This is a genomic window from Martinezella lusitana (assembly GCF_014207095.1).
GTDB classification, from domain to species: Bacteria; Pseudomonadota; Alphaproteobacteria; order Rhizobiales; family Rhizobiaceae; genus Rhizobium; species Rhizobium lusitanum_B.
The window spans coordinates 1-57,415 of sequence record NZ_JACHBG010000031.1; the positions used below are offsets into that span (position 1 = coordinate 1).

The window sequence follows — 57,415 nt, forward strand, 5'->3', positions numbered from 1 at the left end:
CCGCTCATCAGCCTGCCAGCAGCAAGCTGATACTCATCCGACCCTCTGGGATGAGCCGTGGTCGTCTAAGCTACACCACGTCCTGGGACATGATCCGTACCGGTACTTTTCGATATGCGTGTATTCCACCCCTTTTGCACCACCAAGCACATTACCGCTGGCCAGAATGTTTACCTGCTGGCGGTACAAGTTCACACACATTGTTATTTTAAACTGGCGTTCTATCGACGGCATCAAAGACATTCCTGCCAATCTGCCTTGCACCGTTCGCCGACTTGCCAGATCCGTTGAAAGCCAGGTGCTTCGATGGCCTCTCTTCCCTATAAACTCTAAGCCGATCTTGCGAGTATCCGCATGAGATGGGCTCCAGCAACATTGCTGGCATCCACTCAATGCTCTGCCGACGGGAGGGCAAGGCGCGATGCTTCCTGTAATAAAATCCCGCGCATCCATAGGCTCGCCGGATCACTGTTTTGAAGCGCAGGCCATTGAACGGCCTCTGTGAATGGGGGAAGCGGCAGTGGAAGGTCCATGATCCGAAGGGGCAAAACTTCTGCGAAATGTTGCGCCAGTCGCAACGGCACGGTCGCTATGCGATTGGTATTGGACAGAACGGGCAGGATCATGCTGAAGCCCTGCACGACGACCTCGATACGTCTCTTAAAACCGTGTTCGAGCAAATACCATTCTTCGATTGATGGTCTTCGTGAATTCCCGAATTTGGCCGCGACGTGCCCCATGGACATGTATCTGTCGAATGTAAGCGGCTGTGATAGCTCTTGGTTCCTGCCACAGCCCACGCATACGAGCCTTTCCTCAAACAGTTTCGCTCGAGGATGTCCAGTTGGCATGAACACGTCCGGGAGAATGATAAAATCGACTTCGCCACGGCGCAAAAGCTCGTCGTAATCATCGGCGAGGGGCAGGAATTCGAAGCTCACGCCTGGGGCTTCCCGCGCAGCACGCTTCACGACCTTTTCCATAAACACGAGTGTGAGGAAATCGGAAAGAATGATCCTGAAACGGCGATCCGACTGAAAGGGATCAAACGGCTCCCAGGAAATGATCGAAAGCTGGATATGGAGTAAGGCTTCACGTACGGCCGAAACAAGGCCCTTCGCACGCGGCGTCAGGACAAGTTCGCGACCATTCATCGTAAACAGTTCATCCTCGAAATAGACACGCAATCGGCCCACAGCAGCGCTCATCGCAGGCTGGCTGAGATTGATGCTGCGTGCCGCGGCCGTCAGGTTACGCTCGGTCATCAATGCGTCGAGCGCGACGAGAAGATTTAAGTCCAGTCCTTTGAAGCGCATCTTTTCCTTCATTCAAGATGTGGATGGTTGCCATCCAAACAATCAATTTTACCGATTCGGCATGATGGTGCATGAGGAAAATGTCGATAACCTGACAAGTATGTCGATTAGCAGACGAGTACATCGGCGTAAGCTTACGAACGACCGACGACGGTCGGAAGTATTCAGAGAGTTGATCATCTCAGACGCGAGCGAAATAGAAAGGTTCTACTATAACGATTGTATGCCGTTGCGACCGCCTGGGGCGTATGACGTGGGTAGACGAGCAGTTGCTGCAATCACACGATGTTTCCCTCAGAACTACAGCAGGAAAAAGGAGGTCTTTGCATGCGCTCAAAGGTGCGGTGGAGACTGTGCTGGGAAAACGAGTTGGAACTCGCCGAGCATATCGAGCTCGCCGACTTCTTTCGGATGACCTATGGGCCAACCGGGCCCTTTAATGCAAAACCATTCGAGGGCAGTCGAAGCTGGGCGGGAGCAAGGCCCGAACTTCGTCTCATCGCCTATGATGCTAATGGTGTCGCGGCTCATCTGGGCTTGCTGCGCCGATTTATTAAAATTGGCGCAATTGATCAGTTGGTGGGTGAGCTCGGACTATATGGCGTACGTCCGGATCTCGAGGGATTGGGGATCGGGCATTCAGTTCACGCCATGCTTCCTGTATTGCGCGAACTCGCCGTTCCATTTGCTTTCGGCACCGTTCGGCCCGCATTGCAAAAGCATATCGAAAGGTTCGGCCGTTACGGTCCGGTAACGATCTTATCGGGGATTCGTGTGTCGTCCACTCTACCGGAGGCGCGCCTCGACAAGCCGCCCACACGCATTGACGACGCGCTTGTCATCGTCCTGCCGATTGGAAGATCCATCTCCGATTGGCCTGCCGGCACGGTAATCGATCGGAACGGGCCAGAGCTATGACGCAACTCGATTGCTTATACGAAATGCCCAATGCGTGCGATGACGCCACCGACCGGCCGAGCATCTATCTGACATTTGACGACGGACCTCATCCCTTCTGTACGCCTGAGATTCTAGACGTGCTGGCGCAACATCAGGCGCCCGCAACCTTCTTCGTTATCGGAACTTACGCAGCCGAGCGGCCGAAACTCATCCAACGAATGATCGCCGAAGGGCACAAGGTCGCCAATCACACGATGACCCATCCGGACCTGTCCAATTGCGGTCCCGGCGAAATAGAACATGAGATATCTGAGGCGAGCAGGGCTATCAAGACTGCATGCCCGCAGGCGTCGGTGCAATATATGCGCGCTCCCTACGGGAGCTGGACCCAAGACGTTCTTTCCGTGTCGGCGAGCGCAGGGCTGGCGGCCGTCCATTGGTCTGTGGACCCGCGAGACTGGTCTCGTCCTGGCGTCGATGCCATTGTCGATGCAGTGCTCGCCTCTATCCGTCCCGGGGCAATCGTTCTGTTGCACGACGGATGCCCTCCAAGCGAGGCGAAGCCGAGCGTAGATAGCAGTCTGCGCCGTCATACCATCATGGCACTCTCTCGCATCATCCCAGTCGTGCGCGACCGCGGATTTTTAATCCGCTCGCTTCCTCAACATCACTGAAAGCGATATTCATGAATCTGCTCGACGCAACCAGCACTGCCGCTATCTCGCTTTATGCGATGCTCTCGACGGCTTATAAAAGCATGCAGGTCGTTTATGCTCGGCCAATCGAGGAGCCATCGACCTCTGCAGAGCCCATTGCTTCGGCGCAATGGCCGAGCGTCGATGTCATCATACCCTCCTTCAATGAGGATCCGGGCACACTCTGGGACTGCCTGGAGTCCATCGCGCAGCAAGAATACGCTGGGGATTTGAATGTCTATGTGGTTGATGACGGTTCCAGCAATCGCGACGCCATCACGCCCGTCCACACGGCGTTTGCACGCGATCCAAGATTCACATTCATTCTGCTCAGGGAGAATGTTGGAAAGCGCAAGGCGCAGATAGCAGCGATACGCCGTTCCTCTGGGGATTTGGTCCTCAACGTCGACTCCGACACCATTCTCGCCCCAGACGTCGTCGTGAAACTTGCACTCAAGATGCAAGATCCGGCAATTGGCGCGGCTATGGGCCAGCTTGCCGCCAGCAACCGCCACGAGACCTGGTTGACCCGTTTGATCGACATGGAATACTGGCTGGCCTGTAATGAGGAGCGCGCGGCACAGGCTCGTTTCGGTGCTGTCATGTGCTGCTGTGGCCCATGCGCCATGTACCGCCGGACTGCGCTTACCATGCTACTCGACCAGTACGAAACGCAAATGTTCCGGGGAAAGCGAAGCGATTTCGGCGAAGATCGTCATCTTACGATTCTCATGTTGAAGGCCGGATTTCGAACCGAATATGTTCCAACCGCCATCGCGGCAACTGTTGTTCCAAACAAGCTGCGCCCTTATCTGCGTCAACAACTTCGCTGGGCACGCAGCACTTTCCGTGACACGTTGCTTGCAATGAACCTTCTGCCTGGTCTTGACCGTTTTCTCACGTTGGACGTCATTGGTCAGAACCTCGGACCGCTCTTGCTCGCCCTATCGGTGCTAACCGGACTAGCGCAGTTCGCGCTCACCGGGACCGTGCCCTGGTGGACATGCCTGATGATCGCATCGATGACCATGATCCGCTGCAGCGTCGCAGCGGTTCGTGCTCGCCAATTTCGATTTATCGGCTTCTCCCTGCATACCTTCATCAACATCTTTTTCCTGCTGCCCTTGAAGGCCTACGCGCTCTGTACGTTGAGCAATAGCGATTGGCTGTCGCGCGGCTCTGCTGCCAAGGCAACAGGCAAGGGTGGAAAGCTGGACGCCATCCAAGACCCGGTTGCTGCATCAAGCCCGAGAGAATCGCAAGAAAATGAAGCTCCGCTTCGCCGGCACAATCTTGCGAGAGATGCTACCAGATCGATGGCATATGACGGCATTTGCACCGACCAGTAATGATCGCTCTATCAAGGTAGACGGCTTGAAAACGCACGACAATTATCAACTTTTAAATCGCGAACTGGCTGCAGATGATCCGTGGCGCCTCGACGGAAATCCGTTCGAACGCAAGCGTCACGCGCAAATGCTCCTGCTGTCGCTTGCCCAGGGGCCCATCGCAAATGCACTCGAAGTCGGGTGTGCGGCCGGCGCCTTCACGGAAAAACTGGCGCCCCATTGCCAGCGCCTCACCGTTATCGATGTCGTGCCAGAAGCGATTGATCGAACACGCCGGCGCATGAACAAGCCGGCACATATCAGCTGGGTTGTCTCAGACGTACAACAGTTTTCCTCTGAAGAGCTTTTCGATCTGATCGTGGTTGCAGAAGTTCTTTATTACCTCGGAGACATTGCCGAGATGCGAATGGCAGTTGGGAACCTGCTTCGCATGCTTGCGCCGGGCGGGCATCTGGTCTTCGGCTCGGCTCGCGATGCGAACTGCCAGCGCTGGGGTCATGTTACCGGCGCTGAGACGGTCATTGCCATTCTCACCGAAATGTTGGTCGAGGTAGAGCGTCTTGAGTTACAGGGGGACTCGGACAACGAAGACTGCTTGCTCGTCCGTTTCCGCAATCCGGTTTCCTCTTCCTAATCAATTGAAGTTTCGAGCTTAGACATGGAGACACTATGCGCATCTGTGGTATAAAGCTGACCCATGACGGGGCGATCGCCCTTATCGAGGACGGACGGCTAGTCTTCTGCATTGAGCAGGAGAAGCAAGACAACAATCGCCGATACCAAACCATCGACAATCTCGACGCAATTGTCACCGCGTTGGCGGAACACGGTCTTAATCCAAGCGACGTCGATCAGTTCGTCATCGACGGATGGGATGGTGAGATCGAGTCGCGTTTCCAGGTCCTCAGCGGCGCGGCTCCCGTCACTCTCACGGGGGCGCCCTACGTTGAACGCCACCCCGACGGTCTTCTCGATTCGCTCGACGGCTCCGGCCTTATTCTCGACGACCGGGTTCTTTCTTATAAGAGCTATCCGCATGTTACCGGCCATGTGGCCTCCGCATACTGCACCAGTCCATTCGCCAAGGCTGGTGAAGCCGCGTTCTGCCTGGTATGGGGTGGCTGCATCTTCCCGCGCCTCTATCACGTCGATGGCCACGGAGCGCGGTTCCTTGAGTCCTTATTCCCGATGATAGGGCAAGCTTACGCTGCCGCGGGCCATTACTTCGGGCCATATAAGCAGCCAAGCCGCGCGGGCTGGGACCTCGGTGTCGCCGGCAAGCTGATGGCCTATATCGCGCTTAGCTCGATTGATGAAGACATCGTCGCGGTGTTCGAAGAGCTCTACGAGGAGCACTTTTCAGGCGATGCCGAGCGAGCCTGTCGCTATCGCGCAAACATCAACGACGCTGAATCTTCCCTTATAGCCGTACATGACTTCTTCGATGCCAGCGTGGTCCGATTGGAGGATAAGGCGCCCGAAAACGTGCTTGCATCATTCCATTCTTTCCTGGAGCTTCTCTTAGTCCGTGAAATGGCGCTTGCCATGCAGCGCCACTCACTGCCAGGGCCGCGTAATTTATGCATAGCCGGCGGCTGTGGTCTCAACATCAAATGGAACAGTGCACTGCGCGAGACGGGCCTGTTCGATGCCGTCTGGGTTCCGCCATTTCCGAACGACAGTGGTTCTGCAATCGGTGCCGCCTGCAGCGCCATGGCGGCGCATGAAGGCTTTGTGCCGCTGGAGTGGTCGGTCTACAGCGGCCCGGCTTTGAAAAACGGCGATGCGCCGCCCGGATGGGAGGCTGCCCCGTGCAGCATATTAGAACTCGCCACGATCCTCGCCAGCAATAAGCCCGTTGTCTTTCTTGCCGGGCGCGCCGAGCTCGGACCCCGGGCGCTCGGAGGCAGAAGCATTCTCGCAGCCGCGACGTCGCCGCAAATGAAAGACTATCTCAACGAAGTCAAATTTCGCGAACACTTCCGGCCGGTGGCGCCAATATGCCTGGAGGACCTCGCGCCGGATATATTCAGTCCCGGAACGCCCGATCCCTACATGCTGTTCGACCACCAGACGCGCCCGGAGTGGAAGGACAAGATTCCCGCTGTCGTCCATCTCGACGGATCTGCACGTTTGCAAACCATTTCCAGGAGCTCTGAACACGCAGTTACCGAACTCCTCATCGAGTATGAAAAACTCACAGGCATTCCGCTGCTTTGCAACACGAGTGCCAACCTCCATGGACGGGGCTTCTTCCCGGATGCTGCCGCAGCCTGCGAATGGGGACGCATCGACCATGTATGGTGCAACGGCGTGCTCTTCACCAAGGAGCGGGTCGCCGAATTGGCGCCAGTTGGCGTCGCAGACAACATGAAGATGAGCACATGTCCACGGTAGCAATCGAACTTGCCGGTGTCACGAAGTCTTACGGCGAAAGGACCGTCGTCGACGGGCTGTCGTTTTCCGTTGGAGCGGGAGAATGCTTTGGCCTGCTCGGGCCGAACGGCGCGGGAAAAAGCACAATCGCGCGAATGGTTCTCGGCATGACTCTTCCTGATTCCGGCAAGATCAGCGTGCTCGGTGTACCCGTGCCGGCGCGCGCCCGCTTGGCACGCAGGCGCATCGGCGTCGTCCCTCAGTTCGACAACCTCGACGCCGAATTCACTGTGCGCGAAAATCTTGTGGTGTTCGGACGCTATTTCGGCATGAGCACACGCGAGGTCGAAAAGGTTATCCCGTCACTGCTCGAGTTCGCGCGCCTTGAGAGCAAGGCGCATGCACGCGTTTCCGAGCTGTCCGGCGGCATGAAGCGGCGCCTGACACTGGCGCGTGCGCTGATCAACGACCCGCAGCTGCTTGTCATGGATGAGCCGACGACGGGCCTTGATCCGCATGCGCGCCACTTGATCTGGGAGCGCCTGCGGGCACTTCTGGCGCGCGGCAAGACAATTATCTTGACCACCCACTTCATGGAAGAAGCTGAGCGTTTGTGCGATCGCCTGTGCGTCATCGAGAAGGGACGCATCATCGCCGAGGGCCGCCCGCATGCGCTTGTCGACGAGCAGATCGGCTGCCAGGTGATCGAAATATACGGCGGCAATCCGCATGAACTGCATTCAGCGATCCGGCCATATGCGCAACGGTTCGAGGTGAGCGGCGAGACGCTCTTTTGTTACGCGTCCGATCCGGAGCCGGTCTTGGCGCAACTGCGCGGGCGAACGGGCCTGCGTCTTTTGCAGCGGCCACCGAATCTGGAGGATGTTTTTTTGCGGCTGACCGGGCGCGAGATGGAGAAATGAATGATGGGTGAAGGTTATGCGACAACGCTGCCGGCTAACGCTTGGAACTGGATTGCGGTTTGGCGCCGCAACTATCTGGCATGGAAGAAGGTTGCGCTTGCGTCGATACTCGGGAATCTCGCCGATCCCATGATCTACCTGTTCGGTCTCGGTTACGGCCTCGGCATAATGGTCGGTCGCGTGGACGGGGCTCCATATATCGCGTTTCTGACGGGCGGCATGGTTGCGGCAAGTTCCATGACATCTGCTACCTTCGAAACGATTTATGCGGCTTTCGCTCGCATGCAATCTCACCGCTGGGAAGCAATCCTATACACACAACTGACGCTCGGCGATGTCATTCTCGGCGAATTGGCATGGGCGGCCACCAAGGCGTTTCTGGCCGGGACGGGAATTTTGATCGTCGCCACTATGCTCGGCTATGCGGCGTGGACGTCGATCCCCTGCGTGCTGCCGGTTATTGCGCTAACAGGGTTTGCATTCGCGAGCGTGGCCATGGTCGTCGTGGCACTCGCACCCAGTTACGACTATTTCATTTTCTACCAGACGCTCGTCCTCACGCCGATGTTGTTCCTCTGCGGCGCGGTCTTTCCGGTCGCGCAACTGCCGGGCGGATTTCAGGAAATGGCGCAGTTGCTGCCGCTCGCACATGCGATCGACCTCATTCGTCCAGCAATGCTCGGCCGGCCGGCGGAAAGCGTCGGCCTGCATGTCGGTGCGCTCTGCCTTTACGCGGCATTGCCGTTCTTCCTTTCGGCAACGCTTCTGCGGCGCCGTCTGATGCCCTGAAGCCGTGACCGCTTACGAAACGGAGTGATGAAATGCAGTATCGCGGACTCGGCCGCAGCGGCCTGAAAGTAAGCGCGTTCGGCTTGGGTACGATGGGCTGGGGAGAGCAGAACACGGAAGCCGAGGCACGCGCGCAACTCGGGGCGGCTCTCGATGTAGGCGTAAACTTTGTCGACACGGCGGAGATGTATCCTGTACCACCGCGCGTCGGGACGACGGTCTCTCGGCGCGCTATATCGACAGTTGGCTGCGCAAAACCGGCCGCAGGCAGGATGTGGTGCTTTCGACCAAAGCGGTCGGTCCCGTCCGGCCAGCCAAAGCAAACCTGCCCTATATCCTGGACGGCCGCGTCAGCTACACGCGCGCAAACCTTTTCGAAGCAGTCGATGCCAGCCTTCAAAGGCTGCAGACGGATCATACCGATCTGTTTCAGCTGCACTGGCCAGACCGCAGTACGAACGTCTTTCAATAGCCTGGCGTAAAGAACCAGCCGGAGAGCCCTTACGCTCGTCGGCGCAACGGCGAAGTTCTTGTGCGGGCGCCATCCCCACCTTTGTGATCAATAACAGTTGGAAACATGCGCAATGATCCATTCCCTACCGTCGCCGGAGCCATTTGTAATCCTTGCGATGCCGCGAACTGGGACGCACTATCTCGAAGCGTTGCTGAACGATCATCCAAATATCTTGAGCAACGGTGAGTTGCTCAACAGCTATGATGAAAATTGGCCCGATAAGGATCGCCTGAGGCACAGCGATCGCGAGCTTCTCGAGCTCGCCTACATGCGCTATCCACCAGCCAAGAAGAAGGTGACGCATGTCGGCTGTAAAATTAACGAGCCTCAATTTTATGAGCGTCCAGGCTTTTTCGACGAATTGGCTCGCTGGCAAGGCCTCAAAGTCATTTTGCTTACTCGCAATACATTGGAATCCCTACGATCGCTGGTGCAGGCAAGGCAAACGGGTCAGTGGCTGAAATTCAGCCCGGACCGTAATGAGCCCCCAAGTGTCTCGCTGTCAGTGAACGAATGCGAAGCCTATTTCAAAGCTGCCGACGATTTCCATGCGCGGGTCAAGGATGCGTTTGATCCGAGCAAACTGCTGATGATCGAATACCAGGATCTTCTTCTTAAACCGAGCGCATGCCTGGCAGCCGTTTTGGCCTTCCTGGGAGCTCCCGCGCATCGGTTTTCCAATCGCGCCACCATTCAACGGCAGGAAACACGCTCGCTCGCTCGCTCGCTGCGGAATTTTGTAGAGCTACGGCGGCACTTTGCAGGCGGCCCCTACGCGAAGTTCTTCGAGCTTGACGACGCATCGGCTCCGCAAGGATAAATGAGATGTCTTTCGACAATCTGCGATACCTCGAATCCGAAGCCATCCATATCATTCGGGAGGTCGCTGCGACCTTTTCCAATCCGGTAGTGCTCTATTCCATCGGAAAGGACTCCTCCGTTTTATTGCATCTCGCAATGAAGGCGTTCTTCCCGGGAAAACCGCCCTTTCCCTTTCTTCATGTGGACACCCGGTGGAAGTTTCGGGAGATGATCGATTTCCGCGACCGCATGATGCGGGAAATGGACCTGAAATTGATTGTCCACGTCAATCAGGATGGCATCGATCAGGGTATCAGCCCGTTTCGAGACGGCTCCAACGTGCACACGCACATGATGAAGACCATGGCGCTGCGCCAGGCGTTGGACAAATTCAGTTTCGATGCTGCGCTCGCAGGCGCACGCCGCGAGGAGGAAAAATCGCGAGCCAAAGAGCGGATCTTTTCCATTCGCAACGCACAGCATGCTTGGGATCCGAAACGCCAGCGTCCGGAGATGTGGAGAACCTACAATACGCGTGTCAGCGCAGGCGAAACGATGCGCGTCTTTCCGCTTTCCAACTGGACGGAACTCGACGTCTGGGAATACAACCAAAAGGAAAACATCCCGGTCGTGCCACTCTATTTCGCGGCGCCGCGGCCCGTCGTTCAGCGCGGTGCGGGGATGATCATGGTCGATGACGAGCGCATGCCGCTTGAGCCCGACGAAACGGTCACGCAGCGCATGATCCGTTTCCGTACGCTCGGCTGCTACCCTTTGACGGGCGCGATCGAATCCAGTGCGGAGACGGTGCCGGAAATCCTGCGCGAGATCGTGGAGGCACGCACCTCCGAAAGACAGAGCCGGCTGATCGATTTCGACGAGGCCGGCGCAATGGAGAAGAAGAAGCGGGAAGGGTACTTCTGATGCCATATCCTTTTTCGATATCGCCGCATGACATGGAAGAGCATCTGGTCCAAGAGGACAAAGGACCGGTTCTTCGATTCATTACCTGCGGTTCGGTCGATGACGGCAAATCGACCTTGATCGGGCGACTGCTCTGCGATGCGCAACTGGTCTTCGAAGACCAATTGGCAGACCTTCGCCACGGGGGCATCCGCGGCGGCAATGGCGAGGAAATCGATTTCTCTCTGGTGCTCGACGGCCTTGAGGCGGAGCGCGAACAGGGCATCACCATAGATGTTGCCTATCGCTATTTCTCCACGTCGAAGCGCAAGTTCATCGTTGCCGACACGCCAGGCCACTTCGAATATACGCGCAACATGGCGACGGGCGCATCAACTGCCGACCTTGCCGTCATCCTCGTCGACAGCCGCCAAGGCATACTCCAGCAAACACGCAGGCATTCCTATCTCGCCTCGCTTCTCGGCATTCGCCATGTCGTCCTGGCTGTGAACAAGATCGATCTCATCGATTTCAGCGAGCCGATATTTGATGCCATTGTGGCCGAATACGTGCGCTTCTCGGCGAAGCTGGGTTTTGCCAGCGTAATGGCCATTCCGATGTCCGCCCGCTTCGGAGACAATGTTGTTTCGAAATCGGGGAAATTACCCTGGTATCAAGGCTCCCCGCTTCTTGAATATCTGGAAACGGTGGAACTCGACGCACCTGACAGGCAAGAACCCTTTCGTTTTCCTGTTCAGCTCGTCATGCGGCCGAATGCGGATTTTCGAGCTACGCGGGCCGGATCGCATCCGGAAAAATTGCGGTCGGCGATCCGGTGATCGTTGCAAAATCAGGTCTGCGATCGTCGGTCAGGGCGATCATTGCCCCTGATGGCAACCAGATATCTGCCGCAGAAGGGGAACCGGTAACCTTGGTTCTTGCCGACGAGGTAGATGTCTCGAGGGGCGACATGCTGGTTGACCCCGCCTCAAGACCTTTTGTCTCGGACCAATTTCAGGCGCATCTTATTTGGTTCGATGCCAATCCGATGCTCCCCGGACGAAGCTATCTCTTGCGGACGGAGACGGACAGTGTCAGCGCCACGGTGACTGTGCTCAAGCACCAACTAAATGTCGACAGCTTCGTTCGCGAACCGGCCAAACTGCTTCAGATGAACGAGGTGGGCGTCTGCAACATCATGACGCAACGACCGATCGTCTTTGACGCCTACAAGGAAAATAGGTCAACCGGCAATTTCATCATCGTCGATAGGGTAAGCAGCGCGACCGTCGGCGCCGGCATGATTGATTTCCCGCTTCGTCGTGCCGACAACGTTCATTGGCAGGCGCTCGACGTCGACAAGGCCGCGCGGTCGGCTCTCAAGAACCAAAAGCCTGCTGTCCTTTGGCTCACCGGTCTGTCCGGTTCGGGCAAGTCGACGATCGCCAATGCACTCGAAGCGCTTCTGCATACTTGCGGCAAGCATACCTATCTATTGGACGGAGATAACGTACGCCACGGGCTTAATCGTGACCTTGGCTTTACCGCAGTTGATCGGGTCGAGAACATACGCCGCGTCGCTGAGGTCGCCAAGTTGATGGCGGACGCAGGGCTGATCGTAATTTGCTCCTTCATCTCGCCCTTCCGAGACGAGCGGCGTATGGCGCGCGAGCTCATGGGCGAAGGCGAGTTCATCGAAATCTTTGTTGACACGCCTTTAGACGAATGTGCGCGCCGAGATCCGAAAGGGCTTTATAAGAAGGCCTTTGCCGGAAACATTGCCAATTTCACCGGCGTCTCGTCTCCCTATGAGGCTCCGGAGAATCCGGAACTTCACCTCAAAACCATGGGCCAGGAGCCAGCGAGGTTAGCGCTTCAGATAGAAGAGTTCCTTCGAAGCCGAATGGAGGAGAAATAGCTCACTGGCCCAGTGCAGACAGGAATTTTAGCAACTGAGAGCCTGTCAACAGGGGAGGGCCGAAAATCTCCTGCAGCTGCTTCGCTGAGAAGAGTAGCCGGCCAGGCCAGCGGGTGCTGGCGTTTCACCAGCTTTACGGACCATATGACGGCAGCCTACCGAGAATACACCTTCAAATACTGGATGGACACTCATCGCAGCGAGGAAATCTTCTTCGTCCTGCAGGTCCAGAAGGTTATGCCAAAAACCTTCGTTGCATTTGGCTCCTGCCGGTACGTGGAGGAAGGGGAGAGGCTTCCCCGATCTCACATCATCGCTGATTGCAAGTCGGAAGCTGATGCGCTCGCCTTACGCGATCGGTTCTTCGCCATACGAGTCGATACGGGCAAGACTATCGAAAAGGAGATGTATCGGCGCGTTGATAAGTTCGCAGCGCGCGCAGAGGGGAAGACGCGAAGACGCTGAAGAAAAACCTATCGCTGCCTCCCACATATATTCGGGAGGCAGGCATGACCTCACCGGCCGTACACAAAGACCCCATCCTCTCGGGCCGCCTTAATGATCGCCTCTCGCACTTCTTCGGCAGTTATTCTGCCCTCATGGGCTGCAAGAACCGCTCTCTTGGCGTCTTCATAGGCTTCGCCGGTATTCTCTGCCGGCCATTCGTTGAGCAGGAAATCGGCAGCGCGCTCGGCGCTGTTGATCGCGACCGCTCTGCCGGCCTGTCTCGTTTCCAGCATCAGAGTTTTATCCCACCATTGTGTGGTCATGGCATTATTCCTCCGCAATCAAAACTGGCGATCAGATGCTTGGTTCCAAGGAGGGCGGCGTGATGCTCATCTTCGAAAGATCCTGTATTCGCATTCGGGTACCCCTCGCACATGCAGGGTTCGCTTATCGCCTACGTGTTTCCAGAATCTCTTTTTGTCCGCTACGCGACTATCTGCGAGGCCTTGGCGCCGACGTCAGGCTTTCAAGACTGATCGAGAGGCGGCTTTCATGCGCAACAGTTGATTGGCAGCCGCGTCAAGTTCCGTTCGCAGGGATCCGACATGGCGTCGACATTGTTCATGATCTAGAAGGCGGCAGTCGGTTCCGCAAGAACGACGAGCGCGGAAATTCATCATCCGCCCGCCATGCTCGGTCCGCCGCAAAGCGCCCAGGGCTCCCCGTAGCTAGTTTCCGTCCACAAACAGGCGTATTTAAGCGCGTTTACAAGGGTTTGTCCTTTGCGGTGAGAGTGGTTTTGGGGCGACGGACAGGATCATGAACGCTTGTGATTGGGCAGTATACAGTTGGCGGCGCTGAGGCGTACGCCACGAGGCCGGCATTGTAGCGACGGCGCAATTCTAAAAGCTGGTCGGAGTTCAGGTCGGTTTGAGGCGGATGAAGAGGACGAGGTTGTAAGCCACGACGGAGGACCAGACGTAGGTCTTGAAGTGGTCAAGGCCCCGCCAGGTGCAGCGTGCCAGGCCGTAGGCACGCTTGAGGCATGATATTCCGGCTTCGATACCGGCGCGGAAGTTGCGCAACTTGCGATAGACCCAATTGCTTCTGACCATGTCCTCGACCTTGAGGCCAGCTTTCTTGTGGAATGCCATGTCGCGAACGCCCCAGGTCTTGGCTGTGGCCAGGTTGCCGCGACTGGCAAAGCCGCCGTCGGCCGCCGCCTGCCGCGGCGCGTTTCCATAGACGGCGATGTGGCGCTCCAGCATCGGCAGCAGCCGCTCGCTGTCGGGCGGATTACCTGCCTCGATCACCAGATCGAGGATCATGCCGCTTCTGCCGGTGGTCAGGTTGAGCTTGTGGCCGTATTCGGTCTCGCGGCTACCTTTGACGATGATATCGGCATGGGGTTCGAACAGGCTTACCAGCTTCTCGCCCGCCGGCAGCTTCTCGCCCGCCAGTACTCGCCGCTCGCTCTGTTTGATGATGCGTTCGATCAGCGGTCGATAGCGGCAAACCTGGGCCTGCCAGAGTTGGACGAGCGGATTGCTCGCCGCTGCCAGTCGCTCGGTTGCCTGCTTCAGGTATGCCAAGGTCGCGCAGGCGATCGCGATCAGCTCACGGTAGAGCCGGACCCGATTGGGCTGACCGCGTGTGAACTGGATCTCGCGGGCACGCTTCTTGGCCGCGCGGCAATGATCGCGCCATGCCAGGCCGGCGCCGACCAAGGTATCTGCCTTCTTCAGCAGGCGCACCATGACCCGCACGGCATCCCACAGCAGGCTGCTGTCGCTCGGTTCGTGCATGAGTGCCGAGGTCACTGTACTGTCCAGCCGCACGACCGTGCCGTCTTCCAGCTTCGCCTGCCGAGCGCTCGACAGCAGCGCCCGATTGATCACTTCCCAGGTCTCGGGTCGGATCGCGCTGATCGTCTTTTGCAGCACTGACTTTTGCGGGCTCCATGACCACGGCAGGCGCGCAAAGGCCCGAAACGACGCGGAGTCCTCGAGATGGAACGCCAGTTCCTGGTAGCTCAGCTGCCGGTATTGCTTGAGCAATGCGCAACGCAGCACTGCCTCGGCCGGCAGCCCTTGCCGTCCGGTGGCCTTGACGCCGTGCCGACCCAGATCCCGCCCCACCAAGCCAAACAGATCGTGGTGCTCGTCCAGCCACTGCGACATCGACTTCAGTTCGTGGCCGATCTCGTGCGTGGCGAAAAGATCGAATATACTGGCTTGGACGGTGCGTTCCTGGCGCATTGTCGGCTCCGGCGGTTGCAGATTGTGCTTCGGAATCAGTGGCATGAGCCCAAAGTATACCTGAAACCGCCGGGCCTTGCTTGCGCAAAATTCAGATTCACTTAATAATATCAATAAGTTGATGTTCGTGGACGGAAACTAGCTAGTTTCCGTCCACAAACAGGCGTATTTAAGCGCGTTTACAAGGGTTTGTCCTTTGCGGTGAGAGTGGTTTTGGGGCGACGGACAGGATCATGAACGCTTGTGATTGGGCAGTATACAGTTGGCGGCGCTGAGGCGTACGCCACGAGGCCGGCATTGTAGCGACGGCGCAATTCTAAAAGCTGGTCGGAGTTCAGGTCGGTTTGAGGCGGATGAAGAGGACGAGGTTGTAAGCCACGACGGAGGACCAGACGTAGGTCTTGAAGTGGTCAAGGCCCCGCCAGGTGCAGCGTGCCAGGCCGTAGGCACGCTTGAGGCATGATATTCCGGCTTCGATACCGGCGCGGAAGTTGCGCAACTTGCGATAGACCCAATTGCTTCTGACCATGTCCTCGACCTTGAGGCCAGCTTTCTTGTGGAATGCCATGTCGCGAACGCCCCAGGTCTTGGCTGTGGCCAGGTTGCCGCGACTGGCAAAGCCGCCGTCGGCCGCCGCCTGCCGCGGCGCGTTTCCATAGACGGCGATGTGGCGCTCCAGCATCGGCAGCAGCCGCTCGCTGTCGGGCGGATTACCTGCCTCGATCACCAGATCGAGGATCATGCCGCTTCTGCCGGTGGTCAGGTTGAGCTTGTGGCCGTATTCGGTCTCGCGGCTACCTTTGACGATGATATCGGCATGGGGTTCGAACAGGCTTACCAGCTTCTCGCCCGCCGGCAGCTTCTCGCCCGCCAGTACTCGCCGCTCGCTCTGTTTGATGATGCGTTCGATCAGCGGTCGATAGCGGCAAACCTGGGCCTGCCAGAGTTGGACGAGCGGATTGCTCGCCGCTGCCAGTCGCTCGGTTGCCTGCTTCAGGTATGCCAAGGTCGCGCAGGCGATCGCGATCAGCTCACGGTAGAGCCGGACCCGATTGGGCTGACCGCGTGTGAACTGGATCTCGCGGGCACGCTTCTTGGCCGCGCGGCAATGATCGCGCCATGCCAGGCCGGCGCCGACCAAGGTATCTGCCTTCTTCAGCAGGCGCACCATGACCCGCACGGCATCCCACAGCAGGCTGCTGTCGCTCGGTTCGTGCATGAGTGCCGAGGTCACTGTACTGTCCAGCCGCACGACCGTGCCGTCTTCCAGCTTCGCCTGCCGAGCGCTCGACAGCAGCGCCCGATTGATCACTTCCCAGGTCTCGGGTCGGATCGCGCTGATCGTCTTTTGCAGCACTGACTTTTGCGGGCTCCATGACCACGGCAGGCGCGCAAAGGCCCGAAACGACGCGGAGTCCTCGAGATGGAACGCCAGTTCCTGGTAGCTCAGCTGCCGGTATTGCTTGAGCAATGCGCAACGCAGCACTGCCTCGGCCGGCAGCCCTTGCCGTCCGGTGGCCTTGACGCCGTGCCGACCCAGATCCCGCCCCACCAAGCCAAACAGATCGTGGTGCTCGTCCAGCCACTGCGACATCGACTTCAGTTCGTGGCCGATCTCGTGCGTGGCGAAAAGATCGAATATACTGGCTTGGACGGTGCGTTCCTGGCGCATTGTCGGCTCCGGCGGTTGCAGATTGTGCTTCGGAATCAGTGGCATGAGCCCAAAGTATACCTGAAACCGCCGGGCCTTGCTTGCGCAAAATTCAGATTCACTTAATAATATCAATAACTTGATGTTCGTGGACGGAAACTAGCTAGAGTCGCCAGGCAGAACTTAATAGCCCATTCGAATACCATTCGGCGTGATGGGGCCTGCGAACCGAATCCTGGAAGCGGCGGTTAGGTCGTCGTCTACAAGGACGGCCGGGAAATCGCTGCATTGTCCGCAGGCTTCGGTGAGACCGCGAACAATGTCATCGAGCTTACCGGCATGCTGCACGCTACCCAATGGATCATCGATTATTTCAAGAAGGACGAGCCGGCAACGATCTGGCGTGACGCCATGTACGTCGTGAACGGATGCAATGAATGGCGTAACTCCTGGGAGAGATGATTTTGGAGCGCCTGATCGAGGCGATGGAGACGGATATCGCGTAGCCCGTAAGGGTCGGGCCGAAGGCATTCGGAAGCAGCATGCCGCAATACCTCCATTCCGCCGCGGAAAACTTCGCCCGTCGGCGCGAGGACATCATCAAGACCGGTGGCGCCAGAACCCGCGAGGATGAAGCCGCCCAACGCAGGCAAACCGACAAGTCTTTAAGGTTTGTTGTCATAGACCGCAGAGTGGCAGGTCACCGCCGATCTACAATACGGTCGATTATACAAGGAAATTTGTCGAGGAGTGCCTCCTCAAAGGGCGTATATCATTGATGACATTACCATGTTCTAATTCAACAGTCGGCCGTGCCCACGACCGTAATTGAAACGAGCACTTGATGGAAACTCTGCCCCTATCCCTATTCGGATAGGGGCTTTTTGTGGGTGTGCTTGGGCATTGCTGTACGAAATACCGTTGTCATGCAGTCCGATGGTACAACGCGGCCTGTTACTCCCAGGTCTGTCGATTGTACCAATCGTCGATGTCGCGCCGCGCCCGATCTTTTTCCAAGCCGTAGCGTTGTTCTTGGATCTTGCCTTCGAGCTGATCTCGGCGTCCGTCGATTAGATCCAAGGTCGTCATCCGTGAGCTGTCCCCACTGCTCTTTCACCTTGCCCTTGATCTGCTTCCAATTTCCTTCAACTCTATTCCCATCCATGATGTTCTCATCGTAAGGGTTGTCCCTGCAGCGGTAATGTAGATCGGCTATCTTTGTTCGCCAAATAGTTGGAGGGGCCGCCGCGCGAAGCTGGGCAAAGCGAGCGCGCGGAAGCTGGGGTTAGGCCTCCGCTTTTTTTCAAGCATGCAGAAGTGGAATCAAGCCCTGAACGATAGATTCTGCCAATGCTTCCTATCGCTTCGCTATCTGGAAATTTCATAATCAAGGGCTTCTTGCCCCAATCGTCCGACTACGGATCAATGGCAAAGTATTTTACCAAGAAGGGGTTCGCTAAAAGTGGCCATGCACCAGCAAGTCTGGCGAGGTGGCGTTCGTCATGAATGCCTTGCTTATAAAGAGTGACAACGATTGGTGCCAGTCGCTGGGCTTCATTTACATCTTTCATTAGGTTCAATCTTGAGAAAATCTGCTCGAAAGCAAGCTGACAAATCTCTAGGTCACGCAGACCAAAGATTGCCTCATGGTTTCGAATATATTGGGAAAACGTCGAACCATCCTCATCATGCCGCTCCGCCGGGCTGGATACCGGTGACCCCATCTCGGGAGAATCCGAAACCATCCGCTGCTCTCCGATCGTGCATGAGTATACAACGCACGTTTACACTCCAGGCAACATTCTCGCAACCTGAGGCATCATTTCTTTGAGCATCTTCTCGGCGCCGCCACTTTACTGCTGAGCGGGCGTTTTCGCGGGCGGCGTTGTGGTGGTCGGCTGTGTCGTTGTCGTCTGGGCTGGGGCGTTGGGATTTGTCGTGCTGGTGTGGGGCCAGAAAGCCCAGGCGAGAGCTGCGACTACAATAATCCCGAGAATGACAACCCATGGCATCCAAGGTTGGCGACGTACCGGTGTCGTTCTGAGATCTGGGGCACGCTTGTTGATGTCGTTGCTCATCTGAGTACTCCTCTGGGACGTAACCTTTAGCTGCAGCAAAGGTTCCTGACCACGAGGCGTTGCGGTGAAGTTGCGCTAATATTGCGCGCAGTTCATTGGGTTGGTTGATGTCCGTGATCGGATTCATCTCGCAAGTATTTGGCATCGTATAAGAATGGAAGAAGCCGAGCCGTTCCGGGCACAATCTTGGACTCGTCGGCGTCGACCTCGAGGCGAGCTGTCCATCTAATCATGTGGTTGTTGTCGGTCGGGTCCAACGTCGGAAACTTGAGGCGACGGCTTTGATCAGTTGTGACCACATCAATGGTATAGCTATCGTCTTCAAGGTATCGATCTGAGATGATCTCCACATGGAACCGGCCACCTTCCGTCCTGGCATCGCCCTCGTAGCCACATCGCTGGATGCAACCTGGCAAATCACCCCTGACTGTGAATGAGATCAATGTGCCGTCCACCAGGTTGGTTATCCCGTTAAAAGACGGTGGATTTCCTTTGCTCATGGTTATCGCGAGCGTCAGATCGTTGTCGCTGGCCGCAAAGGCAGAAGGGACCATGATGAGCGACAGTGCGGCAACGACGACGGCGTGATGCATAGCAATCCCCCAATTACCGCAATGATTATCGGGAATGATCTAAGAGTCGAGTCAACTATGCGTGCGAGCGTGGCGCCCTGTGAACGGCTCAAATTCATCGTCGCCGTGCAGATATTCCAGCTCATGGTCAATGTGGTCGATCGCCCAACAGAGCGCCTCGATCTCGCTTCTCAGGTGCTCGGCCAAGTCCCCGGTGATACTGGCGATATCGGCCGCCGGCAGGGACGCCCTGCTGTTGATAATCTTGATCTCGTCAGCTTCAAGACCGGCAAGGTGGTGCTTCGCCCGCTCGATCTGGAACAACAGCTTGCCGCGGTGATCCAGTAGGTATTCTCTCGTCTCGTCGATCATTTGGGCGTCTCCGAGGGATGTGGCTGTAGCCTTATATGCTTCGAGACCGTGTTCGGTAATCCAAAAATATTCGATATTGTCGATACAATCTCTGGGGACGAAACCGCGGGCCTCCAGACGGCTAACGATATCGTCGCCGCACCCATAAAAGCCCACGCAAGGCGGGCCCGGAAAGGTGGAATGATGGAGGTGATTTAGGAGATGCCGGCCGTGTGACGCGCTGACATCATCTTTGATGCGACAAGGCTAAAATGCCTGATAGGATTTGAGCTTAATCGTGGAGGGGACCATGAAATCAGCGGCAAACGACAAAGAAAATCTGCCGCCCGTCGAGCAGGAGTGGGCCAGCGCCATGCTAGTCATTGCATGGCCGTTTGGGGTTTTTGCCATTGCGCTTTGCTGTAAGTTCTTCGTGTAGCGATTAAGCCCCCGCCTGACCTAACGCTCGGGCCTGGCCAAGACGGTTGTCGGGATGTTGATTTTGGGGATTCTAGCCGTCGTCCCAACAATGATGGTGCAGTCTCTCGTGCCCATAAATCACGCTCTTCGTCACTCGCTCTCAGTTTGAGCAAGCGATCGGTGCCGCTGCGAAGCGCTCCCTGGCTCACGCTTGCGGCTATGCCGGATTGACAAGAGCAGCCGCAACTTCACCAATCGGCAGGTCAATCAGGGTGATGCCGCATTCCGTGCAGAAGCGGCGTTCGTTCTTGGTCATGGTTTTGGCATCAATCACAGCGAAGTGTGGGCCGTTGGAGCGCTTCATGATCTGGCGGGCAAAGATGCGCAACATCTGATCGTCGAAGCGGCAGCCCAGAAAGAAAAAGCCGCGGTTGGTGCGCCGTGCTTTGACGGCTTCGGGGATCGGCGTCTGGATATCGATCTCTGTCAGAACTTCGACATAGTCCGCATCTGACACGAGAAAATTAGCAGCGGGCCGAACGCTTCCATGAGGCGTATACAACACCGTTTTTGCTGCCGGACCGGGCCTGAGTTCCTTTCCGGACAAATCGTAGGTTCTCGTCCATATATCGCGGTTCTCATTTGCCCGCGTAACGCCTTGTATCTCGACCACGTCTGTTCGGCCATTCGCCACGAGAGCCGCGCGCATCGTCCCGTCGTACCAGCTGTCGATGATGAGCGAGAGTGGCAGCGTTGCAAGCCAGGCATGGAGGCCGGTCAGCGGCGCGGATGAGGCGAATATCTCCGCCATCCAGGCTTGAAGCGTCCGACGATGCCTGCGCTGCTCGATAAACTGTGCGACCGACCACATGTTGCTGCGTATCTTGGAAGGTGCTGTCGCCCGTGTGTTAAGAGCTGCTGCAACGCCTTCTGGACCATCAGGTACAGGCGGTGCCGCCGAACTTTGCCGGAGAAGCCCGGGACCGAGATATGGGATTATTGCGTCTGCGGCGAGCGCTTCCTTCAGCAAATAAAGTTGCTTTTCGGCGTAATCGCCCCGGCAGACCAAAAGATGATCGGATTTAGGAAGCACGGGCATGCCGCTGTCGCTTTTTGTCGTTCGTTAGCAGCGTTTAGTCCTCCTCAGATATCTTCTTTGCCTCGACCGTAATGGGCAGGCGCGTGTCCTTTGGCAGATCGGGCAGGGCTAGCCTCCATCCATTCCTAAGCAGCACGCAGCCGCCCCATAGATTTTCATTTTCCATAGCAATGATCGGCTCTTCGAGATCCTTCTTGGAAACATATGCCGATAAGCCGGTTCCGGTTCTGCGGATCATCACTTTCACGGGGCTATTCCTTCCCTGGCGCTGGTAGTCGTTTCGGCAATGCTTGCTGCGGCTTTGTCGAGGCTCGTCAGTTCACGCGCGCGCATGCCGACGATGGTGCCGCGATCCACCCATTCGACCGCATAGATATAGAACTGCTGGAGAAAGGTGCCGATGTCGCGCACATAACCCTCATCGCCCTTTCGCACCAGGTTTTCGCCAACGTCTTTGCCGGGATAGGTGCCGTCATTCTTTATGTGGCGCGTGGCACGAACCCGCTCGCCTGGTAGAAATTGCGGTGAACAGCCGATTTCCACTTCTTGTTCGCGTCCTATGCCCACGGTGGTGCCTCACTTTCTTGAGACTGCTCGGCTTAACCGCGGAGGTCAAACCTTTGGACGAGATATTGCCTTCGGCGGCCAGCGAACAGGCGATCAGGCTGGAACGCAGGTCTTCGGTACCGGACATACCGATGCGCATTGCTGCGTCTCGAAAGCTCCCTCGCATTCTGTGCACTTCTTCGGATCGATCACGTAGTTCTCGCCCTTCAGTTCTATCGCACCTGATGGACATTCGAACTCGCAGGCTCCGCACTGGGTGCATTGGGATGCGATGATCTTGAAGGCCATTTTCAACTCCTGAGGAGGTTAAACTAAAAAAAATTCACGCCGTCCCTGTCAGCAGGTCGACTCCAAACTCGGTGGCATAAACCATGCTGATGGCGGTTTCGATGTACTCATAGGTATAAGAGTCCACTGCTCGAATGCCCGCGTCCGCCAACCGCTTTTTAGGGCAATCTCCGATCTTTGCGCAGAGCACGATGTCGATCCCCTCGAGCGCAACTATCACACCGTCGAGTGTAGCGTCGTCACCCCAACCGCCGCGGCAATATTGCTCGACCTTGCGATGCCCCACGAAGGCGATTCCTCTCGGAGAGGCTTCATAAATCTGGAACTCTTTCGCATGGCCGAAATGTTCGTTTATGCGGCCGCCGCCCTTGGTCGCCACCGCGACGTGAAGCGACCCGTCGGGGCCGGCTGCTTTGACCATTTCGATCGCCTCGCTCTTGGCTGCTGCGTGATTGCCTCTCTCCCGCGCCACTACTTCCCGGTATGCCTCGCGATTGCGCTCGTCGTACGAGACTGCATCGGGAATGTGGTCGAGCGTGAATTCTTTGCCACGATCCTCGCCGAGCAGACCGACGGCATCGGCCCGGCATTGCCGACAATGACGCATCAGCTTGGCGCCTTTTTCGAGACGACCTTGAAGCGCCTTCAATTCGATTGCCCGCGGAGCGCGCTGTCCGGTCAGGCCATAGTAAGTGCCGTGCGCTGGGTCCGAAATCAGGGGCATCACATTATGCAAGAACGCGCCGCGCTCTTTCACCCATCTGTTCACCTCGATCAGGTGCTCGTCATTGACCCCGGGTATCATGACCGAATTGACCTTGACGAGGATGCCCCGCGCCGCCAGCATTTCCAAACCCAACATCTGTCGCTTGTGCAGGATTTCGGCGGCTTCGATGCCGGTGTAGCGCCGGTGATTGTAAAAGACCCAGGGATATATCTTTGCGCCGATTTGCGGGTCGACCATGTTGATTGTGATGGTCACGTGATCGACATTCATGCGTGCAAGCTCATCGACATGATCTGGCAATGCTAGCCCGTTGGTGGAGATACACAGCTTGACGTCGGGAATTTCCGCGGCAACTTTTTCGAAGGTCGCCTTGGTTCTCCTCCAGTCGTAACAGGCATCGCCCGGACCGGCGATTCCGACGACCGAAAGCTGCGGCACTTCGTTGGCGACCGAAATAACTTTGCGCAGCGCCTGCTCTGGCGTCAGCTTTTCCGAGACGACACCGGGCCGGCTTTCGTTTGCGCAGTCATATTTCCGATTGCAGTAGTTGCACTGGATATTGCAAGCCGGTGCGACGGCGACGTGCATGCGCGCGAAATAGTGGTGTGCTTCTTCCGAGTAGCAGGGATGATCCTTTATCTTCTCCCATGTCGCTGGATCCATGTCATCCGGTTTTGCGGTTGAGCCGCAGGATGAGGATTTGCAGCTGTCGGACTTCGCATTGGTCAGCCTATTGTCGGACGTTTTGGCGCTGGCCGAGCGATCAAGCGAAATCATCGATGCGGTCATCTAGCAATTCCGTTGCTGGTGAAGATTGCAGTTCAAACTGCAAGACCTATGCCAGGGCCCGGGATTGTCTTATGTCCGGCGTTTTAGTGTTTCGCGTTGGATTGCATACACTTGCTCCCGCACGATTTCGTTCGTTCATGACAATCGGCACATGGATCTCGTCGCGAATGCGACGCGCCTCTGTCACGTAGAGTGCCGAGAGCGCATTTCCGACCTGACGAACGACATAGGCTTAGAACTTTTTCATCTCGATATTGTGCCGGCGCAGAGCATAGCCGACCTGACGGGGCGTGAGGCCGAGCATACGAGCCGCTTTGGCCTGAACCCATCCGACTTTCTCCATTGCCTCGATCAGCCGGTCCCGCTCTGTGAGGCGCGGTGATAGGGCTGGGCAAGCCGGACCATTGGGGTCGCAGGCCTTGAAGGGCGCTACCTCGGGATGCGAGACGCTGCCTGGTTGGGTAGAGAGCGGCGATACTGCCGGCGTTGTTCCACCCCGAGTGAGCTCATCGATAGGCTTACCCTCGCGGCCGCCGCCGTCGCCTTTCCAAAGACGAGCCGAAAGACATTGGTTGTTCTGGCACGCAAAATCCGAGGGAACGATCGTCTTCGAGCGCGCCAACGTCGCCGTCCTACGCACGCAATTTTCCAGCTCGCGGACGTTCCCAGGAAAATAGCATTGCGAAATCAGGTCTAGCGCCTGCGCCGTGAAGGCGTGCTCGCGATTGTTCTCCCGGTTGAAACGGTCGAGAAAGACTTTTGAAAGGCGCGAAATGTCTCCGGGCCGCTCTCTGAGTGGTGGCAAGACGATCGGCACGACATTGATGCGATAGTAAAGGTCGGCTCTGAACTCGCCATTTGCAACAGCCGCCTCGAGGTCCTTGTTGGTTGCGCATACGAGTCTGATGTCGACTTTGAGGGTCTTGGTTCCGCCAACCCGCTCCAGCTCGCCTTCCTGCAGCACGCGCAAAAGCTTGGCTTGAAAGGCAGGCGAAATTTCGCCAATTTCATCAAGGAGCAGCGTTCCGCCATTTGCCAATTCGAAACGCCCCGCGCGCTGCGATACAGCACCGGTGAAAGCGCCCTTTTCATGTCCGAAGAGTTCCGATTCCAGGACACCTTCAGGCAGTGCGGCGCAGTTCAATTTGACAAAAGACTTCTTGCGGCGAGGGGAAAGCTCATGAATGGCCTGTGCGAAAAATTCCTTGCCAGTGCCGCTTTCACCCCGCAGAAGCACTGTGGTATTCGTCATAGCCACCGCAGAGACGATTTCCAACACCCGCCTGACTGCAGGGCTTTCTCCGACGATCCAGTCGACTTTGGCTCTTGAGTTTTGGCTCGGATCATTCCGTCCCCCTTCGGCGGATTTCCGGTGCAGCTGGATGATTTGCGGACCGGACGTGCTCAGGGCTCGGTGGAACGCGATCGTCTGGCCGATAAGATCGGCGACCATGGTAAGGAAGCGAATATCCTCGTTGTGACGCAGTTCAGTGGCGCTGTCCCTGAAGCGGTCGATCCATAACGTCCCGACCAGTTTGTGCGCAGCCCTCAAAGGAACCCCGATAAATGTGATGGGGATCGTGTCGCTGCTCAAAGACGGCTGAGGGTCAGCCCGAAAAAGTTCGGATTTACTGGTCTCCCTTATCACCAGCGGCTGTCCGGTCGTCACGATCTGATCCATTGCAGCCGGTGGGATGGTGTGGCGTGCGCCGGATTGACGAGAATCGGCGACGCCGGCCGACGCGGTAATTTCCGGCTCCCCTTCGCTCGCCCATATAACGATTGCCCCATGACGCATTCGCAAAAACGTGGGGAGGATATTGGCGACCTTGACAAGCGTGATCTCCAGCGGGGCAGCGGCCGTTAGGAGCTTCGATATTTCGTAGATCCCGCTGCAGGAGATTCCGACTTCAGGCGTTTTGCTGGATACCCCGGGCAAAGGTCCAACTTCATCGACGCAATCGCGTAGAATGCGGGTCATTTTCAACACCCCTAGCTGTGTAGAATGCCCCCATTCCAACCACTGTTTGTGCTTATTTGTATAAGCGGAAACTCTAATGGTAGTTTCTGAAATTGCAAGCTGGTTCCTGTCAAAATTGATGCAGCGCCTGGCTGTGACGACATAATGTGTTTTTCAAAAGTTTAACAATAAATTGTTCACCCGAACTTGAAGAGAACACCAAAGCCGCCTCGTGGATAGTTCCACGTGATGTCCCCACTTGCCTCACACAGCACCCTGCATGTGCCGCACTCCATGCAGCCGTCGGCGGCAATCTCCACTTGGCCTTTGTCATTCAGTTCATAGCATTTTGCCGGGCAGATGCGTGTTAGCGCCAAAAGGTTTGCACTCGGATGCTCGTGCGGCCGCACCTTAATGTGCGGGCGTCCCTGATCAACCAGATAGCGATTCTGGAAAAGCTTGTCCTCAACACGCAACTTCGTCACTGCAACGGTCATCCTATTTCTCCTTCAACGCCAAGCCAATGCCAGACGCACCGCGTCGCTGACCAGCCCCCAGCGCGAACGCGCCTTTATGAAAGCGGCCGTTGTCGCCCTTTCATTTTCGATCTTCGGCGTACCATCGACACGCATGAAATTTTTCGAAGCTTCAGACATCAACTTCGGGTATGTCATGAAGAAATTGCGGGAATTGGTATGAAGTAGGGCCGGCATGTCTTTGTATTTCCTAAGATCTTTAATGACAAAGGAATCGTCCAGCATCGTCTTGTATAGTGCGAGGTTTCTTTTGGTCATTCGACCTCCGCGGCTCTTGACCTCGAAAATAGCCTCCCCGGCGATGCGACCTGACGTCATGGCGAGATTGGAACCTTCGCGGTGAACGGCATTGTTGAGCTGTGCTGCGTCGCCGACAACGACCCAGCCATCGCCGAAGAGCGCGGGAATTGCCTTGTACCCACCTTCGGGAATGAGATGAGCTGCATATTCCTTGACTTCCGAATCCGCGATCAGATGTTTGATCGACGGATGGTTCTTGAACGCTTCGAGCAACTCGTAAGGGCTTTCGCACGTTGCGGCGAAGTCGGAGACGAGGCAACCGATGCCAAGAGAGATCGACTCCTTATTGGTATAAAGGAAGGCGAGCCCGGCCATGCCGCGGGAGATGGTGCCGGCCGCCTCGATCACACAACCCTCGTTGCCATGAAGACCGAAGCGCTGATCGATCACGTCTTCTGGCAGAAAATGTATTTCCTTGACAGCGAGAGCCACGCTCTCCGAAGTCGGCGTCTGACGCAAACCGGCCCGGGCGCCGAGCAACCCATTGGCGCCTTCCGCAAGAACGACCGTGTCCGCAAGTATGACATCGCCAGTACGGTCAGTGCGCACGCCGATCACCTTGCCCCCTTCCTGGGCAAGTTCTGTCGCCGTCGTCTCGCAAAGGACTGTCGCTCCCGCCTCACGCACCTTACGCGAAAACCAACGGTCGAACTGAGCGCGAATGATTGTATAGCGCTCTGGCGTCGACTCGTTGAAATCATCCGATCGGTATTGGATCCCAACGTGGGATGTGTCATCCATCATCCAGAAGCGCTGCTCGACGAGATGCCGCTCAAGAGGCGCATCATCTCGAAAATTCGGGATGATTTTCTCCAGCATGTTCGCGTACATGATTGCGCCCTGGACGTTCTTTGAGCCCGGATACTCGCCACGCTCCAATTGCAGGACTTTCAAGCCACGGCTCGCCATGGTGTAAGCAGCCGCATTCCCGGCCATGCCCGCGCCAATCACGATGGCGTCAAACTTTTCCCCGCTCATAACCCGTGCCCCCTAATTCGCAAGCTTATCGCGACTGTGCGGCGACAGCCGTTGGGTGAAAACATCAGTGAGGGCCGGCAAGAAGCGGATCGCATCCGTCACGACGCCAACGTGGGCGAAGTCGAAAATCGGCGCGTTCGGATCGGTGTTGATCGCCACAATGAGATCAGCGCCCTCGACGCCAACCCGGTGCTGAATGGCGCCGGAAATCCCGGCCGCTATATAGAGCTTCGGCCGGATAGTCTTACCCGTTTGCCCGATCTGCCGATCAGCCGGCATCCAGCCTTTCTGGACCAGCGGCCGTGAACAGCCGTATTCGGCTCCAATTACCCGCGCGAGATTCTTCGCCAGCTTCAGGTTCTCCGATGTTCCAAGACCGAGGCCGCCGCCCACCACCACATCGGCATAGGCGAGATTGGAATTTGTCGATTGCACGTCGGAAATGAACCCGAGGACTTTGGTGACGATCTCCTCCTCGACCATCAGGACCCCATGCTGAATGACGCAGCCGATAGGCTTGTTCGTGCGCTGCGGCATCGCCATGACCCTTGGCCGCACTGTCGCCATCTGCGGTCTGCAGTTGAGCGTGTAGATTGTGCATAGTAGAGAGCCGCCGAAAGTCGGCCGCGTTGCGGCAAGCGAACCGTCCGCATCCACATCGAGTTCGGTGCAGTCCGCGGTGAGCCCCGTCAACAAGGTCGTCGCCACGGAACCGGCAAGGTCGCGACCAAGCGTCGTCGCACCGAGAAGCAGGATCTCGGGTTGGTAAGTGGCGACGAGATTTGTCAGAGCTTTGGTGAAGGGCTCGTTCCTATAGTCTTCGAGCAGGGGGTTCTCCACCAGATACGCAACGTCGGCGCCATAGGCAAACGCCTCTGCGATGGCCAGCTGCGTGGCGTCCCCCGGAGGTCCGAGCACGACACCTGCGAGTTTGACGCCAAGCTTGTCCGCCAGCTTGCGGCCTTCTCCCAGCAGTTCGAAGGAGACGGGATGGACATTTCCGCGCTCCACTTCGATGAAGACCCAAACATGGCGGTAGTCTTTGAAATGATCGGGCAGTTCTTTCTTCATTCCCGCGCGGCCGACGGCTGGGCGCGGTATTTCTTGATTTGCGGTCAACGTCATGGCTCCTTGCCGTTATGCGCTGGCGTCGAAGGCGAGTTCGTGTTCGAGCGCCGGCTGACGGGCGAAGATTTCGACAATCAACTCATCAGCAAGATCGCCGAGCGCCTTATCGGTGGTGGTGATTTGCTCTGCCTTTTCCGTCCTTACTGTCGGGGCAAAGACGCGTTTGACGACCGTCGGCGAACCACGCAGTCCACACTTGCTGAGGTCCTCGATGCCGGCGTCGCCCGCGCTCCATTTTACGATCTGACTGCGTGCGGCACGTAGCGCGTCATCAAGCGAGCCGCGGCGGATTTCGTTGGTGCCTTCCAGCATAGTGATGAGGCAGGGAAGCCTGCCATGCAGCATCTGGGTACCGCCTTCCGAACGGCGGTCGACCTTAATTTCGCGTGCATCAAGATCGAGGGAGCAAATCTTCGAAACGTAAGTGAGTTGCAGGAGGTCGAGGCGCTTAGCAATGCCCGGCCCGACTTGGGCAGTGTCGCCGTCGATGGTCTGCTTGCCCGTGAAAACGATGTCGGGGGCGCCGAAGGTCTCGCCGATTTTTGCAATCGCCTGCGACAAAGCAAAGGAAGTCGCCAGGGTATCGGATCCCGCAAAATAGCGGTCGGTCAACAATACCGCCCGATCCGCACCGTAAGTGAGCGCCTTGCGCAACGAATCCTCTGCCATGGGCGGCCCCATCGTGAGCACGGTGACCTCGCCGCCATGCACGTCACGCAACCGCAGTGCTTCTTCAAGGGCGAATAGATCGTAAGGATTTATGATGGTCGGCACACCCTGGCGCATGATCGTGTTCGTTACAGGATGGACGCGAATCTGTGCGGAGTCCGGCACCTGCTTGATACAGACTACGACGTGCATGTGGTCTCCTAGCTGCTGTTAAATGGCGGGTTTGGCGCTTCGTGTCCTCTAAAGCACTATCTGTGCCAAGGTTTTTGAATGTGGCATCCCTTTGAAATTTCAATGATTTATGCTGAGGTGCCGACACTGGACTCGCCATTGTCGGCTTCGCGACATCGTTCAAGCCGGAACCATGTCGCATTCACTCCCTGCCGAAACGCTTCAAGATAGAATCGAATGGCACGAACGTGTGACCCGGTTGGGCAGGCTTGGCCGGATTGTGATCGTTGAGCACCTTGAAGACCCGGTGCGCAAGTGGCGAGGACGTCGCAAAATCTTCGTAGGCGCGTTCAAGCATGGCGCGTGCTCTGGCAGCAATCACCTGTTCCGGGAGATCGGCGAAATCCTCTTCGGCGAGGTATTGTCCCATCCGCTTCATGATGTGAAGCCGCGAGACGTCAAGCACCTTCGGATCATAGGCGACGTCAAGCAGCGCGAAAAACTCCTCCGCGGCAGACAGATTTTTCAACCGCGCGAGGATTTCGGCCGTATCGCTGGTTCGACTGGCGTTGCAAAAACTGTTCATAACATTCTCCCCGTTTGGAACGATGCTCTGTGGTGCTCCGGTGCGATGACCCGCGGTCGCGAAAGCCCCGCAGGAAAAGTGCTCGCTCTTACGGCTACAAGTGGCTTTGCCAGTCCGAGCTCTTCTGCCTCGCAACAGCGACGAACATCGCCTGGTTCCGTCAAGCCAGATCGAGTCTTCAGAAAGTGAACCGCTTCATGAGGTGTTTCCGTCCGTCTCCGTAGGCTTCATAAAAGCCAAAGGTCTTCGCCGCTTTGCCGGCGTCGGCTTAAACGAAGAACCATCTCGTAAACTGCCGACGATTCCGGGTAAGACATCGAGCACGCGATCTATATCCTCCTCGCAATTATCACGCGACAGGGAGAAGCGAATGACCCCGTGGCTCGAGATATCGGGAATGTTCATCGCGGTCAGGACATGGCTCGGCTGCGGCGACTGAGAAGTGCAAGCCGAGCCGGAAGAACAGGCGATGCCATAGCGGTCGAGGAGAAGCAGTAAGCCATCACCGTCGACTTGGTCGAAGGCGATGTTGGAGGTGTTCGGCAACCGCTTTTGCTTATCGCCGGTGACGAACGCATCTGGGATGCGCTGCAGAAGCCCTCTTTCCAGGCGATCTCGCAGCGATCTTACTCGTCCGTTCTCTTCCTTCATGAAGCTCGACGCAAGTTCAGCGGCCTTGCCGAGCCCGACGATGCCAGCGGTATTTTCCGTGCCGGCGCGCCGGTCGCGCTCCTGATGTCCCCCCTTGATCATCGGATCGAAGCGCACGCCGCGCTTTACCCAAAGCGCACCAATCCCTTTGGGTCCGTGCAGCTTGTGGCCCGAGAGCGACAACATGTCGATCGCACTCGATTTCAGGTCCATCGGCAGCTTGCCGACCGCCTGCACTGCGTCTGTATGGAAAAAAGCGCCAACTTCCTTGGCCAACTTAGCGAGGTCAGCGACAGGAAAAATCGCGCCCGTTTCATTGTTTGCCCACATGATCGAGACGAGTGCAACATGTGGGGTGAGGGCAGCCCGGTATGTGCGCAGGTCGAGGCGACCATGCCGATCGACTGGAATCCTGTGCACCTTTATGCCACGCGTCCTCTCAAGGTGCGCGCAGAGCGTTAGCACGGCCGGATGCTCGACTGCGGACGTCACGATCTGTGTGCGATCGGGCATGATTTCGAGCGCTGACAGGATCGCTGCATTATCGCTTTCCGTGCCGCCGGAGGTAAAGACGATCTCATGCTCGAACTCTGCACCGATCAAAGCTTGCAATCGTTTGCGCGCGGTCATTATCGCGGCACTTGCCGAGGCACCAAAACTGTGACTGGACGAAGGATTGGCAAATTGATCAGTAAAGAACGGCAACATCGCTTGTACGACTTCAGGATCAACTCGCGTCGTTGCATTGTTGTCGAGATAGACAGATCTCATGGAAGCGATCCTCAGTTGGCGGAGTGACCTCGGGTAGGCTCCGTCGTTCACTGCTCGGGCAAGAACAATCGCCGCAGCGTTCGATTGGTCGAATTGGCTGCAGGAACGTTATCTGGCAATTTCAGGCTCCGGTGAACTTTGTTCAGGCGAGCTCCAAGCATCCTCGATCCGCGGCGACATGCCGCCGAAAAACCCCGTCGGTTACAAAGATATTTCTTGGACCTCGAGTACGCTGCCTTCCTTTGTGCCTGCCGACAAACTCGTCTCTGACCTAACGAGGCCTTCAATGAACAGCGCCGCAGGGACCGTAACAGTCGCTTCTTCGACAGCTGTGAAGCATGTGACCGGATCGCGCGACTTTGCGCCACACATGAGGCAAACGGCGACGGCGAGGTGGATGGCGGCCGGTCGACAACATACGTTAAGTCGCAATTGATGTTTCGAATGGCTTCATAGGCGCTCTTGCCCACAATAAATTCGATGAACTCGGACGAGCAGGCGATCGCGAAACGGGTTCGGAGCGACTGCAGTGTTGCGGCACTGATCGCTTCCGTCGGCCGATCGAATCCCATCATTAATTCAACCGCATCCCCAGATGCGACCTTGTTTTCAGATTTGGCTGTTTGCAGAATGCGGGCGCCCTTGTGATCGCAAAATGATGTCTTGAGCTTGCCGCGATACTTCCGCATGACTTTTCACACCAACCCCGGATGGTCAGGCAAAGGACTTGCCACAAGCGCACATCTCTGCCGCGTTGGGGTTGTCGAAGACAAATCCTGAGGACTCCAGCCGTGTAACGAAGTCCACCGTCATGCCGTTGACGTGTGGTTGAGAGCCTACGTCCACGAACAGTGTAATCCCGCCTGTTTCGATGATCGCATCGCCCTCGCGTGGGCCGCTCTCCGGTCCCATCAGGTATTTGAGCCCGGCGCAGCCGCCGGTCTCGACCGCGATGCGCAGGCCTTCGGCCGGCTCGTCCGCTCGGCTGAGCGCAATCTTCATGGCGGCAACGGCGTTCTCTGTGAGCGTGATCATAAATATGGTTCTCATTGGTCGTCGGGAAATTTGCAAATGACCTTGCATGTGCCGTGCCAAAGAGAAAAGCATTGAGCAGGCGTCGGATCTTCCGCTGGCAATATGCATGCGCATGCCCGACAATGCCCGACATCACTGAACGTCCAACATCAAAAAGGAGCAGTCACCCGTGATTTGGGGACGCCCGCCAAAGACATCACTGCGCCATTTTCACGCCGTTGCCGTCATCGTAGCTGGGAAAAGGTTTGTAGCAGGCGCACCGGGAAAGGCCCTGGGTACCAACAACGATTGTCTGGTTTGTCGATTAGCCGACATTTTGCGTTGGCCAATCTGTATTTGCACGCTCATCACGTTGTTGAGAAACTCCCGGAGAGTTGTGCCGACGCTGTTTATCGCCAGGCTGGCATAATTTTTGAAGCTTTCTCGTCATGGCCGCTATAGCTGCAGGCGACCTTGATCAATGAAACGAAGGAGCAAAAGCGCCGTGTCAGATCAGCATCAATTCCAGATCTTAAAGGGAAAGAGCATCAGTCCCAGGATACTAATGTCTGATCGGTGGCGACATTCACAGTCATCCAATGCCAGGCTATGGCTGCGAATGGGCTTGGAGATAGACTTTGACGACTATGTACTTACCTGTGTCTTTTCGCGAGCGCTTCAGGAGATTGAAGCTGGCCAGGCGTCGGCGACCGAGGCGACCGGGCTTTCTCGCGCCGAGCTGCGGGACATCCTGACACGAAGTTTTCATGCCAAGCTCATCGACGCCTTTTTTCCGGAAGAGGCGAGCGATCCAGAGCTCGGCACGGAGGAAGAGCTCCTGCGTGACTTGCTACTTTCGCATGCCCGTCCAAACGATCCATTCAGCGCCCGGTTTGCTAAAATCATTGCCCGCCGTGCCCTGCGCGACGACCATCTATGGCAGGACCTTGGTCTATTTGACCGAGCCGAGCTTGGTCGGTTGTTTGCCATGCATTTTCCGACGCTAGCGGCAGGCAATACCAACAATATGAGGTGGAAGAAGTACCTTTACCGCAAGCTCTGCGAGGCTGAAGGTTTCTCGCTCTGCGCCGCTCCCAGCTGTCAGGAATGCAGTGATTTTAACGCGTGCTTCGGCCCCGAAACGGATGAAGCCCGTCGTTAAGTCGCTTTCGCGAGCAGTGCAAGATCGTCAGCGCTTGGTCGGCGCCTATACAAATCCCGCACGGATCTCTCGACGACGTTGAACGGAAGAGGGGATATTCATTGCTTCCCGGTATTTTGCGACGGTGCGGCGCGCAATATCGATCCCGCTTTCCCGAAGTTGGGCGACCATATTGTCGTCGGAGAGCACACTGTCCTCCGTTTCCGCGGCGATCATTGCCCTGATGCGATGGCGGATCGCTTCGGCCGAGTGTGCCTCGCCGCCTTCCGAGGATGCAATCGCGACCGTGAAAAAATACTTCAGTTCGAACACGCCGCGAGGGGTGAGCATGTATTTGTTCGAAGTCACACGGCTCACCGTCGACTCATGCATCTCGATCGCGTCGGCGACAGTCTTAAGATTGAGAGGCCGAAGATAGGCAGTGCCGCGTTCCAGAAAGACATCCTGCTGGCGGACGATTTCAGTTGCTACCTTAAGGATCGTCTTGGCCCGCTGATCGAGGCTGCGAACCAACCAGTTCGCGTTCTGGAAGCATTCGTTGAGGAATGCCTGATCACCGGTATCATGCGCGGTCAGACGAGAGACTTCGGCAAAATAGGTTTGGTTGATGAGCACCTTGGGCAACATCTCGGGATTGAGTTCGATCTGCCACCCGCCTGCGGTCGAGGGCAGAACTCGAACGTCCGGTATGATGGCCTCCGGCCGTCCCGATTGGAACCGGTTTCCGGGCCTCGGATCGAGTGTCCGGATCTCATGCAACATGTCGAGAAGGTCGTCGTCGTCGACACCGCAGCGCCGCTTCAATGCGCGAAAGTCACGTTGTGCAACCAACTCAAGATTTGCGACCAGCGCTTCCATAGCAGGGTCGAACCGATCTTGCTGCCGTAACTGTATCTCGAGGCATTCCCTAAGAGTTCGTGCAAAGATTCCAGGTGGATCGAAATCCTGCAAGGTCGCGAGGACTCGCTCGACGTCAGCCTCGTGGACACCCAGCCTTGCCGCCAGCTCTGATAGGTGCACCTGAAGATATCCAGTGCTTTCCAGATGATTGGCAAGCGCACCGGCAATCAGCCGATCTCGTGAGCTGAATGCTGTGAGGGCGATCTGCCGGGCGACATCGTCGTGCAATGTTTCAGTAGAAGCAGCAAACTCCTCGAAGCCCGGCGGGTGCTCTGACGACGCGTTGGCGGAACTTCGAATTGATTTCCATTCTCCAAGTGGCTCGGGAGCCTCGAGCCTTGTCGGCGCATCAACCTTGCCATCGTGTGTGGCACTATCGGGCCTGTTCTCCGAGGTCGAGACGACATCGTCAGAGGCGATGCCGTCACTTGAAGCCAGTTCTAGAAACGGGTTCTTCTCCAATTCCTGCTCGATGAACTGATGCAGTTCGCCATGCGCCAGTTGCAGCAAGCGAATAGATTGGATGAGCTGAGGCGTAATAACCAGCGATTGCTTTTGGCGCTGGAGAAGGTTTGCTAAATACTGCATCCTAAGAGAGAAACCCCTATCGATCTTGGTACTTCGTCGCGCGAATTTTTCATTTTATGAGGCTTCAGTCCTCCGGTGGTTATGCTGCGGCCGTGGCCTTCAGCGTTTCCAGGACGTTTTGCGGCGATGAAATGCCGTAGGGATCGGTTTGACAGTTGTCCGAGAAGCCTTCTTCCTCAAACCACTGCTCTACCACGCCGTTATCGACCAGCGCCGCGTAGCGCCAGGAGCGCATTCCGAAACCGAGATTGTGCTTGGCAACGAGCATGCCCATCTTGCGAGTAAATTCTCCCGACCCGTCAGGGATGAGCTTGACGTTGAGAAGCCCTACGGACTTGCCCCAGGCGTTCATGACGAATGCATCGTTTACGGAGAGACAGTAAATCTCATCGATGCCCTTCTTTTGAAACTCCCCATAAAGCCTTTCGAAATCCGGTAGCTGTTGGTTGGTGCAGGTGGGGGTGAAGGCGCCTGGCAGCGAAAACAAGATGACGCGCTTGCCGCGGAAATAGTCGTCGGATGTCTTGTCTTTCCACCGATAAGGGTTCGGCCCTGGTAGGGCCTCATCGCGAACACGCGTCCGGAATGTGACGAAGGGAACCTTCTTTTTGATGTTCATCTAACTGTTCCTCATACCGACAATTGACGCGATGTTTGGCGATTGCGGCTGCATATCCGATCTCGGTCGATATATATTGATCAAGCAAGCGCCATGCCATTTGCCTTAAATGCAGAAAATCATTGTACTGCCGGAAGGAGCCTGGGTTTGAGTAGGAGCGCCTCCGACAAGGGCGCTGACCCAACCTTCTCACCTCGAATGACCTCCGCCGCGGTGACATCGGTTGGGTCGCTTGTTATCGGCAAGCGTCCGATGTTCGCAAAAGACGGAACCGTTTCGGATAGTCATGTCAGATCCTTGAACGAGCACCGCCGGCAGGCTTTGACGTGGCCGCCGTGCTCGCGTTCTTAGGCATAGCGATTTGCCGAGACAGCTCTTCTCATTGCACCGACTGATGTGCCGCTGTTGTTGCTCTCGATCATATCCAGATCGGGACGTGCGCCACCCTCCAGCTCTTCGGCAAGGCGCCCGCGTGTCCGGTCGCAATGAGATTAAAAGTTCGTGCCGTGTCATCGCTATTGAATGATTAGGTTCTCCCTCGCGGGGTCATTCGCCAACCTTTTGATGTGCGAAACGGGACAAGAATGTCGGGAGACCGACGATTGGATTACAAGGCCTGGCCGCCGGCCGGGGCAAGTCGTGCAGTGCGGCCGCCCGCGCTCATCCGGCATGCAACTTGCGTCTTTGATTGTTCGCTGCGCTTGGAACTTTCCGATTTTTGATGGAGCATGACATGGATCAAAAGGTTTTCGTTCCAAAGAGCATCGGGGCGATTGAGGATCCGACGAAATCGCTCCGCGATCTGATTTCCTCCCCAGACCTGACGCACCTGATGGGAGCGCATGATGGGCTTTCCGCGGCGGTCGCCATGCAGGCGGGCTTCAAGGCCATTTGGGCGTCTGGCCCGTGCATTTCGAAGAGCCTCGGCTATCGCGACGTCAAGGAGGCAAGCTGGACACATTTGATAGAGGTGATGGAACGAATGGCGGACGCCAGCGGCCTGCCGATCCTCGCTGACGGTGATTCCGGCTTCGGGAACATGAATGGCGCGCGGTTAATGACAGCAAGGCTCTTGCAGCATGGTGCCTCTGGTGTGTGCATCGATGATAAGAGCTTCCCGAAAATGAATTCCTCTGTCGGCAATCGTCCTCCGCTGGACGATATCGAAAAGTTTTCCGGCCGCCTAAAGGCGATTAAGGATGCCACGGGAAACGACCTCGTGCTTGTCGCTCGCACCGAAGCCTTGATCGCCGGTTACGGTCTCAAGGCGGCACTATTGCGCGCGGACGCCTACGCGAACGCCGGCGCCGATGCAATCCTGATCCACTCGGGGGAAGCGAAGACGCACGAGGTTCTCACCTTTGCGAAGCAATGGAAACGGCTTCCTATCATGATTGCGCCTTCGAATTACTATCGCACAGTCATTTCAGCGCATCATGAGGCTGGCATCTCGAATGTCGTCTGGGTCAACCATGCGATGCGTGCAGCGATTGCAGGTATGCGGGCCGCGTACAACTGGATCATCGCCGAAGCAAGCGCCGGGCCGATTGGGCAGGAGGTCGCGAAGCTCGACGACGGACCCGCTGCGTTATGGTGAACCGTCTTCGGCGAAAATCGGTATCTCTCTGCGCGCGTGATTAGCATTTGTAAGCTGAAGCGGTCAGCCTCGGTACGGTGTCTGCGGAGCCCGATCCGGACGACTTAATGAGACACTTTCCCGCCGAGCTGATGACAATGTGGCCGATCGGCAAGGATGTGGGCTTTGAATGACCGCCCCGATATCATCGAGCCTATCGAGGATGCGGAGCCGCCGTCACTGTGATCGGTGACGAGATTTTGAAAGAACGTGCCGCAGAAAGGTACCACGATCGTCCGTTTGAAGTCGGCATTATCGTTAACTAAGCAGAACATGATGGGACCCTTTCATTTGTGGTGATGTAGGTCGCTCTCACATGCTTTCCCTCGGTCCAATCACGCAGCCGGTTTGGATGGGTGCCGTTGATAACGACCCCCGCAGCACCCCGCAATGACATGAAATGAGCTGCACAAGCATCGACTGACGCATGACCAAGCTCGGCAAGATCGTGGGCATCTATTTCCTCGATCAACGCCCCCGGATCGTGAGTTGCCGCATTGCGATAGACGCCGTCTACATCGGTCAGAATTGCCAGTAGCGGAGCATTGGTTACCCACGCAATCCACGCCGCCACAGCGTTAGACGTTATGTCCAAACTCCATTCGACCGAATCCGTTGTGAAGAGCATGCGCGAGGCAAGCAGAACCGGAATTTTGCCAACCTTTGCCAGGCTCCGACATTCGCTCAACGTTGCAGACGGAACAAGTTTCGAAGAGAAGGCACGATTCGCCAGCAAATATCCTGTCTCATCTTGGACAAGAGCGCACGCGTGATGGGTCATCACCGATGGGGGAGGATATAGGTCTTCAACACGCTCAATCGCCTTGTCGTTTAAGTCTCCGCCAGGAACGACCAAAATTCGATGTCCACGCTCGACCAAGCGCTCGAGTTCGGCGACAGCCGTCCTAAAAACCGACAGATCATGCATGAGGCTTCCGTGGAACTTGACAACTATTGAAAAGCCGCATGGGGGAAGACTTTGGGTGAACATGCCTGAACCTCGCCCTGCCACTGTGAAGGCGCCATGTAGGTTTTGCGGGCTTCTCGATGTCAGATGGAGAACTGAGACCTTCTGAAAAGCCGCAGCGTACAACTGCATCCGTTCAACGCCATTTGGGAGAGCAAGCTCGATTACGTTGAACCTAATGTCGAGAAGTTTCGTCGCGTTTGAAAAGTCGCTCTTCCTCCATTTCTCCGCAATTCTTCACCGAACGATGTTGGAGACGTCTCGAACGTGCTACGGCTCTTTGTCCGGGATGCTCAAGCTGACGGGCCTTTCATTTAGCTGTAGGCCTACATGATCCAGTGTTCCACGCAGCGACCAACGAGAGAAATATGTCTCGGCGGCTCTCACTGCGTCGCAACAACCTCAAAAACCATGCCAACTTTGCAGAGCGAGCCCGCGAAAAGTTTTCTCAATGTTTCCTACCGACTTAGGGCTGAAGATAGCGAACACCTCAGAGGCGGCGTCGTGAAGATTCAAACGCACACACTGTCCAATTCGTCAGATAACCGACACGGGTTTTGTTAAGTCAATTTCTCGCCGTCCCACGCTAAACATTTGAAATTGACGAACGAAACCATTCCGTCCGGCGACACGGGTCGCGTTGGCGTGAGATTTGAATGGGATGGGTGCTGGAATGGCGATGCTGACCTGTAAACGATTATTCGATCCGGTCGGCAGGAGAAAAGGCGGACCGTATCAAATCGTCCAATCGGATTTTGTCAAAGAAGAGAACAATGGAAGCCAAAAGAGCGAACGGTCTGACGTGCCATATTCCCGACAACTTTAAGCCGCGGCTGAGCGAACTTACGGACGTCGAACCAAACGACGGTTTGACAGATGAGAAGCATATTGGCGGGCCGCCCCGTGCCAGGTGCAAAGTGTAGCATCTCCTCGATGATCCGCCGGCTCCGAATATCCTGGCGCCGTTGCGGCGTCGCTCAATGTACGAATGCCTCTTCCCATCTTGAAATTAGCGACAAAGCGATGCGCCACGAACAAATTACCGAATTACTTGATCGGGAGGCGATCCGTGATTGTCTTTATCGATACTGTCGCGGGATAGATCGGGCAGACGAGGCGGCGCTGCGCAGTGCGTACTGGCCGGATGCGCATGACAATCACGGCGCTTATTCGGGCTCGGCAGAGGGGTTCATAGAGTTCGCGCGCGGTGTCTTCAAGACCGAACAGCGCAACATCCATCAGATCACGAACATTCTGATCGAGTTCATCGACCCGGCGGAGGCTGCCGTCGAGAGTTACTTCACTGCGCTGCAACGCGGACCGGACGGGGCAAGGACACTACGTCAGGTTCTCTTGTGCGGCCGTTATTGCGATCTGTTTCAGAAAAGGGAAGGTGAGTGGCGCATCGCCGAGCGGACTGTCGTCTACGATTGGTTCGAGGAACAGCCCGCGCCAGTGACCTCCGAGACGGAGCGTTTCGGTCTCCGGCAGCCGATCGGGGCATCATATCCAATCGATCCGGTCTATGCGCTCTTGAACCGTCGTTTTCTTCAGAAACGTGAAGGCCACATGGCGAAAACGCCTCGGTGATGAGCGGTTTCAGATCTTCGTCGGCGGCGAAATGGAAACGTGACCTTTCTGTCTACCGCCATGTCGGGATGGTTGTCCGGAAAAAAGGTCCGGGAAACGGTCAGGAGAATTCCTCATGAGAAAGCAACGCGTCGTCATCATTACAGGCGCTGCAGGCGGGATCGGCCGCGCACTCGTCGACGCTCATCTCAATGTCGGGGACATTGTTGTTGCCGCGGACCTCCCGGACAGCGGTGTGCTTGAACTGGCTCGCGGTTTCGGCGCTGCGGATCTCGGACTTGAATTCGATGTCTCACGGGAAGAGGACATCCTTGTCCTTTATGAGCGGATCGACGCGCAGTTCGACCACATCGACGTTCTTGTCAATAACGCGGCGATGGGGCCCAGCATGGCCGCGACCACGCAGACCCCCATCGACGACTTCCGACGCGTATTGGCGGTAAATCTGATCGGGCCCTTCCTCATGGCTCGCGAAGCCGCACGGCGGATGCAGCCAGGTGCTGCGATTATCAACGTCGCCTCGATGGCCGGGATAATTGGCAATCCAAAACGCAACGCCTACGCTGCTTCGAAAGCGGGCCTTATCTCGATTACGAAGTCGCTCGCCTGCGAGTTGGCTTCACTTGGCATCCGCGTGATGGCAGTGGCGCCGGGCTATGTGCGAACGCCGATGGTCGCGCAATTGGAACACGCTGGCCAGACGAACTTAGAGGCGGTGCGCAGCCGTGTGCCGATGGGGCGCATGGCGCGTCCGGACGAAATTGCACGAGCCGTGCGGTTTCTCGCCAGCCCGGATGCGCACTGTATCAACGGCACGGTGCTGACAATTGATGGCGGGTGGATGTCCTTCAACCAGCCTGGCGACGCGCACCCGCGAGTAAGCGAAATACCACAAGCCGAACTTTCCCGTCCGCCACAATCAACCAATAAGCGGATTGTCCTCGTCACGGGCGGCGCGACCAGCATAGGCGCGGCCGTTGCTCGCCGCTTTGCAGCAAATGGCGATACCGTCGTACTTGCCGACATAAACGGCGCCGCGGCGGCGAAGTTCGCAAAATCCCTCGGCGGCGAGCACATTGGAAAATCCGTGGACATTGCAAGCGAAATGCAGGTGGTAGCACTGTTCGACGATTTGCGGGAGCGGTTCGGGGGGCTTGATGTCCTCGTCAACAGTGCCGCTTGGCCCGACAGTTGCAAGTCGGGAGTTGAGCAAACGCCTGCCGAGATCGCGCGCGTCATTGATGTCAACCTCACCGGTGCCTTCACCTGCGCGCGTGAGGCTATCAAAATGATGCGGCCCGACGGGGTAATCCTGAATATCGGATCCATCAACCGCTCCCTGACGATTGCCCAGCGCCATGCATATGGCGCATCAAAGGCGGGCTTGGAAATGCTGACCCGCTGCATGGCGGCCGAACTCGGGCCGGTTGGCATTCGGACTGCGACGATTGCTCTTGGCTTCATTCACACACCTGATAGCGCACAGAACGCGATCAGCCGCCGCAACCCAGCCCTTGGCGGGGGGCAGTTCGAAGGCATGGCAAACGCCGCGTTCTTCCTAGCTTCGCCAGATGCTTCATACATCAACGGATCGACCCTCTACGTCGGCGCCGGCTGACTTCGGACAATGTTGTATTCTACCCACGATCGGAAGCATTCACGGGAAATCGAAAACGACACTGTGTGCCAAACGGCATCCGGAGCGTCATCGAATTTGACAGTTTTAAGGAGCACTTGCGGCCGGGGAACGGCAAGCGATTTTGTTTCAAAGCCCCGAATATCAAAAAAGCCGATTGGATCAGTAGCCACGGATACATGCCCGCTGACCATTCGCGAATGGACCCAACGTGAATGAGGAAACGTTATGGAATTTGCGACCTTCATCCTTGCCTCCCAGCGGGGCTATCATCAATCGGCCGACAGAATCATCCGCAACTCAATCGAACAGGCAGTCCTTTCGGAGCAAGCTGGCTTCAACACCGCATGGTTTGCCGAACACCACTTCAACAACTATAGCCTCGTTCCATCGCCGTTGATGATGGTGGCCCATTGCGCCGGCCGGACGAACTCCATCCGCCTCGGCACTGGTGTTTGCGTATTGCCGCTTTATCAACCGCAGCGCCTGCTTTCCGAGATAGGTTTCGCCGATATCGTTTCGAGCGGCCGCCTGGAGCTTGGCGTCGGCTCTGGATATCAGCAGTTTGAGTTTGACCGCTTTGGTGTCGATATCGATGAGGCGCCCGCTGTCTTTTCGGAATATCTGGACGTCCTTCTCAAGGGCCTCACGCAAAAGATTTTTGAGCACAATGGCCAATATTTAAAGGTACCACCGACGGCGATTTCGGTGCGGACTATCCAGAAGCCGGCCCCCCCAATCTGGATCGCTACGGCGTCCGGATACAACATGGGCCGGGCCTATCGGGAAGGACACAATCTTTTCGTCACGGCATTCCACGATGGCTTGGGCGCTTTAAGCAAGCTTCGCGAGAGCGTCGAGAACGCGGCACTCGCAAAAGGTAAGGATGCCGCGGATGCCAAGATTTCGCTGTTGCGTTGTTGTTATGCCAGCGATAACGAAACGGAGATCAACAGCTATCTCGACAACGCCCGTTTCCAGCGCCGGCTATCGGAAGCGCTTCATCAGCGCCGCCAACAAACCGAGGACGGCTATCTTCTGCAGGAAACCCCGACCAAGCAGGACCTGTCGTTTCAGACGATGCGCGACAATCTACCAATCGGCAGTGTGAATCGGGTGATCGATCGCCTGCTCGAAGAGATCAGTGTGCTGAAGCCGTCCCAGATCGCAATTCACTGCCAATTGGGCGATTTCGATCATCAGGCGATGCTGCGGCAAATCGAACTCTGGGGAGACAAGATCATCCCGGCTGTCAACAAGTCGCTCGGTCATGCGCAGCCATGACCGGATAACCCCTTCCGAGATCACAGAGCAATTTTTGATGATGAACCGTCTGGATATCACTGAAGTCGGTCTCGGTTCACGGCGAACGGCCCTCGCTGACGATCCGGATCTCTGGCCAGAAGAGACGGCGATTTAGAGCCTGACCGAAAAAGAGTTGAGTGAAATCAGTCATTTGTGATTCTGTTTGTTTGCTTAGGACGAACGGAGACCACAATGGGTTGGACTGATTTCACCCGTCGGCAATATGCCCGACGCGCGAGTCGTTATGCAAGTGATCTGACGGACCGGGAGTGGGGGTTGATCTCGCCTTGCCTACCTGGGCCAAGGCGTTTGGGCAGGCCACGGAGAACCGATCTTCGCGAGGTCGTGAATGCGCTGCTTTATATTGCTTCGACGGGTTGTCAGTGGCGAATGCTGCCAAAGGACTTTCCACCGTTTACGACAGTTCAAGCCTATTTCTACGAATGGCGGGCAATGGGTTTATGGGGCCGGATCAACCATCGTCTTGTGATGGAGACGCGCGAGCTGGAAGGTCGGCAAGCCTCGCCGTCCGCTGGCGTGATCGACAGTCAGAGCGTGAAAACCACAGAAAGCGGCGGGATTTCGGGCTATGACGCCGGCAAGAAGCTCAAGGGGCGAAAGCGCCACATCATTGTCGACACGCTGGGGCTGATGGTCGGCCTGATAGTGCATGGCGCGGACATTCAGGACCGTGATGGGGCATTCGGTCTCCTGAAATCGATCCGCCACCGCTGGCCCTGGCTCCGACATGTTTTCGCCGATGGCGGCTATGCGGGCGACAAGCTGAAGGGGAGATTGGCGAAGTTCGGCCAGTGGACAATTGAAATCGTCAAGCGTTCCGACAAGGCCAAGGGCTTCACTGTCCTGCCGCGCCGCTGGGTGGTGGAACGGACCTTCGCCTGGCTCGGTCGTTGCCGTAGACTGGCCAAGGATTGGGAGAAAACGATCGCCTCCGCCGAGGCATGGATCACAATCGCCCACATCCGCATCCTTACACGGCGGCTCGCAAGATAAAGATATTGCTGAGGTCTTTTTGAGTCAGCCTCTTAGCTCGACTTTGTGCATTATGCGGCGAAGCAAAGCGCCTGCGCCATACGGACAAGTCGCCCTGGCGGTATTTTATGCATTTCCAGGTTTGACGGTGAGTGTCGATAAAGATCGTCGCTCCACAAAACGAGACGCACAGCGCCAATCGCATCTGTGAATGTCAGATCGGTTTTCCTGTACCATGCGGCGGCGTAAGGGCGCGTGCTTTGGCTGAGAACATCTCCCGCCCACAGCGTCACGAGACTATAGAGGGCCAGGAGCGAAGGTGTTGTGCGGATGATGGCGTTGCCATTCCACTGGCGCTGGGTCTCCACACCGAGATGGGCGCGTGTTTCGGCGAACGTCACTTCGATCTGCCAGCGCCGAACGAAATAGGCGATGATCTGGGTCGGCTCGAGCTCGGTATTGGTGCTCATAAACGCCTGCGGTTCGCGGCGGCCGGTCGGGTCTCGAACCAGGACCCAGCGAATTGGCCTTGGTGGGGTTCCCCGCCGATACCACAAGCCAGTGCCTGTCGTGATATCAAGGTGTTTATCGGTTTGTCTGCCATACCAGGTTGACGCGATGACGCGTTGCCAGACGGTCTTGGGATTGTTGAGGACCGCCTTGAGCTTGGGCAAGGGCATGCCTTTTTGTGCGGGCCGCCCGAGCGTATGTTCGTGTCGCGGATCTGGCGGGGTGAACAGACTGGCGTCGAGACGCAGGCGTGTGATGAGGGTGGCTCTGCCTGGTAGCGCTGCAGCCAATGTGTGGACAGCAAAACTGCTGTCGCCAACAAAGATGAGATCGCGTCCAGGCAGCCAGCGGCAAAGCTGCATCACGCCCTGTCTTGCCCAATCCGTCAGCAGTTTGTGCCTTCGTCCCCTCTTTTTGTCGTAGCGCTCTGAGGGGCATAAAAGCGTTAAGACTGGTAGGGCCTTGATGCATTTGGCCCATGGGACCGGGGCAAGAACCATGAAGCTCAACCAGCGCAAGCCGCTGGCTTTGACGAAGTGACCGTGACTGGAGCGCACTGGATCGCGATAAATGCCACGCGCGGCAATCTTTGGTCCCCATCGGCGTTCGATGGTGTCATCCATACCGATCACAATGGGACCATCGGGTACGAGGCTGGCGACAACGACCGATAACAGCCGCGAAGCCAACGTACGCGGGTTCCAACGCGCGCGATTGAGGAGCTGATGGTAGAGGGAAAAATTGCCAGCCTCGGCGCGGCCGGTGATCCGCAAACAGGACGTCACTGTTCGTTTGCCTGGAGACAGGATCGCACCCATCACCAGGACCAGGAGATGCTCCCAGCTGGGTGCCGTGAACCAGGGACGAAACGACGACAGCCACTGGCGAAGGATTTGCGGAACAGGATCACCCGACCCGACGCAGTTCTCATTATGATCGGTCATCCACCGGTTCGAATCCGGTCACGCGAAACAGGCAAGTCAGAGAGACTGCGGCGAATTGATTCACCCCGCTCAAATTGCCTCAAAATGAGAGTGCCGCGCGCGCCACGCTGCCAGTACGCGGAAGATCAGCGCCGCCGCTACAAACCCGAAACTCCAAAGAGATTTTGTACAAAGTCAAGCTTAGACTTTGGCGAACTCGCTACAATAAACTGCCGTAGTGACCATCATCACCCAGCGAGACTGAGTGTCTCGAAGTGAAATGGGCCGCGTACCCCGGCGGAAAAACGCTCGGCGGCGTTCAGAGCCATCTCTAACCTTTCGCGAGGCGGTGAGCTTGATGATGCATAGAGCGCGCCCAGTGCTATTTGCTGACCACATCCACAGGCGTCAAAGCCATCGACCGGCTCAACAACCTGGTAATCATCGTCAATTCTGAAAAGCCTTCCGGCATAGCCGACGAGGAAGGTGCCGCCGCGCTCGACTTCGTCCTGCCGCCGTGCGTAGCCGCCATCTTTCAGGCACTGGCGAAGCGCGTCGACGAAATCCGTCACCATGAAGGCATAGACATCCGTTTCAGGATCTCTTTTGGGCGGCTTGAGCGAATGTGCCAATAGCTGGCCCATTCTGAACGAAGAGGTAAACCCGAAGAGAAAGTCCTAGTTGCGGAAAACTTTGCGATCGGCTCGGAGGGTAAGCGAATAGCCGGCCACACCAGCGCTATCGCCGCCGATGTGAACAGATCCGTCGCTGATCAAACCGACAATGCATGTCATCCGCCGTCGCTCCTCCTGTGGGCTGATTAGTAGAACCCAATGTCGCCACTGGCTGCCGACCATGCTTTGTCGACTTTGCTGCCCCAAGCTCTGCAAGCAAACAGCTTGCCAAACAGCGCCTCGGCCACTGTCAACCGTGTGTCAGCTTCCCGACGGTATTGCCGCTTTCTGGCCGATTGGCGCGATTACCGGGTCTGTGATGAACCGGCACGCGCTCGCCTGAAACTTCAATAAATCTTCGCGATGTTTTTGCTTCGGGGGACGATGTCGGATTTGTTCCGTCCGCGACACCGACGTGTTCGCCAACTGACGCATCCATGCTTGAACCGTTGGGATAGCGGTCATTTCACGCTCTTTGCGCAGCTGGCACGGCTTTTGAAGTTCCTTTGCCAGGAGGTGATAGAAACGATGACCTGTGACGAGATCGATCCGATGAAAGGAGGAGAAAGGCATCATGCCAAGTCTGGCGCAGATCCGCATTAAGTCCAAAAGGACCGTTACCTGCCTGGCATCGGAACGCTCGATTGCTGGAGTGGCGGCGTTCTCATAATTACTCGGCTCGACCAATAGTCGCCAATGAACCCCGCTGGTTTCAATGAACATGTGCTTACCCGACTTTCGCATTCGTCGGATTAGAGTCGCGCAGGTGCGGCGGTGAAACAGCCGTTCTGGCGCCAAATTGAGGACCGCCTTTTCTTTGCCGCGCCAGCTACGATTTTTCCTGCGGAGGTGAGTGGAGCCCTAGTTCTGTGCGAGCTTTCCGCGAGCCTAGACCGAACCGTCTGACGATTGCTCCGTTTGCGGAGATCATCGCCCAGCGGCCACGGGAGCAGTAACGATTTCTGGCAGGGCTAAATCCATTTGGTCGGCTAAAACAGCCACGTGTTTCTCACCTTCGGAGGCTCGGCAACACAAAACCAGGCAAGGACAATACCATCCGTTCTCGGGACAGATCGTACGGCCATCGTGTCCGCCATCACAGACTTACCTCCCCGCACAACGGAGTTCTTCCCGATTAGGAGTTTTTCGCACATGAGTGTTATCGATGCTCGGCCGACACTGAATGCCCCCGATGACGACCCTTATCTCTGGCTCGAAGACATCGATGGCGAGAAAGCTTTGATTTGGGTCACTGAGCAATCGGCGCGAACGCTTTCGCGTTTTGGCGGGCCGCCGTTCGAAGGAGACCGCGACACGCTCGCGGGCATTTTCGACTGCCCTGACAAGATTGCGGGGATCACGCGCCGGGACCGATACCTTTATAATTTCTGGCGCGATGCCGAAAACCCGAGAGGCGTGTGGCGCAGAACAACACTCGCCGCCTACATGGCGGCGGAGCCGGAGTGGGAGATCGTTCTCGACGTGGATGCCCTTGCCAAGGCCGAGGGAAAGGACTGGATATGGGACAGTGCCTCGATCGAACCGGGCAGATGCGAAAGCGCCGTCCTTCACCTGTCGCTGGGTGGCAGCGATGCGGTCGTGCATCGCGAGTACGATCTAACCACGCGAAGCCTCGTTACCGACGGCTTCAATCTCCCGGAGGCCAAAGGCAATGTTGCCTGGCTCGATTACGACACTCTTTTGCTTTCCATCGCTCTCGGCGATGGCATGGCGACGCGCTCCGGCTATGCGCGCACAGTGCGGTTATGGACGCGTGACTCCGATCCGCTCGCCGCACCGGTTATCTTCGAGGCGGGTCCCGATTCCATCCTCGTGTTCGGCTTTCTGGATCGTACCGCCGCAAGCGAACGCGTTTGGTTCATCGAGCGGGGCTTTTTCAGTACGGTCGGCTGGATCGGCGACAGGAGCGGTCCGAAGACCAAGATCGATCTTCCTCGAGATGCTAGCTGGAACGTCTTCGGTGATTGGCTGGCTGTGAAGTTGCGTAACGCATGGACGGTCGGAGGAACGACCCATTCAGCTGACGCACTGATCGGCATCTCCCTGTCCTCGTTCATCGCCGGCGCGCGTAACTTTGCTACGCTGTTTGAACCGGACGAAAGGTGCGCCCTGCAGTCCTTCTTCTGGAACGATGGAAAGCTCGTGGTATCCCTCCTCGACAATCTCGTTCCTCGCTTCGATATGTTCACGCCTGGACGACAGGATTGGACGCACCGAACGTTGGACACCATGCCCGCTGCGACGACTGTTCGAGCCTGGCCCTTAGATGCGGAAGTTCACGAGAGCAATGGGGAAGTCCTCGTCTCGGCTGAAGATCCAGTGACGCCGCCGCAGCTTCTCTTGTTCAATCTTAACGGGGCGCCGCGGCTCGGCGCCCCCGTCGTCCTGAAACGCGATCCAGACAAATTCGATGCATCAGGATTGCTGGTCACGCGTCACGAGGCGGGTTCGACGGATGGTGAAATAATCCCCTATACACAGGTCGGGCCGGAAAACGGAAACGGAAATGCGCCGGTCCACCTCACCGCCTGTGGCGACTACGGCAAATCGGTTCTGCCCCATTACAACTCCGCGATAGGCAAGCTGTGGCTCGAACCCGGCGGCACGAGCGTGGTGGCCAACATCCGCGGCGGCAGCGAGTTCGGTACGCGCTGGCGCGAGGCTGGAAAAAGGGCGAAAAGGCGTCTTGCCCATGACGATTTCGCCACCGTGGCCGCCGACCTGGTGCGCCGGGGTGTCACGCGTCCCGGACGGATCGCTGCCGAGGGCGGTTCAAATGGCGGTCTCCTGATCGCCAACATGCTAACTCGATATCCGGAGCGTTTCGGCGCACTCTTTTGCACAGTACCCGTTCTCGATCTGCGTCGTTACACCAAGCTCCTCGCGGGCGCGAGCCGGATTGACGAAAAGGGTGATCCCGACAAGCCGGAGGATTGGGCCTTTCTCAGTCAAATGTCTGCCTATCACACGGCCGAAGCCGGGCAATTCTACCCGCCCATCCTGCTCGCGACCCGAAGAGGGGACGACCGCGTCCATCCGGGGCACGCACGTAAGATGGCTGCAAAGCTGCAGGCACTCGGCTGCCCCGCTTACTTCTACGAAGCTGAGGTCGGTGGTCATGGTGCCGGCGCGGACGATCGCGAGCAGGCGGCGTTCCTAGCCCTAGGTTACGGTTTCCTTCGCGATGCGATCGGCTTTTCGGAACGTCTGTGACTGGTTGAGGAAAGCAGCAGATCGACTTGAAGCGGCGAGGCACTCCCTCCATCATAAACGGTATCATCGACCCTTAGGTCGCCGCGCGGCAACTGCATGGCAGAAGAGGGCCTGCCAGGAAGGCAGTCGGAGTGCATTCCAACAGGCGAAAGCGGCCTGTCAGAACTTGGATCCGCGCCGGAACGGTTGCTCGTCTAGCGAAGAACCGGCTCTCCATGGAAACGGCGTTTTGATGGTTTTGAGACGCCAAAACCGACCTCCATCATCAGTCGCGGCCTCTGCTTTGCCAAGGTACCCATATGAAAGCCGAAAGGATCCTCGACGAAACCTGAACCCGCTTTGCCGGTCAAAGTGATGGCATTTTCTGCGCCATAGAAATCAAGCACCTCGTGCGCCGGATGGCCAACGAGCAGAGTCAATTGATGCCTCAAGCGCCGACGGTTGTGGCTGCCGCGCACGTAGACATGCGGACCGGAATTGCCATCGACGTCGGAGAGGTAAAAGAAAAACTTCAGCATCCGCCAATCATCAAGATCGAAGTGAAACTTGAAGGAAGCGCGGCTCAGATCCGCATCCGAAGCGTTTTTCGTCGGAAAGCTCCACCACGTCCGCGTGGTGATCAATCTCGCGTTGCCGCCGAGATAATGCCTTGCCACGTCGAGAAGCAGCGGATCTTGCTGAACGGCAACGACGGCATCACATCGTAACGCCCGTTCGTAATGGTGGCCACTTAGTATCGTCCTGCCAAACCACCCCTCGGCTTCGACATGGTCGCTGGCCAAGAAGTCGAACCTTCGGTCGAAATTGCCGAAGCAAGGCGTCTCATGTCCAAAACGGGCAATTTCCTCGCAGATTGCGGTGGGAAGCGTCAAGCCGGCAAAAAGGCCCGTACTTCTCAATTCGGCTGCGATCGTCTCTGCCTTGAGGTCACCAAACATCGAGGGCTTGCGACTTTCCTGCCGCGGCGCTTGTCTTGCGGTCAGCCAATGTGCCTTGCGGAACGGCATCGTGCGTGCCAGCAGGAACATTGGTAGCCAAGCCGGGTTCTCCCGCATATCAGTGAGATAGGTTGGAATTCGAGACACCATCCGACGAAATACCCCGCCGTTGCGCGCGATCTGTTCGAGGTCCTTCGGGTTGGAGTTTGCGGAGCTGAGCATTCGATCGCCTTTCATGGATGATGGAAGTTCCTCCTGCGGGCAAGAACCTGCACTCGATACGGATAGTCTCGACAAAACGTGTTCCTGTTGATGCTATGAAATCCAGTAACGGATCAACGGAATGTGCAAAGGCGGTGTGCTGTCGCACGCGCCTTTGCTGGCCTTGTCCAGGGGAGGATTCGTTCAAGGGAATGTGTTCGTTGCTCCTCTTATTGAAACCAGATTTGACATTAGGCGCAGTCGGACCTAGCCCAATGAGCGGAAATCGGGAGCACCGGCTTTGATTGCATGACTGAACATCAATTTCCCTAAAGTTTGTTTTCGAACGATCAATGTGGAGGCATAGGAACCGATTCTTGACTTCGTTTGCAAATTTATTGTTTAGATAACGCTTATTTACGATATGGATAAATCAAGACACAGCTCCGCAGTTTCAGGGACTGAGACCCGTTCATGATGCCGATCTACACCGGCATTTCCGTACGGCAGTTTCCTGTTGAAGACTCCCCACCGGATGTCAGATCGCCAAGGCGTTAAGGAATGGGGATGAGCGGATATTAAACGCGCTGATAGCCGATCTCCTTCGCGTGGATCCCGTACGGCGGCGTGTTCGGCAACGGCGGGTGCTTGCCACGTTCGCTCTGATATTCGAACCAAGCGATTGCTCTTGCCGCGATGACGTGAGTGGAGGCCTTTATGCCGAGCTCCTGGGTCGGCCCGAAATTTTGTCCGATACCATGCAACGATGCGTGGAAGGTTCCACGTCTTGTCGTCTCACGACCGCCCCCAAAGGGGTTGCCCGGTTAAGAGAGTTGCCAAGACGCGCAACGAGAGTAAACCCCAAACATCCCCAAGGCCGATTTATGCGACCGTTCGGGCGAGCCAATGCAACTGTGCACTCGATTTACTTGATTTCGGTCAACTTATATTCTTTCAATAGGCACGATGATCGATGGCGTGTATGGCACACCTCCACGCCGTGGATGAAGGAAAACATGCGCTTTAAAGGTCTTGATCTAAATCTCCTTGTCGTGCTCGACGCCCTCATGACCGAGCGCAACCTCACAGCAGCGGCACGAAGCATCAATCTGAGCCAGCCCGCGATGAGCGCGGCCGTCGCGCGGCTGCGAAGCTATTTCCGCGACGATCTCTTTACGATGGTTGGCCGTGAACTTGTCCCAACGCCACGTGCCGAAAGGCTCGCCGTGGCCGTCCGAGAGGCTTTGCTGTATATCCAGCTCTCCGTTATTGCCTGGGAACCGTTCGATCCGGCTCATTCGGATCGCTGCTTCAAGATCATCCTATCCGACTACGTGACACTCGTGTTTCTTGAAAAGGTCGTCGAGCGTATGGCGCAGGAAGCTCCTGCCATCAGCTTCGAGTTTCTACCTGTTTCAGACGACTTCGATGAGCTCCTCCAGCGCGGCGACGTCGACTTCCTCATTATGCCGAAAGTGTTCATGTCGAAGCATCCTCATGCTGCACTGTTCGACGATATATTCGTGTGCGTAGGGTGTAGTACGAACAAGCAGCTATCAGAGCCGTTCACGTTCGAGCAATACATGTCGATGGGCCATGTTGCGGTCAGATTTGGAAGTGGCCTTAGGCCTGCCATTGACGAATGGTATTTGCGCGAGCGGGGTTTCAAGCGACGTATCGAGGTCGTGGTGCAATCCTTTAGCATGATACCGCCCATGCTAGCAGGTACCGACCGTATAGGGACAATGCCTTTGCGGCTGGCGCAGCACTGTGCGAAAACGACGCCCCTGCGCATCATGGAGCTTCCGCTTCCGATCGCCACATTGACCGAGGCCGTCCAATGGCCCGCGCTCCACAATAGCGATGCGGCAAGCCTTTGGATGCGGGAGACATTAATTCGGGAGGCTGCCCGGATGGTTTCGCCGCCGGCTGCGGAACGTCAAGATGCTCCGACAATGAAGCCCACTCGTCCGAAAGTTTACGCCGGATAAACGGCCGGCTCGCTTGATGCGGCTGCGATGCATTCAAACTTTTCAAGCCATTGGGCATGCGAGCTTGTCCGCGACCGGCCGCCAGGAATATTGCGCAGCTTACCTGGATCCCTGCGCTTACCGCTGATTCCAAACGCATAAATTGCCAAGGCTGTCCTATCCGTTTCGTGTGGGTCGCGCCGCATGGATATGCCGCTTTCGATCCTGGGGCATGATGCGGCCGAACAAGCAGTTGGGGTCTCAACTGGTTTGGCATTGTTTTGAGGCAAACCCGGGTGCTTCGCCAGTGGCACGATTTGATGTGGGATTGTCTCCAATTTTAAAAATTCTTTGGTCCCGCTGTGGTCTTGGCCAACCTGCGGCACCCTCCGATCGCCAGGCTTTATCAGTTTACTGCGACACATTGCGTCCGATTTGTCGGGCCCGCGACAAAGGCTTGTCCAGTTGGAGCGCATGTCTGGCGCAGCTAAATAGCTGAAAAACAATCAAGAGAGTTTCCCTTCAAGTCGACTGCCAACTTGGCACGCGTTTTGAAACGCTTCTCGGCGGGCGGCGCGAGCTGCCGACCGTACTCCGCGACGGATGGAACGAAAGAAGGAAGGCAACATGTCAGATTTGCGTCAAATCGCATTCTACGGCAAAGGGGGCATCGGCAAGTCCACCACCTCACAAAATACGCTCGCAGCCCTTGTCGATCTCGGGCAGAAGATCCTGATCGTCGGCTGCGATCCCAAAGCCGACTCCACCCGCCTGATCTTGAACTCGAAGGCGCAGGACACCGTGCTGCATCTAGCGGCACAGGAAGGTTCGGTGGAAGACCTCGAACTCGAGGACGTGCTCAAAATCGGCTATAAGGGCATCAAGTGCGTAGAGTCCGGGGGCCCGGAGCCGGGTGTTGGTTGCGCCGGCCGCGGCGTCATCACCTCCATCAACTTCCTTGAGGAAAACGGCGCCTACGACAATGTCGACTATGTCTCCTATGACGTGCTCGGCGACGTCGTGTGCGGCGGCTTCGCAATGCCGATCCGCGAGAACAAGGCCCAGGAAATCTACATCGTCATGTCCGGCGAGATGATGGCGCTTTACGCGGCAAACAACATCGCCAAGGGCATCCTGAAATATGCCCATGCAGGCGGCGTGAGGCTCGGGGGTCTGATCTGCAACGAGCGCCAGACGGACCGCGAGATCGACCTCGCCGAGGCCCTGGCCTCCAGGCTCAATTCCAAGCTCATCCATTTCGTGCCGCGCGACAACATCGTCCAGCACGCCGAGCTCAGGAAGATGACGGTCATCCAGTATGCGCCGGATTCCAAACAGGCCGGAGAATATCGCACCCTGGCTGAGAAAATTCATGCCAATTCGGGTCAAGGGACCGTCCCGACCCCGATCACCATGGAAGAGCTCGAGGACATGCTGCTCGACTTCGGCATCATGAAGACCGACGAGCAGATGCTTGCGGAACTTCAGGCCAAGGAATCGAAGGTGGCGGCCGCCCAATAACCGCCGCTTTCGACGGACGCGCCGGCCCTTGACCCGGCGCGTCCTTCCCGAGAACGCGCCTCAGCGCGAGGCGACATCCGAACCTTAAAAGAGGGCAGGCCCTATGAGCCTCGACTACGAGAAAAACGGCGCTTTGCATGAAAAGCTTATAGCGGACGTGCTGTCGCAATATCCGGACAAGGCGGCGAAGCGCCGCAACAAGCACCTCGGCGTTGCAACGGGCAAAGACGCGACCGACAAGGAGGACGACGTTCTTTCCGAATGCAGCGTCAAATCGAATATCAAATCCATTCCGGGCGTTATGACCATCCGCGGCTGCGCCTATGCCGGTTCCAAAGGTGTCGTGTGGGGGCCGATCAAGGATATGGTCCACATCTCCCATGGACCGGTTGGTTGCGGCCAATATTCCTGGTCGCAGCGTCGCAATTATTATGTCGGCACGACAGGGATCGACACCTTCGTGACGATGCAGTTCACCTCCGACTTCCAGGAAAGAGACATCGTTTTCGGCGGCGACAAGAGGTTGGACAAGATCATCGATGAGATCGAGGAATTATTCCCGCTGAACAAAGGCGTCAGCATCCAATCGGAATGCCCGATCGGTCTGATTGGCGATGACATCGAGGCTGTGTCGCGCAAGAAGGCGAAGGAACACGACAAGACGATCGTGCCGGTGCGCTGCGAGGGCTTCCGCGGCGTATCGCAATCACTTGGCCACCATATCGCCAACGATTCCATCCGTGACTGGGTTTTCGAGAAAACGGATGTCGAGTTCGAGGCGAGTCCTTACGACATCAACGTCGTCGGCGATTACAATATCGGCGGCGATGCGTGGGCCACGCGCATCCTCCTGGAGGAGATGGGGTTGCGCGTGGTCGGCAACTGGTCTGGAGACGCCACGCTTGCCGAAGTGGAGCGGGCGCCGAAGGCCAAGCTCAACCTCATCCACTGTTACCGGTCGATGAACTACATCTGTCGGCACATGGAGGAAAAGTACGGCATTCCATGGATGGAATACAATTTCTTTGGTCCGTCGCAGATCGAAGCCTCTTTGCGCAAGCTTGCCAAGCATTTCGGGCCGGAAATTGAGGAAAAGACCGAGAAAGTCATTGCCAAGTACCGGCCTTTGGTCGACGCCATCATCGCCAAATACCGACCACGCCTCCAAAGCAAGACCGTGATGCTCTACGTCGGCGGTTTGCGCCCTCGTCACGTGGTCACGGCCTACGAGGATCTCGGCATGGAGATCGTTGGCACCGGCTACGAGTTCGCCCACAACGACGACTATCAGCGCACCGGCCATTACGTGAAAAAAGGCACGCTCATCTACGACGACGCGACCGGTTATGAACTGGAAAAATTCATCGAGGGGATCCGCCCCGATCTCGTAGGCTCCGGTATCAAGGAAAAGTACCCGGTGCAGAAGATGGGCATTCCATTCCGCCAGATGCATTCGTGGGACTACTCCGGCCCGTATCATGGCTACGACGGCTTTGCCATCTTTGCCAAAGACATGGACCTCGCCATCAACAATCCAGTCTGGGATCTTTACGACGCCCCCTGGAAGAGAAAGGTCGCGCCGGCTGAGGCGGTTGCGGCCGAATGAGGGCCTGGCCTGTCTTGGAGCAGGGGCAGGCTAGGCTCTCGCCGCGGATTTGATCCTGACACCTCGAACATCTCGACGTCCTTTGCCGCCATTGGTGCGGCACGATGAAACGAAAGGCGATTACCATGCCGCAGTCGGCGGAAAAAATTCTCGACCACGCGCCTCTGTTCCGCGAGCCGGAATACAGGCGAATGCTTGCCGAAAAGAAGCTGAATTTCGAATGTCCGCACCCGGACCAGGTCGTTGCCGATCAAAGCGAGTTCACCAAGACCTGGGAGTACAGGGAGAAAAATCTTGCCCGCGAAGCCCTCGTAATAAATCCCGCCAAAGCCTGCCAGCCGCTCGGGGCCGTCTTTGCGGCTGCGGGCTTCGAGCGGACCATGTCCTTCGTCCACGGCAGCCAGGGCTGCGTTGCCTATTACCGGTCGCACCTTTCGCGACACTTCAAGGAGCCTTCGTCGGCGGTTTCGTCCTCGATGACTGAGGACGCGGCGGTATTTGGCGGACTGAAGAACATGGTCGACGGGCTCGCCAACACCTATGCGCTCTACGACCCGTCGATGATTGCCGTCTCGACCACCTGCATGGCGGAGGTTATCGGCGACGATTTGCACGGCTTTATCGAAAACGCCAAGAGCGAAGGCTCGGTCCCCTTAGACTTCGATGTTCCTTTCGCCCACACGCCCGCCTTCGTCGGCAGCCATGTCGATGGCTATGACGGCATGGTCAAGGGCATCCTGGAGCACTTCTGGAAGGGCAGGGAGCGCAAGGAACCGAACGGCACCATCAACATCATACCCGGGTTCGACGGCTTCTGCGTCGGCAACAACCGCGAGCTCAAGCGCCTGCTGAACCTCATGGGCGTATCGTATACCCTCATCCAGGACGCATCCGACCAGTTCGATACTCCCTCGGATGGCATGTATCGCATGTATGATGGCGGCACGACGATCGGAGACGTCAAGGAAGCTCTTGGCGCCGAAGCGACACTATCGCTGCAGCACTACAACACCCGCAAGACGCTGGAATATTGCAAGGAGTTCGGACAGCCGACGGCTTCCTTCCATTATCCCCTTGGCGTTAAAGCAACCGACGAATTGCTGGTGAAAATCTCGGAGATTTCCGGCAAGGAAATCCCTTCCGCGATCGGACTGGAGCGTGGGCGCCTCGTCGACGCCATGGCGGACAGCCAAGCCTGGCTGCACGGAAAGAAATACGCGATCTACGGCGATCCAGATTTTGTCTATGCGGTGGCCCGGTTCGTGATGGAAACCGGCGGCGAGCCCACACATTGCCTCGCGACCAACGGCACATCTGCGTGGGAAAGCGAAATGAAGGCATTGCTTGCATCCTCGCCGTTCGGAAAGGATGCCAAGGTCTGGGCGGGCAAGGACCTCTGGGCACTGCGATCACTGCTTTTCACCGAACCGGTGGACCTGTTGATCGGCAATTCCTATGGCAAATATCTGGAGCGCGACACCGGCACGCCGCTGATCCGGCTGACGTTTCCGATTTTCGACCGGCACCATCATCATCGCTTCCCGCTGATGGGCTACCAAGGCGGGCTGCGTGTCTTAACGACAATCCTCGACACGATATTCGACAAACTCGACCGCGAGACGAGCCAAACAGGTGTCACGGACTATTCCTATGACCTCACACGCTAACGGCAAACGCTCGGCTCCGCCGCCGAGTGTCTTGCAATCGACATCTAAGGCCGGCGCAAGCCGGTCGCTCGATGCCAGGATCCAGGACGTCTTCGAGGAACCCGCTTGCGAGATGAACCGCGGCAAAGATGCCAATGTCCGCAAGAAGGGTTGTTCCAAGCCGCTCACCCCCGGGGCGGCAGCCGGTGGCTGCGCGTTCGACGGCGCAAAGATCGTGCTGCAGCCGATCACCGACGTCGCGCATCTGATCCATGCTCCGCTCGCCTGCGAAGGCAATTCC

At 56.9% G+C, this 57,415-nt stretch carries 53 protein-coding genes and 4 pseudogenes (1 of these 57 cut by a window edge); 28 read left to right on the forward strand and 29 right to left on the reverse strand.

Annotated elements, in window-relative coordinates:
• Positions 1-389: 389 nt before the first annotated feature.
• On the reverse strand, positions 390-1,316 hold the full coding sequence (locus GGD46_RS30950; RefSeq protein ID WP_004125953.1) for a LysR family transcriptional regulator: 927 nt from the start codon (positions 1,314-1,316) through the stop codon (positions 390-392).
• 327 nt (positions 1,317-1,643) lie between these two features.
• Between GGD46_RS30950 and GGD46_RS30955 the strand changes: the two genes are divergently transcribed.
• The 13 genes and pseudogenes from GGD46_RS30955 to GGD46_RS31010 all read left to right on the forward strand — a co-directional run bounded on the left by GGD46_RS30955 (position 1,644) and on the right by GGD46_RS31010 (position 12,949).
• Positions 1,644-2,234 (forward strand): NodA family N-acyltransferase, encoded by a 591-nt coding sequence (locus GGD46_RS30955; RefSeq protein WP_004125955.1) that lies wholly within the window; start codon positions 1,644-1,646, stop codon positions 2,232-2,234.
• Entirely contained in the window at positions 2,231-2,890 is a 660-nt protein-coding gene (nodB, locus tag GGD46_RS30960; RefSeq protein ID WP_004125963.1) for a chitooligosaccharide deacetylase NodB, read from the forward strand. Before GGD46_RS30955 ends, nodB begins: the two co-directional genes overlap by 4 nt.
• Before the next feature lie 11 nt (positions 2,891-2,901).
• On the forward strand, positions 2,902-4,260 hold the full coding sequence (nodC, locus tag GGD46_RS30965) for a chitooligosaccharide synthase NodC (protein WP_004125966.1): 1,359 nt from the start codon (positions 2,902-2,904) through the stop codon (positions 4,258-4,260).
• On the forward strand, positions 4,178-4,894 hold the full coding sequence (gene nodS, locus GGD46_RS30970) for a nodulation methyltransferase NodS (protein WP_004125970.1): 717 nt from the start codon (positions 4,178-4,180) through the stop codon (positions 4,892-4,894). The genes nodC and nodS overlap by 83 nt, the downstream gene beginning before the upstream one ends.
• Positions 4,895-4,929: 35 nt before the next feature.
• Positions 4,930-6,657, forward strand: coding sequence for a nodulation protein NodU (gene nodU, locus GGD46_RS30975; protein ID WP_004125972.1), 1,728 nt, complete (start codon positions 4,930-4,932; stop codon positions 6,655-6,657).
• A complete protein-coding gene (gene nodI / locus GGD46_RS30980; protein ID WP_004125976.1) occupies positions 6,645-7,559 on the forward strand; it encodes a nodulation factor ABC transporter ATP-binding protein NodI in 915 nt (304 codons plus the stop codon). Before nodU ends, nodI begins: the two co-directional genes overlap by 13 nt.
• A gap of 3 nt (positions 7,560-7,562) precedes the next feature.
• Positions 7,563-8,348, forward strand: coding sequence for an ABC transporter permease (locus tag GGD46_RS30985; RefSeq protein WP_004125979.1), 786 nt, complete (start codon positions 7,563-7,565; stop codon positions 8,346-8,348).
• A gap of 92 nt (positions 8,349-8,440) precedes the next feature.
• Positions 8,441-8,488 (forward strand): annotated as a pseudogene (locus tag GGD46_RS34340) (aldo/keto reductase); the annotation flags it as partial.
• A gap of 134 nt (positions 8,489-8,622) precedes the next feature.
• Positions 8,623-8,820, forward strand: a complete 198-nt coding sequence (locus GGD46_RS34345; RefSeq protein ID WP_331384342.1) for an aldo/keto reductase — start codon at positions 8,623-8,625, stop codon at positions 8,818-8,820.
• 112 nt (positions 8,821-8,932) lie between these two features.
• A complete protein-coding gene (locus tag GGD46_RS30995) occupies positions 8,933-9,682 on the forward strand; it encodes a sulfotransferase (protein ID WP_004125985.1) in 750 nt (249 codons plus the stop codon).
• Between the two features lie 5 nt (positions 9,683-9,687).
• Positions 9,688-10,587 (forward strand): sulfate adenylyltransferase subunit CysD, encoded by a 900-nt coding sequence (gene cysD, locus GGD46_RS31000; protein ID WP_004125988.1) that lies wholly within the window; start codon positions 9,688-9,690, stop codon positions 10,585-10,587.
• A pseudogene (gene cysC / locus GGD46_RS31005) lies at positions 10,587-12,484 on the forward strand (adenylyl-sulfate kinase). The gene cysD and the pseudogene cysC overlap by 1 nt, the downstream one beginning before the upstream one ends.
• A gap of 144 nt (positions 12,485-12,628) precedes the next feature.
• A complete protein-coding gene (locus GGD46_RS31010; protein WP_004125998.1) occupies positions 12,629-12,949 on the forward strand; it encodes a hypothetical protein in 321 nt (106 codons plus the stop codon).
• Positions 12,950-12,999: 50 nt separating this feature from the next.
• Here GGD46_RS31010 and GGD46_RS31015 read toward each other — a convergent pair whose 3' ends face one another.
• From GGD46_RS31015 to GGD46_RS31025, 3 genes are all read right to left on the reverse strand, one after another.
• The gene (locus GGD46_RS31015) at positions 13,000-13,254 is read right to left on the reverse strand and encodes a DUF982 domain-containing protein (RefSeq protein ID WP_004126001.1); all 255 of its coding nucleotides are present in this window, start codon (positions 13,252-13,254) and stop codon (positions 13,000-13,002) included.
• Positions 13,255-13,851: 597 nt separating this feature from the next.
• Positions 13,852-15,189, reverse strand: a complete 1,338-nt coding sequence (locus tag GGD46_RS31020) for an ISNCY-like element ISRtr6 family transposase (RefSeq protein ID WP_004126005.1) — start codon at positions 15,187-15,189, stop codon at positions 13,852-13,854.
• 334 nt (positions 15,190-15,523) lie between these two features.
• Positions 15,524-16,861: an ISNCY-like element ISRtr6 family transposase gene (locus GGD46_RS31025; protein WP_004126005.1), complete on the reverse strand. Its 1,338-nt coding sequence runs from the start codon at positions 16,859-16,861 to the stop codon at positions 15,524-15,526.
• A gap of 267 nt (positions 16,862-17,128) precedes the next feature.
• On the opposite strand from GGD46_RS31025, the gene GGD46_RS31030 reads away from it, so the two are divergent.
• Positions 17,129-17,302 carry a hypothetical protein gene (locus GGD46_RS31030; RefSeq protein WP_154660803.1) on the forward strand — a complete coding sequence of 58 codons (174 nt, stop codon included), beginning with the start codon at positions 17,129-17,131 and terminating at the stop codon, positions 17,300-17,302.
• Positions 17,303-17,794: 492 nt separating this feature from the next.
• Here the strand turns inward: GGD46_RS31030 and GGD46_RS31035 are convergent.
• The 4 genes and pseudogenes from GGD46_RS31035 to GGD46_RS31050 all read right to left on the reverse strand — a co-directional run bounded on the left by GGD46_RS31035 (position 17,795) and on the right by GGD46_RS31050 (position 19,862).
• Positions 17,795-18,005 (reverse strand): annotated as a pseudogene (locus GGD46_RS31035) (CsbD family protein).
• Positions 18,006-18,255: 250 nt separating this feature from the next.
• A complete protein-coding gene (locus GGD46_RS31040; protein ID WP_240535518.1) occupies positions 18,256-18,585 on the reverse strand; it encodes a hypothetical protein in 330 nt (109 codons plus the stop codon).
• A 425-nt stretch (positions 18,586-19,010) separates the two neighbouring features.
• On the reverse strand, positions 19,011-19,511 hold the full coding sequence (locus tag GGD46_RS31045) for a hypothetical protein (RefSeq protein WP_240535519.1): 501 nt from the start codon (positions 19,509-19,511) through the stop codon (positions 19,011-19,013).
• Positions 19,512-19,562: 51 nt separating this feature from the next.
• Positions 19,563-19,862: a hypothetical protein gene (locus tag GGD46_RS31050; protein ID WP_037136675.1), complete on the reverse strand. Its 300-nt coding sequence runs from the start codon at positions 19,860-19,862 to the stop codon at positions 19,563-19,565.
• 289 nt (positions 19,863-20,151) lie between these two features.
• On the opposite strand from GGD46_RS31050, the gene GGD46_RS34350 reads away from it, so the two are divergent.
• On the forward strand, positions 20,152-20,280 hold the full coding sequence (locus tag GGD46_RS34350; protein WP_276307846.1) for a hypothetical protein: 129 nt from the start codon (positions 20,152-20,154) through the stop codon (positions 20,278-20,280).
• A gap of 198 nt (positions 20,281-20,478) precedes the next feature.
• Here GGD46_RS34350 and GGD46_RS31055 read toward each other — a convergent pair whose 3' ends face one another.
• The 14 genes from GGD46_RS31055 to GGD46_RS31120 form a co-directional block, all read right to left on the reverse strand.
• Positions 20,479-21,360: an SIR2 family NAD-dependent protein deacylase gene (locus GGD46_RS31055; protein WP_004126018.1), complete on the reverse strand. Its 882-nt coding sequence runs from the start codon at positions 21,358-21,360 to the stop codon at positions 20,479-20,481.
• A gap of 34 nt (positions 21,361-21,394) precedes the next feature.
• Positions 21,395-21,607 carry a putative nitrogen fixation protein NifT gene (gene nifT, locus GGD46_RS31060; protein ID WP_004126022.1) on the reverse strand — a complete coding sequence of 71 codons (213 nt, stop codon included), beginning with the start codon at positions 21,605-21,607 and terminating at the stop codon, positions 21,395-21,397.
• Positions 21,604-21,927, reverse strand: a complete 324-nt coding sequence (locus GGD46_RS31065) for a nitrogen fixation protein NifZ (RefSeq protein WP_004126025.1) — start codon at positions 21,925-21,927, stop codon at positions 21,604-21,606. Before GGD46_RS31065 ends, nifT begins: the two co-directional genes overlap by 4 nt.
• Positions 21,928-22,020: 93 nt before the next feature.
• Positions 22,021-22,215, reverse strand: a complete 195-nt coding sequence (locus GGD46_RS31070; protein ID WP_004126027.1) for a 4Fe-4S binding protein — start codon at positions 22,213-22,215, stop codon at positions 22,021-22,023.
• A 34-nt stretch (positions 22,216-22,249) separates the two neighbouring features.
• Positions 22,250-23,731 (reverse strand): nitrogenase cofactor biosynthesis protein NifB, encoded by a 1,482-nt coding sequence (gene nifB / locus GGD46_RS31075; RefSeq protein WP_004126030.1) that lies wholly within the window; start codon positions 23,729-23,731, stop codon positions 22,250-22,252.
• 232 nt (positions 23,732-23,963) lie between these two features.
• Complete coding sequence (gene nifA / locus GGD46_RS31080; RefSeq protein WP_004126033.1) at positions 23,964-25,712, reverse strand: nif-specific transcriptional activator NifA; 1,749 nt, start codon at positions 25,710-25,712, stop codon at positions 23,964-23,966.
• A gap of 176 nt (positions 25,713-25,888) precedes the next feature.
• Complete coding sequence (locus GGD46_RS31085) at positions 25,889-26,188, reverse strand: ferredoxin family protein (protein ID WP_004126035.1); 300 nt, start codon at positions 26,186-26,188, stop codon at positions 25,889-25,891.
• A gap of 12 nt (positions 26,189-26,200) precedes the next feature.
• Positions 26,201-27,505, reverse strand: coding sequence for an FAD-dependent oxidoreductase (locus GGD46_RS31090; RefSeq protein ID WP_004126038.1), 1,305 nt, complete (start codon positions 27,503-27,505; stop codon positions 26,201-26,203).
• A gap of 12 nt (positions 27,506-27,517) precedes the next feature.
• Positions 27,518-28,630 (reverse strand): electron transfer flavoprotein subunit alpha/FixB family protein, encoded by a 1,113-nt coding sequence (locus GGD46_RS31095; protein WP_004126048.1) that lies wholly within the window; start codon positions 28,628-28,630, stop codon positions 27,518-27,520.
• Between the two features lie 12 nt (positions 28,631-28,642).
• Positions 28,643-29,494, reverse strand: coding sequence for an electron transfer flavoprotein subunit beta/FixA family protein (locus tag GGD46_RS31100; protein ID WP_004126051.1), 852 nt, complete (start codon positions 29,492-29,494; stop codon positions 28,643-28,645).
• Between the two features lie 181 nt (positions 29,495-29,675).
• Entirely contained in the window at positions 29,676-30,059 is a 384-nt protein-coding gene (nifW, locus tag GGD46_RS31105) for a nitrogenase stabilizing/protective protein NifW (RefSeq protein WP_004126055.1), read from the reverse strand.
• A 195-nt stretch (positions 30,060-30,254) separates the two neighbouring features.
• Complete coding sequence (gene nifS, locus GGD46_RS31110; RefSeq protein ID WP_004126059.1) at positions 30,255-31,481, reverse strand: cysteine desulfurase NifS; 1,227 nt, start codon at positions 31,479-31,481, stop codon at positions 30,255-30,257.
• 47 nt (positions 31,482-31,528) lie between these two features.
• Positions 31,529-32,170 (reverse strand): iron-sulfur cluster assembly scaffold protein, encoded by a 642-nt coding sequence (locus tag GGD46_RS31115; RefSeq protein ID WP_004126062.1) that lies wholly within the window; start codon positions 32,168-32,170, stop codon positions 31,529-31,531.
• Positions 32,171-32,195: 25 nt separating this feature from the next.
• Positions 32,196-32,516: an iron-sulfur cluster assembly accessory protein gene (locus tag GGD46_RS31120; RefSeq protein ID WP_004126065.1), complete on the reverse strand. Its 321-nt coding sequence runs from the start codon at positions 32,514-32,516 to the stop codon at positions 32,196-32,198.
• A 484-nt stretch (positions 32,517-33,000) separates the two neighbouring features.
• Here GGD46_RS31120 and GGD46_RS31125 point away from each other — a divergent pair, with 484 nt between their 5' ends.
• On the forward strand, positions 33,001-33,657 hold the full coding sequence (locus tag GGD46_RS31125; RefSeq protein ID WP_004126068.1) for a nitrogen fixation protein NifQ: 657 nt from the start codon (positions 33,001-33,003) through the stop codon (positions 33,655-33,657).
• A gap of 45 nt (positions 33,658-33,702) precedes the next feature.
• On the opposite strand, the gene rpoN is transcribed toward GGD46_RS31125, so the two are convergent.
• Together rpoN and GGD46_RS31135 are read right to left on the reverse strand one after the other, a co-directional pair.
• Entirely contained in the window at positions 33,703-35,145 is a 1,443-nt protein-coding gene (gene rpoN / locus GGD46_RS31130) for an RNA polymerase factor sigma-54 (protein ID WP_004126070.1), read from the reverse strand.
• Between the two features lie 79 nt (positions 35,146-35,224).
• On the reverse strand, positions 35,225-35,764 hold the full coding sequence (locus GGD46_RS31135) for a peroxiredoxin (protein ID WP_004126073.1): 540 nt from the start codon (positions 35,762-35,764) through the stop codon (positions 35,225-35,227).
• Between the two features lie 733 nt (positions 35,765-36,497).
• On the opposite strand from GGD46_RS31135, the gene GGD46_RS31140 reads away from it, so the two are divergent.
• Positions 36,498-37,361, forward strand: coding sequence for an isocitrate lyase/phosphoenolpyruvate mutase family protein (locus tag GGD46_RS31140; protein ID WP_240535520.1), 864 nt, complete (start codon positions 36,498-36,500; stop codon positions 37,359-37,361).
• 77 nt (positions 37,362-37,438) lie between these two features.
• A pseudogene (locus GGD46_RS34105) lies at positions 37,439-37,586 on the forward strand (SOS response-associated peptidase); the annotation flags it as partial.
• A 76-nt stretch (positions 37,587-37,662) separates the two neighbouring features.
• On the opposite strand, the gene GGD46_RS31145 reads toward GGD46_RS34105, so the two are convergent.
• Entirely contained in the window at positions 37,663-38,391 is a 729-nt protein-coding gene (locus GGD46_RS31145) for an aspartate/glutamate/uridylate kinase (RefSeq protein WP_004126078.1), read from the reverse strand.
• Between the two features lie 999 nt (positions 38,392-39,390).
• Here GGD46_RS31145 and GGD46_RS31150 point away from each other — a divergent pair.
• From GGD46_RS31150 to GGD46_RS31165, 4 genes are all read left to right on the forward strand, one after another.
• Complete coding sequence (locus GGD46_RS31150) at positions 39,391-39,957, forward strand: nuclear transport factor 2 family protein (RefSeq protein WP_004126081.1); 567 nt, start codon at positions 39,391-39,393, stop codon at positions 39,955-39,957.
• Positions 39,958-40,072: 115 nt separating this feature from the next.
• Positions 40,073-41,575 carry an SDR family oxidoreductase gene (locus GGD46_RS31155; RefSeq protein ID WP_004126084.1) on the forward strand — a complete coding sequence of 501 codons (1,503 nt, stop codon included), beginning with the start codon at positions 40,073-40,075 and terminating at the stop codon, positions 41,573-41,575.
• 246 nt (positions 41,576-41,821) lie between these two features.
• Positions 41,822-42,877, forward strand: a complete 1,056-nt coding sequence (locus GGD46_RS31160; RefSeq protein WP_004126087.1) for an LLM class flavin-dependent oxidoreductase — start codon at positions 41,822-41,824, stop codon at positions 42,875-42,877.
• Between the two features lie 213 nt (positions 42,878-43,090).
• Positions 43,091-43,912, forward strand: coding sequence for an IS5-like element ISRtr3 family transposase (locus tag GGD46_RS31165; protein WP_004126090.1), 822 nt, complete (start codon positions 43,091-43,093; stop codon positions 43,910-43,912).
• Between the two features lie 50 nt (positions 43,913-43,962).
• On the opposite strand, the gene GGD46_RS31170 is transcribed toward GGD46_RS31165, so the two are convergent.
• The 3 genes from GGD46_RS31170 to GGD46_RS31180 all read right to left on the reverse strand — a co-directional run bounded on the left by GGD46_RS31170 (position 43,963) and on the right by GGD46_RS31180 (position 46,721).
• Positions 43,963-45,345: a transposase gene (locus GGD46_RS31170; protein ID WP_004126092.1), complete on the reverse strand. Its 1,383-nt coding sequence runs from the start codon at positions 45,343-45,345 to the stop codon at positions 43,963-43,965.
• Positions 45,346-45,572: 227 nt separating this feature from the next.
• Entirely contained in the window at positions 45,573-45,956 is a 384-nt protein-coding gene (locus GGD46_RS31175; RefSeq protein WP_240535522.1) for a hypothetical protein, read from the reverse strand.
• Between the two features lie 303 nt (positions 45,957-46,259).
• Complete coding sequence (locus GGD46_RS31180; protein WP_028755198.1) at positions 46,260-46,721, reverse strand: hypothetical protein; 462 nt, start codon at positions 46,719-46,721, stop codon at positions 46,260-46,262.
• 429 nt (positions 46,722-47,150) lie between these two features.
• On the opposite strand from GGD46_RS31180, the gene GGD46_RS31185 reads away from it, so the two are divergent.
• The gene (locus GGD46_RS31185; RefSeq protein WP_004126095.1) at positions 47,151-49,232 is read left to right on the forward strand and encodes a prolyl oligopeptidase family serine peptidase; all 2,082 of its coding nucleotides are present in this window, start codon (positions 47,151-47,153) and stop codon (positions 49,230-49,232) included.
• Positions 49,233-49,426: 194 nt separating this feature from the next.
• Here the strand turns inward: GGD46_RS31185 and GGD46_RS31190 are convergent, their stop codons facing one another.
• Positions 49,427-50,392, reverse strand: a complete 966-nt coding sequence (locus GGD46_RS31190; protein WP_004126098.1) for a hypothetical protein — start codon at positions 50,390-50,392, stop codon at positions 49,427-49,429.
• 995 nt (positions 50,393-51,387) lie between these two features.
• Here GGD46_RS31190 and GGD46_RS31195 point away from each other — a divergent pair.
• The 5 genes from GGD46_RS31195 to nifE all read left to right on the forward strand — a co-directional run.
• Positions 51,388-52,362: a LysR family transcriptional regulator gene (locus GGD46_RS31195; RefSeq protein WP_004126101.1), complete on the forward strand. Its 975-nt coding sequence runs from the start codon at positions 51,388-51,390 to the stop codon at positions 52,360-52,362.
• Between the two features lie 606 nt (positions 52,363-52,968).
• Positions 52,969-53,862 (forward strand): nitrogenase iron protein, encoded by an 894-nt coding sequence (gene nifH / locus GGD46_RS31200; protein ID WP_004126102.1) that lies wholly within the window; start codon positions 52,969-52,971, stop codon positions 53,860-53,862.
• A gap of 103 nt (positions 53,863-53,965) precedes the next feature.
• Positions 53,966-55,468, forward strand: coding sequence for a nitrogenase molybdenum-iron protein alpha chain (gene nifD / locus GGD46_RS31205; protein ID WP_004126105.1), 1,503 nt, complete (start codon positions 53,966-53,968; stop codon positions 55,466-55,468).
• Between the two features lie 125 nt (positions 55,469-55,593).
• Positions 55,594-57,135 carry a nitrogenase molybdenum-iron protein subunit beta gene (gene nifK / locus GGD46_RS31210; protein ID WP_004126108.1) on the forward strand — a complete coding sequence of 514 codons (1,542 nt, stop codon included), beginning with the start codon at positions 55,594-55,596 and terminating at the stop codon, positions 57,133-57,135.
• Between the two features lie 112 nt (positions 57,136-57,247).
• Positions 57,248-57,415 carry the beginning of a nitrogenase iron-molybdenum cofactor biosynthesis protein NifE gene (gene nifE, locus GGD46_RS31215; protein ID WP_240535527.1) on the forward strand. It continues 1,278 nt past the right edge of the window, so the window shows 168 of its 1,446 coding nt (coding positions 1-168); it begins with the start codon at positions 57,248-57,250; its stop codon lies beyond the right edge, outside the window.

Coding starts and splice junctions, on each gene's coding strand:
- GGD46_RS30950 (WP_004125953.1), bottom strand. CDS start 1,316: ATGCGCTTCAAAGGACTGGACTTAAATCTTCTCGTCGCGCTCGACGCA.
- GGD46_RS30955 (WP_004125955.1), top strand. CDS start 1,644: ATGCGCTCAAAGGTGCGGTGGAGACTGTGCTGGGAAAACGAGTTGGAA.
- nodB (WP_004125963.1), top strand. CDS start 2,231: ATGACGCAACTCGATTGCTTATACGAAATGCCCAATGCGTGCGATGAC.
- nodC (WP_004125966.1), top strand. CDS start 2,902: ATGAATCTGCTCGACGCAACCAGCACTGCCGCTATCTCGCTTTATGCG.
- nodS (WP_004125970.1), top strand. CDS start 4,178: ATGAAGCTCCGCTTCGCCGGCACAATCTTGCGAGAGATGCTACCAGAT.
- nodU (WP_004125972.1), top strand. CDS start 4,930: ATGCGCATCTGTGGTATAAAGCTGACCCATGACGGGGCGATCGCCCTT.
- nodI (WP_004125976.1), top strand. CDS start 6,645: ATGTCCACGGTAGCAATCGAACTTGCCGGTGTCACGAAGTCTTACGGC.
- GGD46_RS30985 (WP_004125979.1), top strand. CDS start 7,563: ATGGGTGAAGGTTATGCGACAACGCTGCCGGCTAACGCTTGGAACTGG.
- GGD46_RS30995 (WP_004125985.1), top strand. CDS start 8,933: ATGATCCATTCCCTACCGTCGCCGGAGCCATTTGTAATCCTTGCGATG.
- cysD (WP_004125988.1), top strand. CDS start 9,688: ATGTCTTTCGACAATCTGCGATACCTCGAATCCGAAGCCATCCATATC.
- GGD46_RS31010 (WP_004125998.1), top strand. CDS start 12,629: ATGACGGCAGCCTACCGAGAATACACCTTCAAATACTGGATGGACACT.
- GGD46_RS31015 (WP_004126001.1), bottom strand. CDS start 13,254: ATGACCACACAATGGTGGGATAAAACTCTGATGCTGGAAACGAGACAG.
- GGD46_RS31020 (WP_004126005.1), bottom strand. CDS start 15,189: ATGCGCCAGGAACGCACCGTCCAAGCCAGTATATTCGATCTTTTCGCC.
- GGD46_RS31025 (WP_004126005.1), bottom strand. CDS start 16,861: ATGCGCCAGGAACGCACCGTCCAAGCCAGTATATTCGATCTTTTCGCC.
- GGD46_RS31040 (WP_240535518.1), bottom strand. CDS start 18,585: ATGGTTTCGGATTCTCCCGAGATGGGGTCACCGGTATCCAGCCCGGCG.
- GGD46_RS31045 (WP_240535519.1), bottom strand. CDS start 19,511: ATGCATCACGCCGTCGTCGTTGCCGCACTGTCGCTCATCATGGTCCCT.
- GGD46_RS31050 (WP_037136675.1), bottom strand. CDS start 19,862: ATGATCGACGAGACGAGAGAATACCTACTGGATCACCGCGGCAAGCTG.
- GGD46_RS34350 (WP_276307846.1), top strand. CDS start 20,152: ATGAAATCAGCGGCAAACGACAAAGAAAATCTGCCGCCCGTCGAGCAG.
- GGD46_RS31055 (WP_004126018.1), bottom strand. CDS start 21,360: ATGCCCGTGCTTCCTAAATCCGATCATCTTTTGGTCTGCCGGGGCGAT.
- GGD46_RS31070 (WP_004126027.1), bottom strand. CDS start 22,215: ATGGCCTTCAAGATCATCGCATCCCAATGCACCCAGTGCGGAGCCTGC.
- nifB (WP_004126030.1), bottom strand. CDS start 23,731: ATGACCGCATCGATGATTTCGCTTGATCGCTCGGCCAGCGCCAAAACG.
- nifA (WP_004126033.1), bottom strand. CDS start 25,712: ATGACCCGCATTCTACGCGATTGCGTCGATGAAGTTGGACCTTTGCCC.
- GGD46_RS31085 (WP_004126035.1), bottom strand. CDS start 26,188: ATGACCGTTGCAGTGACGAAGTTGCGTGTTGAGGACAAGCTTTTCCAG.
- GGD46_RS31090 (WP_004126038.1), bottom strand. CDS start 27,505: ATGAGCGGGGAAAAGTTTGACGCCATCGTGATTGGCGCGGGCATGGCC.
- GGD46_RS31095 (WP_004126048.1), bottom strand. CDS start 28,630: ATGACGTTGACCGCAAATCAAGAAATACCGCGCCCAGCCGTCGGCCGC.
- GGD46_RS31100 (WP_004126051.1), bottom strand. CDS start 29,494: ATGCACGTCGTAGTCTGTATCAAGCAGGTGCCGGACTCCGCACAGATT.
- nifW (WP_004126055.1), bottom strand. CDS start 30,059: ATGAACAGTTTTTGCAACGCCAGTCGAACCAGCGATACGGCCGAAATC.
- nifS (WP_004126059.1), bottom strand. CDS start 31,481: ATGAGATCTGTCTATCTCGACAACAATGCAACGACGCGAGTTGATCCT.
- GGD46_RS31115 (WP_004126062.1), bottom strand. CDS start 32,170: ATGCGGAAGTATCGCGGCAAGCTCAAGACATCATTTTGCGATCACAAG.
- GGD46_RS31120 (WP_004126065.1), bottom strand. CDS start 32,516: ATGATCACGCTCACAGAGAACGCCGTTGCCGCCATGAAGATTGCGCTC.
- rpoN (WP_004126070.1), bottom strand. CDS start 35,145: ATGCAGTATTTAGCAAACCTTCTCCAGCGCCAAAAGCAATCGCTGGTT.
- GGD46_RS31135 (WP_004126073.1), bottom strand. CDS start 35,764: ATGAACATCAAAAAGAAGGTTCCCTTCGTCACATTCCGGACGCGTGTT.
- GGD46_RS31140 (WP_240535520.1), top strand. CDS start 36,498: ATGGATCAAAAGGTTTTCGTTCCAAAGAGCATCGGGGCGATTGAGGAT.
- GGD46_RS31145 (WP_004126078.1), bottom strand. CDS start 38,391: ATGTTCACCCAAAGTCTTCCCCCATGCGGCTTTTCAATAGTTGTCAAG.
- GGD46_RS31150 (WP_004126081.1), top strand. CDS start 39,391: ATGCGCCACGAACAAATTACCGAATTACTTGATCGGGAGGCGATCCGT.
- GGD46_RS31155 (WP_004126084.1), top strand. CDS start 40,073: ATGAGAAAGCAACGCGTCGTCATCATTACAGGCGCTGCAGGCGGGATC.
- GGD46_RS31160 (WP_004126087.1), top strand. CDS start 41,822: ATGGAATTTGCGACCTTCATCCTTGCCTCCCAGCGGGGCTATCATCAA.
- GGD46_RS31165 (WP_004126090.1), top strand. CDS start 43,091: ATGGGTTGGACTGATTTCACCCGTCGGCAATATGCCCGACGCGCGAGT.
- GGD46_RS31170 (WP_004126092.1), bottom strand. CDS start 45,345: ATGACCGATCATAATGAGAACTGCGTCGGGTCGGGTGATCCTGTTCCG.
- GGD46_RS31180 (WP_028755198.1), bottom strand. CDS start 46,721: ATGTTCATTGAAACCAGCGGGGTTCATTGGCGACTATTGGTCGAGCCG.
- GGD46_RS31185 (WP_004126095.1), top strand. CDS start 47,151: ATGAGTGTTATCGATGCTCGGCCGACACTGAATGCCCCCGATGACGAC.
- GGD46_RS31190 (WP_004126098.1), bottom strand. CDS start 50,392: ATGCTCAGCTCCGCAAACTCCAACCCGAAGGACCTCGAACAGATCGCG.
- GGD46_RS31195 (WP_004126101.1), top strand. CDS start 51,388: ATGCGCTTTAAAGGTCTTGATCTAAATCTCCTTGTCGTGCTCGACGCC.
- nifH (WP_004126102.1), top strand. CDS start 52,969: ATGTCAGATTTGCGTCAAATCGCATTCTACGGCAAAGGGGGCATCGGC.
- nifD (WP_004126105.1), top strand. CDS start 53,966: ATGAGCCTCGACTACGAGAAAAACGGCGCTTTGCATGAAAAGCTTATA.
- nifK (WP_004126108.1), top strand. CDS start 55,594: ATGCCGCAGTCGGCGGAAAAAATTCTCGACCACGCGCCTCTGTTCCGC.